The organism is Armatimonadota bacterium, from assembly GCA_013314775.1.
Classification (GTDB): domain Bacteria; phylum Armatimonadota; class Zipacnadia; order Zipacnadales; family JABUFB01; genus JABUFB01.
In genome coordinates this window covers 1-57671 of record JABUFB010000002.1, presented here as the reverse complement: position 1 = coordinate 57671, position 57671 = coordinate 1, and the positions used below count along the sequence as shown (strand labels likewise).

General features: G+C 63.8%; 35 protein-coding genes and 1 pseudogene (1 of these 36 running past the window's edge). 14 read left to right on the top strand and 22 right to left on the bottom strand.

Translation table 11 applies throughout. The annotated features are described in order from the left end of the window. The 3 genes in view from HPY44_01625 to HPY44_01615 are tightly spaced (at most 53 nt apart) and all read right to left on the bottom strand, a layout consistent with a single transcriptional unit that may run on beyond the window. Positions 1-839 carry the 5' portion of an exo-alpha-sialidase gene (locus HPY44_01625; GenBank protein NSW54687.1) on the bottom strand. Its footprint begins 415 nt before the window's first position, so only the first 839 of its 1254 coding nucleotides appear in the window; it begins with the start codon at positions 837-839; the stop codon falls past the left edge of the window. A gap of 53 nt (positions 840-892) precedes the next feature. Continuing rightward, the gene (locus HPY44_01620) at positions 893-1723 is read right to left on the bottom strand and encodes a class I SAM-dependent methyltransferase (protein ID NSW54686.1); all 831 of its coding nucleotides are present in this window, start codon (positions 1721-1723) and stop codon (positions 893-895) included. A 45-nt stretch (positions 1724-1768) separates the two neighbouring features. After that, positions 1769-3649, bottom strand: a complete 1881-nt coding sequence (locus tag HPY44_01615) for an exo-alpha-sialidase (protein ID NSW54685.1) — start codon at positions 3647-3649, stop codon at positions 1769-1771. A 353-nt stretch (positions 3650-4002) separates the two neighbouring features. On the opposite strand from HPY44_01615, the gene HPY44_01610 reads away from it, so the two are divergent. Both HPY44_01610 and HPY44_01605 read left to right on the top strand, forming a co-directional pair. Further along, positions 4003-5430 carry an alpha-L-fucosidase gene (locus HPY44_01610; GenBank protein ID NSW54684.1) on the top strand — a complete coding sequence of 476 codons (1428 nt, stop codon included), beginning with the start codon at positions 4003-4005 and terminating at the stop codon, positions 5428-5430. Between the two features lie 71 nt (positions 5431-5501). Beyond that, the gene (locus HPY44_01605) at positions 5502-6938 is read left to right on the top strand and encodes a polysaccharide deacetylase family protein (GenBank protein NSW54683.1); all 1437 of its coding nucleotides are present in this window, start codon (positions 5502-5504) and stop codon (positions 6936-6938) included. Here HPY44_01605 and HPY44_01600 read toward each other — a convergent pair whose 3' ends face one another. The 4 genes and pseudogenes from HPY44_01600 to HPY44_01585 form a co-directional block, all read right to left on the bottom strand. Beyond that, complete coding sequence (locus HPY44_01600) at positions 6939-7919, bottom strand: hypothetical protein (GenBank protein NSW54682.1); 981 nt, start codon at positions 7917-7919, stop codon at positions 6939-6941. Between the two features lie 698 nt (positions 7920-8617). Further along, positions 8618-8803: pseudogene (locus HPY44_01595) on the bottom strand (prepilin-type N-terminal cleavage/methylation domain-containing protein). A gap of 167 nt (positions 8804-8970) precedes the next feature. After that, positions 8971-9627, bottom strand: a complete 657-nt coding sequence (locus HPY44_01590) for a DUF1559 domain-containing protein (GenBank protein ID NSW54681.1) — start codon at positions 9625-9627, stop codon at positions 8971-8973. A 149-nt stretch (positions 9628-9776) separates the two neighbouring features. After that, on the bottom strand, positions 9777-10991 hold the full coding sequence (locus HPY44_01585; GenBank protein NSW54680.1) for a cellulase family glycosylhydrolase: 1215 nt from the start codon (positions 10989-10991) through the stop codon (positions 9777-9779). Positions 10992-11189: 198 nt separating this feature from the next. Here HPY44_01585 and HPY44_01580 point away from each other — a divergent pair, with 198 nt between their 5' ends. The 10 genes from HPY44_01580 (at position 11190) to HPY44_01535 (ending at position 21269) form a co-directional block, all read left to right on the top strand. Beyond that, positions 11190-12890 (top strand): hypothetical protein, encoded by a 1701-nt coding sequence (locus tag HPY44_01580; protein NSW54679.1) that lies wholly within the window; start codon positions 11190-11192, stop codon positions 12888-12890. Between the two features lie 32 nt (positions 12891-12922). Continuing rightward, entirely contained in the window at positions 12923-13501 is a 579-nt protein-coding gene (pyrE, locus tag HPY44_01575) for an orotate phosphoribosyltransferase (protein NSW54678.1), read from the top strand. Between the two features lie 116 nt (positions 13502-13617). After that, entirely contained in the window at positions 13618-14034 is a 417-nt protein-coding gene (gene folB, locus HPY44_01570; protein ID NSW54677.1) for a dihydroneopterin aldolase, read from the top strand. After that, positions 14027-15166 (top strand): PD40 domain-containing protein, encoded by a 1140-nt coding sequence (locus HPY44_01565; protein NSW54676.1) that lies wholly within the window; start codon positions 14027-14029, stop codon positions 15164-15166. Before folB ends, HPY44_01565 begins: the two co-directional genes overlap by 8 nt. 87 nt (positions 15167-15253) lie before the next feature. Continuing rightward, on the top strand, positions 15254-16630 hold the full coding sequence (locus HPY44_01560) for a hypothetical protein (GenBank protein NSW54675.1): 1377 nt from the start codon (positions 15254-15256) through the stop codon (positions 16628-16630). A gap of 90 nt (positions 16631-16720) precedes the next feature. Beyond that, on the top strand, positions 16721-17437 hold the full coding sequence (locus tag HPY44_01555; protein NSW54674.1) for an amidohydrolase family protein: 717 nt from the start codon (positions 16721-16723) through the stop codon (positions 17435-17437). Between the two features lie 44 nt (positions 17438-17481). Then, positions 17482-18108, top strand: a complete 627-nt coding sequence (locus HPY44_01550; GenBank protein NSW54673.1) for a cyclodeaminase/cyclohydrolase family protein — start codon at positions 17482-17484, stop codon at positions 18106-18108. A 49-nt stretch (positions 18109-18157) separates the two neighbouring features. Beyond that, a complete protein-coding gene (locus tag HPY44_01545; GenBank protein NSW54672.1) occupies positions 18158-19456 on the top strand; it encodes an orotidine 5'-phosphate decarboxylase in 1299 nt (432 codons plus the stop codon). After that, a complete protein-coding gene (locus HPY44_01540) occupies positions 19453-20427 on the top strand; it encodes a 2-dehydropantoate 2-reductase (protein NSW54671.1) in 975 nt (324 codons plus the stop codon). Before HPY44_01545 ends, HPY44_01540 begins: the two co-directional genes overlap by 4 nt. A 38-nt stretch (positions 20428-20465) precedes the next feature. After that, positions 20466-21269 carry a dihydropteroate synthase gene (locus HPY44_01535; protein NSW54670.1) on the top strand — a complete coding sequence of 268 codons (804 nt, stop codon included), beginning with the start codon at positions 20466-20468 and terminating at the stop codon, positions 21267-21269. An 84-nt stretch (positions 21270-21353) separates the two neighbouring features. On the opposite strand, the gene melA is transcribed toward HPY44_01535, so the two are convergent. Both melA and HPY44_01525 read right to left on the bottom strand, forming a co-directional pair. Next, positions 21354-22661: an alpha-galactosidase gene (gene melA / locus HPY44_01530; GenBank protein ID NSW54669.1), complete on the bottom strand. Its 1308-nt coding sequence runs from the start codon at positions 22659-22661 to the stop codon at positions 21354-21356. Positions 22662-22742: 81 nt separating this feature from the next. Continuing rightward, the gene (locus tag HPY44_01525; protein NSW54668.1) at positions 22743-23318 is read right to left on the bottom strand and encodes a carbohydrate binding domain-containing protein; all 576 of its coding nucleotides are present in this window, start codon (positions 23316-23318) and stop codon (positions 22743-22745) included. Between the two features lie 17 nt (positions 23319-23335). On the opposite strand from HPY44_01525, the gene HPY44_01520 reads away from it, so the two are divergent. Further along, positions 23336-24199, top strand: a complete 864-nt coding sequence (locus tag HPY44_01520) for a hypothetical protein (protein ID NSW54667.1) — start codon at positions 23336-23338, stop codon at positions 24197-24199. Here HPY44_01520 and HPY44_01515 read toward each other — a convergent pair. The 5 genes from HPY44_01515 to HPY44_01495 all read right to left on the bottom strand — a co-directional run bounded on the left by HPY44_01515 (position 24181) and on the right by HPY44_01495 (position 31400). Beyond that, positions 24181-25317: a glycosyltransferase family 4 protein gene (locus HPY44_01515; protein NSW54666.1), complete on the bottom strand. Its 1137-nt coding sequence runs from the start codon at positions 25315-25317 to the stop codon at positions 24181-24183. The two genes, HPY44_01520 and HPY44_01515, sit on opposite strands and share 19 nt — an antisense overlap. Beyond that, the gene (locus tag HPY44_01510; protein ID NSW54665.1) at positions 25314-26498 is read right to left on the bottom strand and encodes a glycosyltransferase family 4 protein; all 1185 of its coding nucleotides are present in this window, start codon (positions 26496-26498) and stop codon (positions 25314-25316) included. Before HPY44_01510 ends, HPY44_01515 begins: the two co-directional genes overlap by 4 nt. A 53-nt stretch (positions 26499-26551) precedes the next feature. After that, a complete protein-coding gene (locus tag HPY44_01505; protein ID NSW54664.1) occupies positions 26552-27529 on the bottom strand; it encodes a glycosyltransferase in 978 nt (325 codons plus the stop codon). Continuing rightward, positions 27529-30351 (bottom strand): excinuclease ABC subunit UvrA, encoded by a 2823-nt coding sequence (uvrA, locus tag HPY44_01500; GenBank protein ID NSW54663.1) that lies wholly within the window; start codon positions 30349-30351, stop codon positions 27529-27531. Before uvrA ends, HPY44_01505 begins: the two co-directional genes overlap by 1 nt. Positions 30352-30947: 596 nt before the next feature. Beyond that, the gene (locus tag HPY44_01495) at positions 30948-31400 is read right to left on the bottom strand and encodes a hypothetical protein (GenBank protein NSW54662.1); all 453 of its coding nucleotides are present in this window, start codon (positions 31398-31400) and stop codon (positions 30948-30950) included. A 95-nt stretch (positions 31401-31495) separates the two neighbouring features. Here HPY44_01495 and HPY44_01490 point away from each other — a divergent pair, with 95 nt between their 5' ends. Next, positions 31496-32167 carry an endonuclease III gene (locus tag HPY44_01490; protein ID NSW54661.1) on the top strand — a complete coding sequence of 224 codons (672 nt, stop codon included), beginning with the start codon at positions 31496-31498 and terminating at the stop codon, positions 32165-32167. Between the two features lie 3 nt (positions 32168-32170). Here HPY44_01490 and HPY44_01485 read toward each other — a convergent pair whose 3' ends face one another. The 8 genes from HPY44_01485 to HPY44_01450 all read right to left on the bottom strand — a co-directional run bounded on the left by HPY44_01485 (position 32171) and on the right by HPY44_01450 (position 57273). After that, a complete protein-coding gene (locus tag HPY44_01485; protein NSW54660.1) occupies positions 32171-32917 on the bottom strand; it encodes a hypothetical protein in 747 nt (248 codons plus the stop codon). 32 nt (positions 32918-32949) lie between these two features. Beyond that, the gene (locus HPY44_01480; GenBank protein NSW54659.1) at positions 32950-34059 is read right to left on the bottom strand and encodes a Gfo/Idh/MocA family oxidoreductase; all 1110 of its coding nucleotides are present in this window, start codon (positions 34057-34059) and stop codon (positions 32950-32952) included. Between the two features lie 33 nt (positions 34060-34092). After that, a complete protein-coding gene (mnmE, locus tag HPY44_01475) occupies positions 34093-35484 on the bottom strand; it encodes a tRNA uridine-5-carboxymethylaminomethyl(34) synthesis GTPase MnmE (protein ID NSW54658.1) in 1392 nt (463 codons plus the stop codon). A 79-nt stretch (positions 35485-35563) separates the two neighbouring features. Next, a complete protein-coding gene (locus HPY44_01470) occupies positions 35564-36703 on the bottom strand; it encodes a PQQ-binding-like beta-propeller repeat protein (GenBank protein NSW54657.1) in 1140 nt (379 codons plus the stop codon). 154 nt (positions 36704-36857) lie between these two features. Continuing rightward, on the bottom strand, positions 36858-37304 hold the full coding sequence (locus tag HPY44_01465) for a hypothetical protein (GenBank protein NSW54656.1): 447 nt from the start codon (positions 37302-37304) through the stop codon (positions 36858-36860). Between the two features lie 83 nt (positions 37305-37387). Further along, the gene (locus tag HPY44_01460) at positions 37388-48937 is read right to left on the bottom strand and encodes a carboxypeptidase regulatory-like domain-containing protein (protein NSW54655.1); all 11550 of its coding nucleotides are present in this window, start codon (positions 48935-48937) and stop codon (positions 37388-37390) included. A gap of 218 nt (positions 48938-49155) precedes the next feature. Next, a complete protein-coding gene (locus HPY44_01455) occupies positions 49156-56445 on the bottom strand; it encodes a hypothetical protein (protein ID NSW54654.1) in 7290 nt (2429 codons plus the stop codon). A gap of 441 nt (positions 56446-56886) precedes the next feature. Beyond that, positions 56887-57273: an MGMT family protein gene (locus HPY44_01450; GenBank protein NSW54653.1), complete on the bottom strand. Its 387-nt coding sequence runs from the start codon at positions 57271-57273 to the stop codon at positions 56887-56889. Between the last annotated feature and the right edge of the window lie 398 nt (positions 57274-57671).

Here is a 57671-nt window from a genome sequence, read left to right as displayed (position 1 = left end):
GGGATCTTGTACTCCGGGTCCTTCGCGCCGCCGTTGCTCCCACGCATGACGCAAAGCAAGCGACCGTCGGGCATCTCAGCCACAGTGGGCTCGATCATCCCCCGCGTGGAACGTGTGGGGTCAGCTTCGATAGGGCGACCGATCTCCCAGTCCAGGCGGTTGTTCTCGGTCCAGGTGCCTATGACCATGATCACGTCGGTATACGTGAACCCTCCCCCGGGGGACCAGAGCCTCCCGTCCGGCCCGAGCTTGCACGCCTGTGCGGGAATGATGATCTTCCCGGCGCGGGTGCGGATGAGTTGGGAGCCCACATCACCCATGAAAATGCCGTTCTTGCCGTAGAAGACACCCTGAAACGGGTTATCAGACGTGTAACCCCTCTGGATGATCTGGTCATCGAACAGGTACGTCCGGCCGCCGTCGGTGGACACCCGGTAGCGCAGGTAATAGGTCTCAAGGGCGACGGGCGGCTCAACGATTTTCGGGTCCAGTCCGGGAGTGTCCATCGAGGGCACCACGCGCACGATGTTCCCGTTGGACCAGTCCACGAAAATCGGGAAGCTCTCGCGGCGGTAGCCGTGGGGCAGGTTGGCGTCGAAAGCCGGGCTGTCCGCCCAGGTCTCCCAGGTGACGCCATTGTCCGGCGAGTACCCTCCAAGGCGCACCATCTCCAGCCCGGTGGGCTTCAGGTACGTCGCGTACATGAGCGACGGGTTCGCACGCTCGCTGCTTTCTTTCAGTGTGAGCTTCACAGGCCGTGGCAAGTCCTGGGCTCCAGCGGGGGCCCAGATGACTGCGACAGGTAGCGCCAGTGCCATTGCGATGATACGCCCGTGCATGGTGCGTCCTCCAGGGATGGCTCGGTATCGGCGGCGCAGCGGCGATGCCGGCGTCATGCTCTTTCCGCGAGAGCACAGTACCAGCGCGGGTTTCCGAATATCCGCCGCAACCTCTGGTTGAGAGTGCGCCGGGCCACGTAGTAGGTGTTGTACAACGCCCCTCGGTCCGCGAGCGGAAAGACCGGCTGCGATGGGAACCTTTCTCCCGTGATCCTCCAGCCGGCATTATCCAGCAGCTTGCGACAGTCGCTCAGGCTGAAACGGTGGATATGGCCGAAGTTCTCGCGCCACGGCCGCAGTCTTCCACCGAGGGGGATCTTCACGAACAGCCTTCGGGCGACGCGCCGGGCTTCGGCGAAAAGCCGGTCGGGCTCCACCACGTGTTCGACGATATCCACGGCCAGCATGAGGTCGAAGGCATCGTCACGAATCGGCAGACACAAGGCATTGGCCCGCAACCAACCGGCCTGGAGCCCTTCCGGAACGGGATTCGCCGCCCCGGCGCGCAGAATCGGCCCCGACCAGTCCACGCCGACGAGACACCGGGCGTGGGTGAGCTCCGCCGCAGACCGCGCGATCTCCCCCATCCCGCAGCCCACGTCCAGCACTGACTGCGCACCGGCGCCGCCGAGAAGCGCCGCGAGTTGCTCCACCTTCCAGGAAGTCAGGCGCAGATTGCAGCCCGGGTGTTCGTTCTCGTAGTACTCGAGAAGCGTCTGTTCCTCCTCGCCACGAACAAGGTCACCGAAATCCGCGATGCCATCGCGCAGTGGGTACATTGCCCCGCATGTGGCGCATAGCAGGGCGCTGCTGCCGTCGGAGAGCACGCCGCCGTCCTTCGGGCATTGTAGGAATTGCAGGATTGTCTCAGGCAGTGCTGTCACTGGTTTCCGGCTCCCCAGTATCGGGATTGGCTCGTCTCCGCCCCGTCAGTTGCGTGGCGCACCGGCCAGCCTTTCAACTCGCACCCGCACGGTGCGAAGGTGGTTCTCTCGCTTGCCCGTCTCCGGGTTTAGGCGATCCATCGCCCCATACCCCACGAGCAGCACGCCGGGCTCGACCTCGCACACAGCCGTGTAGCCCGAATAGCGCTCGGCGTCGATGCTCACCGCGTCCGACCAGGTATGGCCGTTGTCAGTGCTGAAAAGCAGCCAAGCTCCGGGCCTGCCGGTGCTGCACACCAACGTCCCGTCCGACATCACACACAGGTCCGGGTCCACTCCCTCGAAGCCCGTGCGCTCAGGCTCGCTCCATGTCAGCCCTCCATCCGTTGACCGTGAGACACACAGGGGATTGTCCTGGTGGTACCCGCGGTTGTTGCCGCCGGTTCGCAGCAGGCAGAGCAATTCGCCGTTGGGCAGGAGGCGCATGACAGGCTCGCAGTAACCCTCGGTGCCGATTGCCGGGTCATACCCCACGGTGGTAACGATTTCCCAGGTCCTGCCGGTGTCGTCGGAGCGCATGAGCCAGGTCCGGTAGCGGAAGGAACCGGGCTGCCCAGGAACCGGCGATTCGTCGCCCTTGAACCAGCCGTACATAGTCATCAGCAGGTGACCTTCAGGCATCTCCACCGGCTGGCCCCAGAAGATCGGGCCAGGCGCGAATGAGTGCCCTATTCCGCTGGTCGCATTGGGCACGTGAACGTCACAGGCGCTCTGCACCTGGGTCCTGCCGCCGTCCTCAGATACGAAGAGCGCCCCGCGGAACCAGCCGTCTCGCCCTTCGATGGGCGCGGTACGGGCTGCCAGGCCGATGATTCGCCCGTCACGCAGCTGCGTGGCCATCGGGGGACTCGCGCGTCCCGGCTCGTGCTGCCAGGTGACTCCGCCGTCCTTCGTGATGCAGTCATATGCGAGCACAGTGCCATCCGTAAGGCGGCAGAAGGTGTCAAAATGCGTGCCTGACCGCAGGAACTGGTCGTGTTCAAGGCTGCAGGCGAACTTCGGCTGATCCGGGGAGACGGTGACCGCGAAGTCTCGGTAGTCCTTGAGGTCGCGCGGAGCGAAAGCCGCAGCAACCACCGCCGTGAGATTCCACACGCCGGGCAACCAGCCGTCCGTGGGAATACGCACAGCCCAGGAGCCCGTTTCGGAGTCCTCATCCAACGGCCCGTTGTCCTTGATCGCGTGGGGCTCACCGGGCACGAGATACGCCAGCTTCTCGGCCGAAACCCACTCGAAGCCGGGCGGGCACTCCTCTGGCCCAACGGTGTACGGTACGGTGAGCACGAACCAGACGTCATCCACGCCCTTCGTCTCAATGCCCACGCGGACCACGACCGGCTCGCCGCTCTTCACGGTGGCAGGTTCGATGCTGAAGTCAGTGATCCGTAGCTTCAGATTCTCCAGGAACCCCGTGTCCGGCTGCACAACTTTGCCGTCACGCACCACAACCCGCAGGATGCGCGTATCCTGGATGTAGGCGCCCTCGCCGGGCCGATTGCAGGCGAAGAACATGAAGCGGTAATCCCCGTCAGGCCAGTTGGAGATGTCCATCTCCGCCGTCACGGAGCCATCAGCGGGATCAAGATCCCCGCGCCGGTTGTCCAGTAGAAGATACCAGTCCGGGTCGTCGTCCGCCGCCAGGGCGAGAAATGCGAAGTCCCCCCGCTGTCGCAAGCCCGGGAGGTTCACTCCCCCTTTGGTCAACGTCCGCAGGCCGTAACTCTGGACATCCACCCCCTCTCCCGCGGCTGATGCTGTGATCCGCACCGTATGGTCATCCGGGAAGCTGACATCCGCGTTACGAAACTCGATGGTTGGCGCCGCCCATACGACCGTGGCAAGAGTGATCAGCAGTGCGATGGTCATGCGACCGCATCCCTCCGGTCCGGCGGTTTCCTGGAACGAGACCATTCGCCGCGCCAGGCTCGGTCACCTTGCAGAGCAGATGGAATGCGCCGCGCCGGCAGTGCGCACAAGAGTTGGACAGGGCGTCACTTCACAGCCTGCGGAGCAGGCAGGCTGTGAGCCCAGGGAGCGAGTCTTTTCGTTGGGGGAGACAGTCTGGGAGAGTGGTCGCGCCCCCACCGGGGCGTACCTGGCTGTCTGCGCGGAATGTACCCTCTCGCCCGCCTCTGTCCTCTGTCTTCCTTGGAGACTGCACCATCGCCTATAATGCACTGTCGGTCGGACGTGCCCATGCCTGCGGGGAGGAATTCACCATGCGTCGCGTCAACATCATCGCTGTCCTCGCCTGCTTTGCCGGACTGCTCATCTCACCCACAAAGGCTGATCCCATGAACCCGAACACCGACTGGTTCCAGAAGGCAGGCTGTGGGGTGTTCGTTCACTATCTCGTGGGCCTGCAGAATAGCGCCGGCTCCCTGCACAGCTTCGGCAAGGAGACATCGTGGGACGAGTGCGTGCGCGAGTTCGACACCGAGCGCTTCGCCGACACAATGGCCGAAGTCGGCGCGGGATACGTGATCTTCACGATGCTTCAGGTCACGCGCCACCTGATCGCCCCGAACGCCACCTTCGATGAGATCACCGGCTACAAGCCGGGAGAGGCATGCGCCACCCGGGACCTGGTGGAGGATCTCTACGCCTCTCTGCGCAAGCGCGGGATCCCGCTGATGCTCTACTGGACCGGTGACGGGCCGCGAGCCGATCCGCAGGGCGCGAAGGCTTTCGGCTGGCAGCAGCCGGTCACCATGGAGTTCGTCGAGAAATGGGCCAGTGTAGCGCGCGAGTACGGCGAGCGCTACGGAGACAAGGTAGTGGGCTGGTGGGTGGACGGCGCGTATCCCTTCATCGGGTATGACGACGAGAAGCTGGCGGTCTTCGCGGACGCACTCAAGGCCGGCAATCCCAACCGGATCATCGCCTTCAACCGCGGCGTGGACCCGGTCGTCATGTCTTATACGAAGCATGAGGACTACACCTGCGGCGAGCAGAACTCCTTCTTCGACATGCCCTCAAGCCGCTGGTTGGACGGCGAACAGTGGCATATTCTGTCCTTCCTCGGCCCAAGCTGGGGCCAGCCGGGAACCAAGTACTCCAAGCAGGAACTGGCGGACTATGTGTTCGAGGTGGTGCGGCGCGGCGGCGTGGTGTCCATTGATGTCATGCTGTTCCGCGACGGCTCGCTGGACCAGTCGCAGATCGAAATGCTCAAGGCTGTGCGCCGCGAACTGAACACCGGTGTCGCCAAGCCGCCGATCCCGCCCGGAAATATTGCATACCGCAAGCAGTCGCTGCTGCTGAGTCTCGACGGGACCCATGAACTGCTTGTGAACGGCGGCACAGCCTTCCCGCGTCTGGGCGTGGACGGCAACTTGCGCACGGTAGCCCTCGCAGGCGGCGAATGGCCCTGGACATACGAAGTCGACCTTGTGGACACCGTCCCCGTTCGCCGGATCAAAATCACTTTCGGTAGTGGGTACGCCACACAGTTCGACTTCCAGCTGTCCGCGGACCGGCGAAACTGGCAGACCGTTGCTGCGAAATCCGATCACGACGGCTCGCCATTCGAAGCCACCTTCGAGCCGGTTACCGCGCGCTACGTCCGCGTGCGCTCCATCAAGCCAGACGGCCCCAACCAGCCCGGAGCGCAGATGTCCGTCGCCGAACTGGAGGTCTACCAGTGAATTGGAGTTCCAAACACAGAAGGCGCAGCACTTTCGGTGCGTGGCTGTGTCTCGCGATTGGGATGGCGTTGATGTCCAGGCTAGTCTTCGCCGAACCCGTGAGCATTCCTATCCGAACCTACATGCAGACGGTAACCCTGACTTTCGCCTCCGAGCAGGACGCCCGGGAAGCAATGGGCGCGCACGAGGAGACGCTGCGATTCGCGCAGGTCTATGACGACCGCAGATGGGCGCTGTCGGCGCGATGGGACGACAACCAGCCCAATAGCCTGAACATGCGCGAACACATGGCGAAGTTCGGCCTCAAGGGCACCTTCTATCTGAACAAGACCGATGATCAGGGCCGGTACGGGAGGGACTTTGCCCTGCGGCTCATGCAGGACGGGTTCTCCATCGGCGGGCATACCCAGAGCCACCCGAAGCTGCCGGAAGTGGCGCCCAATGTGGCGTTCTGGGAGATCATGGCCAACCGCATCGAGCGCGAAGCGCAGGTCGACGGGCCCATGAACTCCTTCGCTTTCCCCTTCGGCCAGTACAAGAGCGACGCGAACCCGCTGGCATTCGAAGCAACCACGCTGGCGCTGCAGCGCTCGGGCTACCACCACAGCGTGTATCTCGACTTCGCCCGGAAGAACCCCTTCCTGGCTGAGGGTGAGTTCTCCACGGTCCTGCAGGTCGTTCCGGGCGACCGGGTGGTGGATGCCGACACCTTTCGCGAGCGCCTGAATAAGGTCTTCCAGTTCGAGAGCGCCTACGCGCAGTCGTCCCGGTGCATATCGCTGGGTGTCCACGCCTGGCAGCCGGCTGAAGAGTTGAACAAGCTGGATACGCTTCTGGCTGAACTGAGTGGAAAATCCGACTGGTGGTACTGCAATCAGAACGAATATGCCGCCTATCACCGCCAGGTACGCAGTGCGCGGCTTGAGCCGGTTCCAGGAGCTCAGGACGGGCGGGTGCGACGGTTCATCCTGCACCGCCCGGAGCCGGCGGAACTGGGCGACAATGTGCCGCTAACGTGGGTGATCAAGGACGTTGGGTTGGTCAGTTGCGTCGTGGACGGCCGGCCCGTGGCAGTCCGTCAAGCTGACGGACGGTGCGTGGTGAACCTGCCCCATTCCCAGGGCCACGGTGTGCCAACTCGGGTGGACCACGTGACAAGCCCGGCGGATCCCGATCAGTTCGCTACACCCGCAGAATTCCCAGGTCTCGCGGTGCGTCTCAACCCGCAGCCCGAGGACAGCCGGGTTACTCTTTCCCTGAAAACGAACCCGGACACCCCCCTTGGGAATGTCCGCGTAACCTTCCGTCTGCCTATGCAGTACCGCGAGGGCGTGCTTGCCGCCGACCCGGGGGACGTGGTGGCGGGAACAACCGTCGTCGCGCAGGCTGACCTGCCGCCGGTTCGTGAGGACCCGGCGTGGAGCCAAGGAGCGCCTTACTGGGTGGCCGAGGTGGACTTCGTATCGCTGCAAGGCCCCGGCCGCATCTTCGTCACCATCGGCCCTTGATCAGTCCCGCTCTGGGTAAGGCAGCGTTCCATCCACAACCACGGACCCGTCTTCCGCGTAACTCACCGCGTAGGGCCACGAAATCCTGCCCTGCGCGGTGACGATCATCGCCTCGCGTCCGCCCGGGCCGGGAAGCACTTTGGCAATGTACCACCACGGCGCGCCCGGGATATCCAGCTTCCAGTCTCCAGCCGGCCGGTACGGGCCTTCGAGCCTGTCGCCGACAAAGACCGCGTTGATCCGCGCAGGTATCCGGGTGATGCCCGTCATCTCGCTGTAGACCGCGGGGATACCTTCGTCATGGGCGCCCCCAAAGTACAGATACCACCGGCCGGCATGCTCCCACATCTGGGGCGTCTCCAGGCGCTCGAACCACTTCGGGTAGGCCATCACTGCCGCCGATTCCCAGTTCATCATGTCGCGCGACCGCATGAGGGTGACGCAGCCGGCCTCGGGGACCGGTGCATCCACGTCGCAGGAGTTCAGCGCCATCCAGTACCAGCCGTCCACCGGCTCAGGGTACAGGTACGGATCGGCCAGGAAGACCCAGCGTACCGGCCTGCCACCCCAGTCGGCTTCGTACACCTGGGCGCAGGGAACCACAGGACCGTCGCCGACCTTCTCCCAGCGGAACAGATCGTCGCTCACCGCCATGCCCACCCCGGAGACCTTTGATCCCCGCCCGGTGTACGCCATCCACCACTTGCCGTCGTGCCGGGCGATACTTCCGGTGGCGATGGAGATGTCGTTCCAGCTGCCCCTGATCGGGAACAGCGCCGTGCCGTGGTCTTCCCAATGCCACAGGTCGCGCGAGGTGGCGTGCCCCACGTTGGGGAAGCCGGTGGCCGCATCGCCACCATGCCAGGGCCGCTGGAGGAAGAAAGCGTGGGTGACTTCCCCATCCACCGCGAACCAGTTGTCGTTGGTGTTCATGCCGGGCGGGGCGAACATCGGCGGCAGGTCTCGTGCGCTTGCAGACATCCACAATCCTCCCAGTGCGCCTGTGAAAAGGGTGACAATCAGCAGTTTTCTCAGGTTCCGCACCTCCCGGTACGCCTCTGCGGTCCGTTGGAAGCAGTTCCCCTGTGAGGCCTGCCAAACCTGCCCCAGAAAGAAGTCGGCGGCCGAGACAAAGGGTCCCGGCCGCCGATGTTACGCAGTCTCGTGTTGCCGTCTTAGGAGCCTGAGGTGTCCCACCACTGGTTGTCCGGGTCCCACTTGCGCAGCCACGGGTCCCCGTTGTTCGGAGTGTTGGGCACGCTGGCCGGAACCTTTTCGGCCTTGACGTGGCCGTCCATAAAGGCGAAGTTGCCGAACTCGTTGTGGATGTTGGCGATGCCTGGATCGCAGGCGCGCGTACCCTTGCCGTCGCCGCGGCACCAGGCGGAGAAATGTATCCACGAGCGGCGCATGTCACCGCACAGGATGACTTCCGCCGGGGACGCGATGGAGGAAATCTTCTTGCCGTTCATGTCCGCATACCAATTGCGGGTCGTGTAGGGGTTGAACCCATAGTTGGCCGGGACATACTGCGCATCACCGGTGCCGCCGGGATAGCCGCAACTGCATGCCGTGCTGCCATCCTGCGACGGGCATTGCCAGAGCTGCATGTTCTTGATGTAGGGATTGTAACGGTGGATATAGCTTGACCAGGATGGGCTGGGCCAGCCGTGGGTAAAGCGCTCGTCATAGTCCTGGACGTACATCATGACAGCGACGCCGATCTGCTTCAGGTTGGATTGGCAAGATGCCATGCGGGCTTTCTCACGGGCTCTGGCAAACACTGGAAACAGGATTGCCGCGAGGATCGCAATGATCGCGATGACGACCAACAACTCGATCAGCGTAAAACCATGTTTGCGCATGCAGCCGATCTCCTTTCATGTCGCAAATGTTCTGTACTCCCCCGTGTCTATCATACCCACTCCGCACATATTCCGCAACAGTCGGTTACGATCGTTGCAAGACACAGACCCCGCGCGGTCACGCGCGGGGTCTGTGTTGATGGCAGAGCATCGCAATCAGGTATCGATCACGGATCGGGCATGCCGGAGACGCGGCAAAGCTGATTGTGCTGAATACTGTTGGGCTTGCCCCACTTCACATGGCCATCGGCGAAACCCATGTTGCAGCCTTCATTGTGGATCCAGCTTGCCGGCCAGGAACCCGTCTTCCAGGCATTGAAGTCGCCATTGTTGTAAGGTCCGAAGCCCATGCAGGTTGCATCACCGAAGATGATGAACTCCGCGGGGCGCTGCAGTCTGGAGAGCTTCTTAAATGAGATCCAGCCCACGTCGCCGCCTGGGCCCTCGATGGGGGTCCAGGACCAGGTGTAGCCGATGCCGCCGCGGGTGCGCTCTTCGCACGAGCCCGGATTGACTATGTTGTCGTACGAAGGACATTCCCACAGTTGCCGGTTCTTGACGTAGGGCATGAGGAAACTTGCTGTCCACAGACGGGAATGACCGCCGGCGCCGTTTACGCTTGCATTACTTGGTACGGCGCGCTCATCGTAGTCCTGGGCGTACATCTGCCATGCCGTGCAGATCTGCTTGATGTTCGAGGAACAACTGGCCTGTCGCGCCTTTTCTCTAGCTCTGGCGAACACGGGGAACAGAATGGCCGCCAGGATCGCGATGATCGCGATAACAACAAGCAACTCGATCAGGGTGAAACCGTGCCTGCGCATACGACCGATCTCCTTTCGCCACAGAGGATTTGGTGAGACAAGACGTTTTTTCGACAGACACACAGATTTCACCTTCATGGCTTTCAGCTTTTCTTCGGGAAGATTTTCCAGGATCATCCCGGCGCCTGCTGGGGGGCCTGACGGCGCGCTCAGAGCCCCGCGTGATCCTGGTTGAACCGCTGAACGCGTTCCATCAGGAGCGGCTGGGCCGCACCCTCGGGGATGTTGAAGTCCTTGTCCTGCCATGGAAAATGCCAGACCCACAGCGCCGCCAGCGCGACATTCTCCTCCTCAAGGACATCGATTGCGGCGCGCACCCATTTCGCTTCCGGGTCGTCGGGCAGGTTGGGGTTAGTCTGCCCCAGTTCGCCGATGAACACCGGCGCCTGCGCGGCATGGATCGCCCGGACCCGGCAGCGCAGGAAGTCCAGGGGTGATAGCCCGCCCACCTTCTCCGTTGACGTGAAGTTCCCGTAGACGTGGATGCTGAACACGTCCAGGGGCTCCGGCTGGCTCTCCAGCAGGTTGGAAAGATGCTCGCGGATCGTGTCATTGCGCCACTTGAAATGGGGAAAGGTGAGCCGCCGGCACATGCTCTCCGCGCGCGGCCCGGCATCGCCGCTGGTGACGAGGTGGTTCGGGTCCAGGCGCTTGATGAACGCGGTCATGTCGCGATACAGTTGCAGGATCATCTCGAACCGCAGGCTGTCGTCCATGCTGTAACGTTCTCGGATGCCTTCGGTGCCCTCGGGGTAAACGCCCTTCGGCAGAGCCGGGCGACCTTCCATCTCCACATCGGAACGCAGGAACACCTCATTCTCAAGCTCCCACATGAGCACGGTGGGATCGTCCCTATAGCGGGTGACGAACTCCTCCACGTAGCCATAGGTGGCCGCGTAGGTCTTCGAATCCGGGTCCAGCACCGCCGTCACCAGTTCCCGGCAGTCCGCGTGCCATTTCAGGATATTGAGCGACGGCACCAGCTTCACGTTATGCTCCCTGCACAGCGCGAAGAGCTCGTCCATCTGTCGCCAGTACTCCGCGCGGTCTTTCAGGTACAGCTCCGCGGTGCCCTTCGGGTAACCGGGGCCGCCGAAAAACCGAATGAAGGCGATCCTGTTACGCTGCGCGTCCAGGATTGCCTCGACGATGGCCTCGCGCATCTTCTCACGAGAGCCGTATATCTCGCGCCAATGGTGCCAGGTGCCGTTGTAGCCCTGGGACAAGTGCGGCACGTTCACACCAATGGCCCGATACTCGCGCCCATCCAGCATGAGCTTGCCGTCTTCAAGGGTCACGAAGCCCTGCGCAGCGGCGCCACAGGCGATTGCGAGCAGTACGGCTGCGATGGTAATCGTGTACATTTGGCCGGCTCCCTTCGCGGGTATCCTTGATCGCGCCAGACGCTCCTTGATCGTATTGCCCGTGCGGCGCTCGAATTGACGCTGAGAACAGCGCTGTGCTACACTCCTCACGGGAGCGAAGTGGCCGTTCAGAGCCCCTGGAAAGCGATGATTGTGATGACCAGGATGCCCCGTCTGCTGCCGTGGATTCTCTGTACGATGTCCCTGGCGACAGTAGCCTGGGGCCAGCCCCTGCCTCCCCCGCCGGCAGTTCCCGGACAGCCAGCCCAGACCCCGGGCGGACCAGCGCTGCCGGCCGGTCCGGCACCCGTCTCCGGGCAAGCTGGAGCGGACCTCATCTGGCGTGACGTGACCATCCTCACAGTAGTCTCCGACCTGGGTCTGACCTCGCAACAGGTCGCCGCGATCGTGCCCCAACTCGAACAACTCCAGGCGCAGGTCTCCGCGCGCCGCACCACACGCGCGCAGATCTGGCAGCAGAGCTGGCAGGTCATCACCGCCGTTATCAATGCGTGGCTGGCCGGAACGGAGCCCGAAGCCAACGCCCAGGCGCAGGCCATGACCGCCGCATCCCAGGCCCAGACCAGCGACCAGGCGGTTCAGGCGGCCGAACTGGGGGCCCGGGAAGCGTTTCTCGCCCTGCTTGCCCCGGAGCAACTGCAGCTCGTCGAGACTGCCGAGGACGCCGCCCTTCGCCGAGAGGCCACGGCATTCTACGGCGGCGCGCCAAGCCTTGCCGACTACATCGTCCGACAACTCGACGCCCAGCGCACATTGATGCCCGATGAGTACCAGATGATCCGGCAGGCAGCGGCAGCAGTCATCGCGCGCAAGGTCCCTGTCCCGGAAGGCGCCGACACGGCGCAGTTGCATCGGGCGATTCTGGCACTGCTCGACCAGATTTATGGGCTTGCCGATGCCGATTACGCCGCAGCAAGGCCGAGTCTGCCCGACCAGATCCGCCAGTACCTCAAGATCACCGATGATGCGGTGGTGAAACCGGTCCGTTACGAGGACCTCGGGAACTGGTTGCGCGACCCGCGGACCCTGGCCTACCTGAAGATTCTCGGCACAGCCACCGAAGCCCTCCCTCCCGGTGAAGAACCGGCTCCCGACGAACTGCAGAATGCGCTCGAGAGTGCTCGCATCGTTTCGCTGCTGAACGACCTGGGCATCTCGGTGCAGCAGGCCAACCTCCTGCTGGCGATCGCCCAGCAGGCCGCCACCGAAGTGTCCACCAACGATGGGATGAGAATGGACGTCCTCTCGGCGGTCGCGCAGCCGCTGTCCGGGGTGCTGCCCTACCTGGTGGCCGCACGACCCATTACCTCCGAGGCCAACAGGCTGATCGTGGACACTCGCTCCAGATTGGATGCGACGCGTTCAGCCCTGGACGCCGCCATGGTTCCTCTCGTGGAGGCCGTCCGCCGACAGTTGACTGCCCAGCAAGCGTCCTTCGTGGACTGGCGCGTTCCACCCCAGGTCGCAGGTGCAACGGACGCCTTCCAGCAGTTGCGCGAAGCCGAGATGCTCAGTGATGCCGCGGCCCTCGCCGAATCCCTGCGCATGGTGAACCGCCCCGAGTTCTATGGCACCCGCACCGAGCGCACCGAGAAGTTCCTGGAGAAATACATGGAGCCCGAAGGGCCGGGGTTCCAGGCGGCAGTGGAGCGCGTGAAGGAAGAATTGGTCTCAGTCTACCGGATGTCTCGCGAGCAGTGGGACGCGGAGTGGTTCATTGTCGCTTCGCGCATCCTGCAGAGCGCCGGGCTCATCCGCGAATCCGGCTGGCAGCCGTCCGACAAGCCGCTGGACTGGTACGCCATCCGAGACCTTCTCACCGCGCCACAGACCGTGGGCGTCCTGCAGCAAATGGTGCAGCTGCGCGCGAACAACTGAGTTCACCGATACCGACGGAGACCCGATTCACTATGTCTCAGGCAGCGCCTGACATCCAGCAGGTACGTTCCCGCCTCGCGGATATCATCAGAGAGCAATGCCTCGCCTTCGGCGACTTCACCTTGGCGTCCGGCCAGCGCAGTAACTACTTCATTGACGGCAAGCAAGCAACCCTCGACAGCGAGGGGCTCTACTGTCTGGCCCATCTTATTCTTGACGAGATCCGCGATGATGCCATCGACGCGGTGGGGGGCATGACTCTCGGCGCAGACCCCATCGTCGGTGGAACCATTGCCGTCGCGGGATCCCTCGGGATACCCCTGCGCGGGTTCATCGTCCGCAAGGAGCGTAAGGACCGGGGCATGGGCGACCAGGTTGCCGGGCCCTTGCGCGACGGCGACCGGGTGGTCATGCTCGAGGATACCGTGACCACAGGCGGCATGACCCTCAAAGCCATCGAGGCCGTGGAGCGCGAGCGAGACGTGGCAATCGTCAAGGTCATCGCCATGGTTGACCGCCTACAGGGTGCGCGCGAGAACATCGAGAGCGAGGGCTTCGAGTTGGTCTCGCTGTTTACCGTCGAAGAATTGGGCGTCAAACTCGAGGGTTAGCAAGGCCCGCAGACTGCAACCTTTCGGTGCAGCGCCGCAGCCCTGGTGGTCGGTCCCCCCGACCCGTCTTGCCAGGACTTTCCGCAACAGCCTTCCAGCCGGCAGGAGTGGTTCCTTTGCCCGCCAGCGATGACCGTATCCGCATCGTGAACATGAGCTTCTACGGACACCACGGCGTGGACCCCTCGGAACGGGCCTTGGGTGGCCGATTCTCTTTCGACGTGGAACTCGCGCTTGATCTCGCCCCCGCGGGGGAAACCGATGACCTGTCGCGCACCGTGGATTATGGCGCCGTGTACGCGTTGATCGAGCGCATCCAGAGCCGCCGCAAGTTCATGTTGCTGGAGGCTCTGGCGCACAGCACCGCAAGAGCCATTCTGGCCGAGTTCCCTGTGGAACAGGTTACGGTGCGCGTCCGTAAGCACAGCGTGCCACTGGCCGGGCTGATCGACTATACTGAGGTCGAGATCACGCGCAGTCGCGAGGACTTCGACCTGACCGCAGACACATCGGAGGAGCCGGGCGATGGCTAAAGGCGATACCTGGGCGTCCGAGATTCAGGAGTACATCGAGCCGGACACCGGCGTGCGCGTGCGCAGGCTCACGGGCAGCGATGCCCACGATCACCACCTGTACTTTACCGCAACCAGCTTCGCCGCGGGCGGCGAGAGCATCATCTTCGGTTCCGAACGCAGCGGATCGCCCCAGGTGCACATGCTGGAACTGTCTTCGGGAAAGATCGTGCAGCTTACCGACCGCCCGAGAATCAAGGCGCAACTGGGTTGCGTCCACGGCGAGAAACCCATCGCCTACTTCATCACTGACCGCGAAGTGTGTTCCGTGCGCTTGGACACTCTCGAAGAGGACCTGCTGTACACATGTCCCGAGGGGTTCTCGCTGGCGCTGCCCACGATCACCGCCAACGGCAGTCACATCGCCCTTGCGTACTGCGAGCACACGCCCACAAGCACCGACACGGGCGTCATCTACAGCACCATGCACGAGACTTTCTTCCGGCGCCCGGCCTGCGTGATCATGCGGCTTGAGACCGATTCGGGCAAGGCGCTGGCGACGTGGGGCGAGCACGCCTGGATCAGCCACGTGTGTATCCATCCCACCGACCCGGACTTCATCTTGTTCTGCCACGAGGGAAGCTGGGGGCACGTGGAGCAGCGCATGTGGACCGTGCGCGTGGGCGAGACCCCAGCCCAGGCACACAAACTCTACCCGCAGCATAACAATGAGTCCGTGGGGCACGAGTACTTCACGCAGAATGGCGAAGTTGGCTTCCAGTGCACGGTGAAATCTATGGGTGAAACGCTGGCTTTTGACTGCTTCATCCGGCCGGATGGCACCTGGATCCGCCAGTTCTTGTGGCCGGGAGGACGCCGAGCCTCTCATATTCAGAGTAACAGCGACAACACTCTGGTGGTAGGCGATGGCGCGTTCTTCGGCCCTGAAGACACCGACGGTGGCAACTGGATGGGGCTGATCACCCACGAGGAGGGCTACTGCCGGGTGCGCCGTCTGTGCCGCCACGATACCTCCTGGAAGACCCAGATCAGCCACCCGCACCCCATCTTCTCGCCCGACGACCGCTGGGTGCTCTTCACTTCGGACAAGGGTGGAACATGCAACATTTACATGGCCGAGGTGCCCGGGTAGAGGCGGTTGCGGGCCCTGGCCCGGGGGGTCTCAGACGCTGGTCACTGGACAGGCCGGAACAAACCAACTACCTACAGGAGGGCACCCATGCGCAGCATTACGGTCGTCACATGTTGCGTGCTCTTGGTTGCAGCCTGTCTGCCGCTCTGCGCGCAGCAACAGGGAGCGACCGCCGAAGCCGCAGGACTGGTCCTGCGCACGTTGACCGCTGAGGAATTGGATGTCATAGAGGCCAACTCCGGCTACAGGCTCGGAGTCCAGGTCGTAGAAGTGAAGCCGAACAGCGCGGGGGCAGCGGCGGGGTACAAGCAGGGCGATCTGATTTTCGCGGTGGGCCAGATTGGGGTGGTTACAGCCGAGCAGGCGGTGGCGGCGATTGCGGCGGCTCAAGGCGCGGTTGACTGCGTCTCGGCGGTCATGGTGGACGGCGCGTTCCAGGTGAAGTCTGTGAGCCTGAACCCGCTCCAGGGCGCAACTCAGACACCGGATCAGTATGCGGGCGGCGTCGGTGGGGGAGGCGGCGCTACCGCAGTCGCGGGTGTGCTTGGGGGCGTGGGCGCCATGCCGGCCGGGGACCTGATCGCCGATGCGGTGAACGCCTACTTCGATATCATGGACTTCACCCGGACCGAAGGCTGGGGGCGCAAGGTGGTCACTGCGCCGCAAGATCGGCAGCGCGCCTATGCGGCTATGCTCCAGGCAGCCGCCCAGTTGCCCCAGGAGCAGCTTGCTCAGCTGGCTGCCATTCCCCAAGGCTGGAGACAACTCCAGCAGGATTGGGCCGCGTCCGATGATGCGCGCAAGAATGCTCTGCGTGCCCAGTGGCGAGATCTGTCGCTGTCCCCATCCAACACGTATGCCCCCATCGCCTCGCCCCAACAGTTCACTGCAGACGGGGGCGCCGTGGCTTTCGAGTACCCGGCCAACTGGACCGGGGGCTTCCAGCAGATCCAGGGCGCGACCCTTCTGTTCCTTGGTCCCAATGGCGCGGAGGCGTCGTGGGAAAGCGTGCTGGACGCCCCGCGCAGTCCCGTAGGCGTTCTCTTCGCGCTTCTCGACGTGCCCCAGGAAATGCAGGGCCAGACCTATGTGCAGGCGGCGCGGGTCATCGCCCAGCAGCTCATGCCAAATGCCATCGCGGGTTTCCGGGAGGTCGAAGCGCTGCCTATCGGCGATGCGGGAGCGATCATCACGCTCCTCGGCAAGTTCCCGGGGGCCACGGAAGACCATTTCTTCTGGATCGCCGTGAGCGGCTTCGGCTCCGGGAAAGTGTTCGTCGCCCGTTTCGGCGGCCCGTTCTCGCAGGCCGAGACACTGCTGCCCATTTACCGGCACATCGCCGCGACCATGTCCCTGAACCCGCCTCAACCGGAAGGGGGCGTAGTCGGCTCTTGGCGCACCGCCTGGGATCGCATCGAGACGGCATCCATCGCAGAAAGCTGGGCAAAGTTCCACGAGAAGTAGCTGCGTGTTCGGGACGCCGCCGTGGTGTGTCGGCCGGCGACCAGCGATGACTGCCTGGGTGCTCTTTGCGCAGGTTCTGGAGACATTCCGATGATCATCGACTGTCATGTTCACGCCAAGGGTGGGGACACATATCGCCGGGAGTTCCCACCGGAGATGATCCTGCGCACTATGGATGAGGCCGGGATAGACAAGTCAGTGGTCTTCTCCATCTGCCTGCCTGGCCGTGAATCCAACAATCTCACCGCCCGGTGCTGCAAGGCCGCGCCGGACCGGCTCATCCCCTTCGCGCATGTCTGGCCCGACGAGGGCACGCAGGCCCTGATCGAGATCGACCGAGCCGTCGAGGTTCTGGGCTGCCGGGGCCTCAAGCTGCATGTTGGGGAGATGCCCGAGCCGTGCGCCGACCCACTGAAGCCCGTCTGCGAGAAGGCGACGCAGGTCGGTATGCCCGTACTCATCGACGTCGCGACCCGGCTGGACATCGCCACAGAACTGGTGGAGAGCGTGCCCGGGATGAAGCTGATCATCGCCCATCTCGGGGCGCCCAACAGCGAAGCCCTGGTTGACCGATTCATCGCCCTGGCGTGGGAGCACCCCAACATCTGGCTGGACAGTTCATACTCGTCCTGCCCGTGGAAGATCGCGGATGCCATCGAACGACTGGGAGCAGACCGAGTGGTCTTCGGCTCCGATGGCCCCATCATCCACCCGGCGATTGAACTGATGAAGATCCGCGTGTGCAATCTGTCGCAAGAGGACTTCGAGAGGGTCACGTGGCGCAATATCGAGGCTCTCATGCTGTAGCGGGGCGCTTCGTAATCCTCCAATCCCGATCCAGGGGGTCTGCCATGCTCACAGGTTACACCGTCCGGGAATACGCAGCGCGCCTTGCTGCCGGGGAGCCCACACCGGGTGGAGGCAGCGCCGCCGCACTGTGTGGCGCGCTTGGGGCTGCGCTGGGAGAGATGGCGGGCAATTTCACCGTGGGCCGCGAGAAGTTCGCGTCCGTGGAGGCAGACGTTCAGGCGATTCTCGGGCGGCTCGAATCCCACCGCCTGGCGCTCCTCGACCTCACCGACGCCGATGCGGATGCCTACGCGCAAGTGGGTGCGGCCTATGCCATGCCTCGGGACACCGACGAGCAGAAGGCCGCGCGCACCGCGGCGATCCAGGAGGCGCTGAAGGCTGCTGCTCAGGTGCCCCTTGCAGCCACAGAGGCCTGCGCGGGGATCATTGCGGACCTGGACGAGCTGCGTCAGAAAGCCAACCCCAATCTCCTCAGCGATGTGGCAGTCGCAGCGGAGTTCGCCCTGGCCGCATTGCGCTGTGCCATGCTCAACGTGGACGTGAACCTGGCCGCAATCAAGGACTCCGGCTGGGTGGCAGAGAAGAGAGAGACCATAGATCAGCTGCTGGCGAGATCTGAACCGGTGGCGCGATCCGTGTTCGACGCTATCGCGGCCGGTCTGCGATAGTCCTGATACCCGTCGGCGGCGGGCGACCGACGCCCAGGGAGCGAGTCACATGGACACATCCTTCCCCGTGCTCCAGCTTGCGCTGGACTTCATCAACCTGGGCCAAGCCATGCGCGCTGCCGAAGAAGCTGTGCAGGCCGGCGATATCTGGCTTGAGGCCGGGACACCGTTGATCAAGAGCGAGGGGCTCAACGCGGTTCGAGCGCTGCGCGAACGGTTCCCCAACCACACGATCATCGCTGACATGAAGATCATGGATGCCGGCCGCACCGAGGTGGAGATCGCGGCACAGGCCGGCGCGAACATCGTCGCCGTGCTGGGTGTGGCTTCCGACTCCACCATCGAGGAGTGCGTGCAAGCCGGACAGCGATACGGTGCCCGCATCATGGTGGACCTCGCCGAAGTTGCAGATCCGGTAGCCCGGGCCGTCAGAGCCCAGGAACTGGGCGTCGGCATCGTCGGCGTCCATTGCCCGATCGATGTGCAAATGCGCGGCGGTGACCCATTCGACACACTCCAGCAGGTTGCGGGCGCGGTAGACCTGCCCATTGCCGTCGCGGGCGGGATCAACTCCGAAACCGCAGCGGCTGCGGTGCAGGCCGGCGCCAGCATCGTGATCGTGGGCGGGGCAATCAACAAAGCTGCAGACGCGACCGAAGCGACCCGCGGCATCCTTCGCGCGATCTCTACCGGGGAGGCCGTGGCCACCGATCTTTTCAAGCGCGCCGGCCCAGAGCAACTGCGGGAGACTTTCAGCCGCGTCACCGCCGCCAATGTATCGGACGCCCAGCACCGTAAGGGCTGGCTGCCGGGCATCCGCCCCATCGACAACTCCATGCGCTGCGTGGGCCCGGCCTTTACCGTCTGGACCTATCCGGGCGACTGGAACAAGCCGGTTCAGGCCATTGACCATGCCCAACCCGGCGACGTGCTGGTGGTGGACGTTCGCGGTGAAGGCCCGGCGGTCTGGGGCGAGGAAGCCACGAAGTCCTGCATCCGGCGAGGGCTTGCAGGAATTGTCATCCACGGCGCCCTGCGAGATAGCGCCGAGATACGCGAATTGGGCTTCCCGGCGTTCTCAACCATCATCTGCCCGGCAGCGGGAGATCCGAAGGGCCTGGGCATGATGGGGGTGCCGCTGAAGATCGGCGAGACGGTTGTCAATCCCGGCGACTGGGTCATCGCAGACGCCGATGGCGTGGTGGTCGTGCCGCGGGATAGAGCTGTCGAGATTGCGAACCGTTCGCTGGCTGTGGTTGAACGCGAGGCCCGGGAAAAAGCCGAGATCATGAAGGGATCGACTCTCGGGAAACTGGCGGAACTAGACAAGTGGGAGCAGAAACGGTGAGCGAGTGCAGCTCACAGCCCGGCCACATCGTGATCGTCGGTCCCGGGGCCATGGGGTGCGGCCTGTCAGCCACACTGAAACAGGCCGGCGCTCACGTTTCTCTCCTGGACCACAGGCCTGAACGCGCGGATCGGCTCGCGGCCACGGGCATCCGGGTCTCCCACGGAGATCACTGGAAGACGGTGCGGGTCCCGGTGACAGCATCCCCCGTGGACCTGGCTCCCGTTGACCTGCTCATCGTCCTGGTCAAAGCTTATTCAACCGACAGCGCGGCGGCCTTCGCGGCACCATGTGTCGGGCCGGAGACGCTGGTCCTCACGCTGCAGAATGGACTGGGTAACTGGGAGGTTCTCGCCCGGTATTTCCCTGCGGGTCAAGTCCTCGCTGGTACCATCGTCATGGGCTGCGCGCTCCGGGACGTGGGAGAAGTGGTCATCTCAGGCACAGGAGCGATCACGCTGGGGTCTGCCGCGGGGCTGCACACGGCGGCGGAGCGCGCCGCTGCCATCCTGCAGCCGTACTGGCCCGACCTGCTGGTGGATGAACACATCGAAGCGGCCCTCTGGCGCAAGGCGATCATCAACGCCGCCGTGAACCCACTTACGGCTCTCACCGGCCTGCCAAACGGCGCGCTTCTCCAGGATGAACTCTTGCGGGAGACGCTGGGCGCCCTTGCCGACGAAGGGAACCGGGTCGCGGAGTTCTGCGGCCTGAGTCCCTTCGCCGGAGTGCGTCCGGAGCAGGCAGCGGAGCAGGTCTGTCACGTCACGAGCATGAACCGATCGTCGATGCTGCAGGATGTCGCCGCGCGGCGTAAGACGGAGATCGACCAGATTTGCGGGGCCATTCTGCGCGCCGCCGAACGCAAGGGCGTGCGGGTGCCCGTGCTGAAGACGGTGACGGGACTGGTCAAGGGGCTCGAGAGAGGGTATAGTCAGCCGGACCGACGCGAAGACAGCCCCGAGACTTGAGGGGCGCGGATACTTCTGAACAGGAAGGTTCAGGCAAAATGATCATCGTGGGCGAGCTCATCAACGGAACCCGCAAGAACCCGAAGCAGGCGATCGCGGACAAGAACGCGGACTACATTGCCGAGCTTGCGAAACGCCAGGACGAAGCCGGGGCAACGTTCATCGATGTAAACCCGGGCACTACCGGTGATGCGGAAGTCAGCGACATGCGCTGGCTCGTGGAGACCGTACAGGCCGTCACCAGCAAGCCACTGAGTTTCGACAGCCCAAACGTAAAAGCACTCCGCGAAGCATTCGAAGCCTACACCGGCGACCAGACGCCACTGGTGAACTCGATCACCTTCGAGAAGGAGAAGATCGACTCCCTGCTGCCGCTGGTGGCCGAAAGAGGTGCCAATGTGGTGGCTCTCGCGATGGGAGATGACGGCATGCCCTGCATGGCCGGACAGCGCGAGACCACCGCGAAGAAACTCATCGACACCCTCACAGGCGCCGGCGTGGCCCCAGACCACATCTACGTGGACCCGGTCATCGCCCCCCTGAGCACTTCCCATGAGACCGGCGTACATGTGTTCCAGGCAATTCGGGAGATCAAGACTTACTGCCCCGAGTGCCACATCACCTGCGGCCTGAGCAACATTTCCTTCGGCCTCCCGGCGCGCAAGCTGGTCAACCGCGTGTTCCTGGTTCTGTGCATGGCCGCGGGGCTCGACTCGGCGATCATGGATCCCCTGGACCAACAGATCATGGCTGAGATGGTTGCAGCCGAGGCGCTGCTGGGCCAGGACGAGTGGTGCATGAACTACATCACGGCAAGCCGCGAGGGCAAGCTGGACGTCTAGAGTCGGTCCCCCGAAAAGCGCGAACGCGGCAGGTCCTGTCTCCGGACCTGCCGCGTTGTTTCATCGCCTCGTCTTCTCGCCCGCTCACATCTCAAAGAACGGCTTCAGCCACGGCTGCTCTGCTTCAAGCAGCTCGTTGAACATGCTCCGGATCTCCGACAGGCTGCACACCGCGCTGGTCAGCGGGTCCAGCAGGCACGCCTGGTAGGCCTTCTCAAGGTCTTGCTCCAGCACGGCCTCCACCGTAAGCTGCTGCACCGCCACATTTGTGGTGTTCAGGTAAGCCAGTTGCGTAGGCAGGTCGCCGACCACGCACGGGTTCACACCGCATTTGTCGGTCATGCACGGGACTTCAACGCAGCACCCGAAGGGCAGGTTGCCGATGATCCCGTCGTTCATCACGTTCCCGTTGAACCGGAACAAGGTGTCAGTGTAGACCGAGTGCATGATGCGTGACGCGTACTCACCGGAACGGCGCAACTGCAGGGCGTCTTTCTCAACATCGCCGCCTTCGGGGATGTCGTCCTGCCAGATGCGGTGGGCCTGCCCGCCGTCCATGGTGGGAGTAGGCGAGGCGCACTTGAATTCATCGTAGATGTCCTGTCGCTTGCGGAAGTAAGGCACGTACTCGGACATATGCCGGGTGCTCTCTGTGACGAAATACCCGAAGTGCTTCATAATTTCGAAGCGCACGTTGTCCTTCGCGTAGGTCTCAGGGTCATCGGCTGCTTCGAACAGGCGCGGGTACAGGTCTACCCCATCCTTCTCAAACCGCAGGAACCAGGACATGTGGTTGATGCCCGCAACCCAACTGGTGACATCACTCGAGGGCTCGCCGATATATCCGCAGAGCTGTCCGTGGGTGCCCTGGACGCTATGGCACAGACCGACATTGCGGATGCATGATCCCTCGCTCATGATCCAGGTGAGCATGGCCATGGGGTTGGTGTAATTCAGCAGGAGTGCGTCAGGGCAGAGTTCCTCCATGTCGTGACAGATGGCCAGCATTTCCGGGGCACTGCGCAGCGTCCGGAACACGCCACCCGGCGTGATGGTGTCCGCCACGCTCTGCTTGATGCCGTACTTGCGGGGGATCTCGATCTCGTAGTAGAAGGGCACACCGTTGTAGGCCGGGCCGCCAACGGCGATGGAGATGACCACGAAATCCGCGCCTTCCAGGACCTCGCGGCGGTTCGTGGTGGAGGTTACCTGCGCCGGGAGCTTGTGATAGTCCACTACCCGCTGCACGAAACTGCGGACGCCCTCGGCCGCATCGGCATTGATGTCCACCAACGCCAGCTCTGCATCCTGAAATTCGGGGAACGATAGAATATCCACGGACAGACGGCTCCCAAAACCGCTGCCCGCACCTATGAGGACGATCTTGGCCATGTGAACTGCCTCCAGTCCCTGCCTATGATTGCACCGGCTTCCAGCAGCGCTTCCGCTGGTCGCCCGGGTGTTCCCCAAGCGTCAGGGCGCAGGCTCTTCAACCAGCGCCAGGTCGTCAAAGTACGCGCGACCGACGGACACGCTCCCGGAGTATACGAGCACGGTTGCATGGGTCGCGCCTTCGGGTGCGGTCACGCTGAGGCTCAACATACGCCAGTCCGGCGCATCGGAGATCGACACGCTCTTGTTCTCCACGCGTGTTCCCCCGGCCCAGTATTCGAGATACAGCGCCGCGCCGGGCTTCGGTCCGCTCTCGATTCGCGCCCAGGCCGAGGCGCGATACTGCCTTCCCGGCTCGATGGGCACTCGCGGACTGCGAAGACCCTGGGATACCTTCTCCGACAAATCGGTGATCGCTACGCAAGCAACACCCGTGCGCGCATCCGCCAAGGTGTAGACGGCATAATTGGGCTCCGCCCAGGCGGTCCATCCCGCAGGTCGGGCAGTGGTCTCATCCAGGACCTCGAAACTGGGGTTCTCTAACAGGTTGTCCTGGGCTGCGCAGGAACATGCGAGGGTGAGCGCGAAGATTACCGGTGAAACCGTGGGGGCGATGCGGGAAACTCCTCCCCCGCGGGTAGCGCGCAATATGGCCATCGGGTGGGCCCCCTTCTGTGATACGTTACGGCAATGCGCTCCTGCTGGCGACAGCCTTCGTTGTGGTCAGTCTCGCTGCCAACTACCAGCGAGCCAATCGCCAGCCGGCGCTGCTCCTCGAAGCCTTCGGCCATAGCTTCGGCAAGTACGGCCTGTGGTCCTTCGCGGCGCTTTCCCATCTGAAGGCGGCAGACCTGTGCCTCGCGAATGCAGGCAGTCTGGACACCCGAAACCCGGAGGCCGCCGGCACGGCGAAAGCGATAGCGGCAAGAAACCTCAAGCGTGCTGCTGACATCGTCGATGCGCTCAATCTGTCCGAACAAGCGGAAGCCCTGCGAACCCGGGCGGCAGCGCTCACTCCACAGGACCGGGCTGTCCAGGTGGGAATTCTGGCCAACAGGGCAAGGCAGGACGATGTGGATGCCCGCGAGAGCCTCTACCGGCTAGCATTCCTGGAGCACCAGCCGGACGCCCTCGTCGCCGTTGCCCGGATGCTCTTGGCGCAAGGCATGCAGTCCGACGCCGAGAGCATCCTGCGGCACGCGGTCAAGAAACACCCCGGCCACGTAGAGGCTCGTCTGATGCTGTCGGAAGTTCTCATCGAGCGCGGCGCAATGGCCGCTGCCGCAGAGCAGGCATCCGAGGCCGTCCGGCTGACCTCCGACTCGGAGATCCGCTCGCGAGCCTGGTCCCTTCTCGCCGCGTCCGGAACACCCGTGGATCTCCGTCAGCGCATATCGGTGCAGGCACGGGACTTGCTCGCGAGGTACGGTGTCACCGCTGCCGCGTTGATCCTGTACATTCTGGCCATTTTCCGGCCGTCCCTGTGCGCCCTGGCCCGGCGGTGCGCAACCAGGGCCCCTCAACCGCTGACCGTCTGAGACAGCGCCTCGTACAGCACCCCCGCGACCTTCTCGTAGGTGAACTCAGCCAGAACAGCACGCCGTCCGTTCTCACCAAACTTGCGCGCCAGTTCCGGGTCTTCCAGCAGTGTTTGCATCTTGTCTGCCAGATCTGTGGGGTCACCTTCCCGGAATATCAACCCCCCGGCCGTCCTGTTGATCAGCGACGGTATGTGGCCCGAGCTCGAGCCCACCAGAGGTATCCCGCAGCCTGACGCCTCGACGAGTACGCGCCCAAACTGCTCCTTCCAGTGAGTCTGAGTGCGCGAGGGCAAGACCAGCATGTCCATCAGGTTCAGGTAGTCCGGGACGGCATTGTGGGCCACGGAGCCGGTAAAGCGGAACAGACCGGGCGGAAGTTGCACACGCGCGGCATCGGCGAGACGTTCCCGGGCCGGGCCGTCGCCAATAAGCACCACGGTGAACACCGGTCCCATACGCTTGACCAGAATCCGGGCCGCGGTGAGCAGGTCCCAGACGCCTTTTTCCGCGGCGATCCGCCCAAGATACCCGATAACCGGGCCCTGGATTCCCAGGCGCGCGCGGAGTTCCGAGCTGTCCTTGGGCTTGACCAGTTCGGGGTCCACCCCGTGCGGGAGTTCGGTAAGACTGCCCTTGTAGCCCTTCTGGCGCAGGACCTCCGCCGCTTCCTCGCTGATCACCAGCGCGTGGTCCGCTCGTGCGAGCGCCCGGGCCTGCATGAATGAGAACGGCGGGAGGTACTGCTTGTAGAGGTTCTGCTTGGTGTAGAAGGCGAACTTGCAGTTGAGGCGCCGCTGCCACTGCAGCGCCTGTGTGGTCACCAACGAATAGGGCTCTTCATCGGCGAAGATGATGTCGGGACGAAATTCAGCCAGGGCATCGCCCAGACGCGGGTACCAGTGGAAGTGGATCGACCCCGCGAACCGTGCGTGGAGCGGCTTGCAATAGCCACGCAACTCGGGAAGGGCCTCGAAGACCGTATCACCGCGCAGCGATGAATACCAGCGGTTGGGGGCGATGAGCAGCATTTCAACGCCGGGATGCTTGAGCAGCTCCACGTAGATCTGCTGGTTCACATCGATCACGCACGAGTGACTGATTGCGGCGATCTTCAATTGCTTTGCCCCCCCGACGGGTCATGGGTGCTGTACGGGGCTTCATTGTCACCAAACCAGGCCTCAAGAAGCGCGCGCACCTGCTCGGCCTGATAGTCCCAGGACAGCTTGCTAGCCTTCCTCTGAACCGCGCGCCGCATCTTCGCGAGTAACGCTGGATCAGCGGCGAGGATCTGTAGTTTCTCCGCGATCACATCGGCATCCGGGGGCACGATGTAGCCGCTCACTCCGTCCTCCACAAGATGCTCAGATCCGCCCACCGCCGTGGTGATCAAGGGAAGACCGCACGACGCGGCCTCGCCGATAACCAACGGGAAGCCCTCTGCATCACTGGGGAACCCGAAGCAGTCAGCCATCCCGTAGAACCACTGCGGAGACCCTGTTGGCGCCACAAATCGTACACGATCCTCAACACCATTGTCACGCGCGAACCTGGTGAAGAAGCCCACGTCACCTTTGCCCACGATGACCAGGTAAGCAGTCCGTTCGGGCATCTTGCCGAGGGCCTCGATCAGGAAAGGCACGCCTTTGTCAAACCAGCGACCTCCCAGAAACAGGATGACAAAGGCATCCCGCGGAATGCCCAGTTTGTCGCGGACCCGATTGCGATACAGCTTGCGGGTCTCGGGACGGAACACAGCGTGGTCGACGCCATTCTCCGTGACCTGCACCTCGGCTTCCGAGAGACCGTGCTGCGCCATCACGTAGTCTTTCAGGAACCGCGAGACCGTCATGACCGCACCCCGACACTTACGGACAGCGCGGCCCTCGAAGTGCAGGAATGTGCGGGAGCGGAACCACTGAAACAGGCGTTTGAAAGGGTTCGGCGGATGGTAGCGCCACTCCACGGCCTGAGTGCGTTCGGCCCGCAGTGCATGACAGGTGTGGAGCATGACGCAGTTCTGGACCAGGCTGTTGCCGCCCTGTGACATGATGGCGTCGAACCGGGCATTCCGCAGCGCGAACCAGGAGGCGATCAAGATCCAGAATCCCTCCAGGGTGGAGCTGTGGAAGGGGCACCACATCTTGTGCACGGACAGGCGCTCACCCCGCAGTCCCTGGGCCGAGAAGCAATACAGGTGCACCTCATGATAGCGGCTGAGCCGTTCCGCCAGCTCGCACACAACCCTCTCCTGGCCGCCGCGCCTGTTCACGTGCTCCGTAACGATGGCTATGCGCATGAGTCGCGCTCCTGATAGGATGATGCGGCTAACGCGCGCCGGGCAAAGGACGGTCAGGCCTCCCGCTCGGTGGTCGGCGAAAGCAGTCGGCGGTTCCTGAGATAGGTCCGCACGCCTGCGATCTTCCCTCGGGTTGAGGCCCAGAATTGCACAGTAGCGTCTCGCGGCGACCGCGGCAAAGCGGCCAGCCACTTGGCAACCCCGTACCGGGTCCCGGTTCCCACCAGCAGCGCGTACGCCAGGAAGACGCAGCGCCGCACAGGCCCCATGTACTTGAGCATACAGTAGACCCAGTTGTGGCTGTCGGAGTATACCAGGCCCGGCGCGGTCTTCTCACGGGTCGAGTCGCCGAACCGCTGGGCCGGGTAGTGATCCACCGCTATCACCGGGTCGTAGATAAGCCGATAGCCCTGACTGCGCACATGCAAGGACGCATCGGTGTCGTTGAGACAACACGAGCCGCCGGACATGTTTTCGTCAAAGGGCTTGAGCAGTGTCCGGCGAAAGCTCATGTTCGCGCCCTTGAGGTGATCTACTTCGACGGCGCCGTCCAGCAAATCCAGGTGGTGGTTGCCCACGATCCGCCCCGACCACGCGATCTTTCCCACGCAATCCACCCGGCCGAAAAGTACATCGCCCTGCTCGTGTTTCTCGTGCACCACATCCCTGCCCCCCACACCGCCCACCTGCGGGTCATCGTAGTATGTCATGATGCGCTCGAGCCAGTTCTGCCAGGGCACGCAGTCGTCGTCAATGAAGCAGACCACATCCCCAGTGGCGACCTGCAGGCCGGAGTTCATGGCCACGATCTGCCCCGGTCGGTCGGCGATAGCCCGGGTAAGGGTCACGCCGCGCTCCTGTGGGCGGTTCTGTGTGAGCCAGTCTTCCAGGCAGGCCTGACTGTCCAGGTCAACGTCCCGCAACACCACGACGATCTGCTCGGGCAGGCGTCTTCCGGCCATCACGCCATCCAGGCATGCAACCAGGCGGTCCGGGCGGCGATAGCTGGGAATCAGGACAGTGGCGGTCATCAATGTGAATGGGCTTCCAGGGCGGCTTTCAGAAACCGCGCGGTATGCGAACGGCTGTTGGTGATAATCTGCTCGGGCGTCCCGGTGACGACGACCTCCCCACCCTCGCGTCCTCCCTCGGGGCCCATGTCAATAACCCAATCGGCCAGGCGGATCACGTCCAGGTTATGCTCGATCACAAGCACGGTGTTCCCAGCATCAACAAGCCGGTTCAGCACTTCCATGAGCTTCTCGATGTCCGCAAAGTGCAGGCCCGTGGTGGGCTCGTCCAAGATGTACAGGGTCTTGCCGGTCTCCGCCTTGGACAGCTCTCGCGCCAGCTTCAGCCGCTGGGCCTCACCACCTGACAGCGTGGTGGCCGGCTGCCCGAGGGTGATGTAATCCAGTCCGACATCATTGATCGTGCGCAGGATCCGCTCGATCGCCGGCACATTGTGGAAATGCTCCAGCGCCTCGGCCGCCGTGAGGCTGAGCACGTCCGCAATGCTCTTGCCTTTATACAGGATCTGGAGGGTCTCCCGGTTATATCGTGTCCCCCCGCACTCCTCGCAGGGCACATACACATCTGACAAGAACTGCATCTCAATCTTCACGACGCCGTCGCCTTCGCAGGCCTCGCAACGCCCGCCCTTGACGTTGAAGCTGAAGCGCCCGGGCTTATACCCCCGGGTGCGTGCATCCGGCGTTGCCGCGAACAGCTCGCGGATCGGTGCGAAGAGCCCCGAATACGTAGCCGGATTCGATCGCGGCGTCCGACCGATAGGGCTCTGATCGATGTTGACGATTTTGTCCACATGCTCAACGCCGGCCAGCGACTCGTGGGGCCCCGGCTTGTCCATCGTTCCGTGCAGCCGCTTGCGCAAGCCAAGGTAGAGCACGTCGTGGACCAGCGTGCTCTTGCCTGACCCGGACACGCCCGTCACCACCACCAGCCGCCCCAGAGGAAAATCCACGGTGACGCTCTTTAGATTATGCGCGGTGGCGTGCTTCACCTGCAGGGATTGTCCGGTGCCCTTGCGCCGGTGCAATGGATTCCTGACGCCCAGCCTGCCTGTGAGATAACCCCCGGTGAGGGAGGTCTGCGAGGCCTTCATTTCACTCACGGGTCCCGCGAAGGTCACTCTGCCGCCTCGGATGCCTGCTCCGGGGCCAAATTCCACCACATAGTCCGCGGCCTCAATCGTTGCTGGATCGTGCTCAACTACAATGACCGTGTTGCCCAGGTCGCGCAGTTCGAGAAGGGTCTTCAGCAGACGGTCCTGGTCCCGGGCGTGCAGGCCGATGCTGGGCTCGTCCAGGATGTAAAGCACCCCGGCCAGGCCCGAGCCGATCTGGGTCGCGAGCCGGATACGCTGAGCCTCGCCACCGGAGAGCGTGGGCGCCGCGCGATCCAGCGTGAGGTACCCTACACCCACCTCAACCATGAATCTCAGGCGCGCACGTACCTCGGCCAGCAGCTCCGATGCCACCAGACCGCCAGTAGGCCCAAGATCCAGGTTCGCGAAGAAGTCCAGACAGGCGGACACGTCCAGGGCCGAGACTTCGGGCAGGGTCATCCCGCCGATGCGCACCGATCGGCTCTCGCGCCTGAGACGCGAGCCACCGCAGGCCGGGCAGGGCATACTCGCGTAGTAGCGCTCGAAATACTCCTGCTTGGCTTTTGAGCGCGTACCGGTCCGTCCCCGTTCACTGGCAGGGACGAGTCCTTCGAAAACCTTCTCGTATTCGTACTCACGCCCGCTGCGGGTCTGGTAGCCGAAGCGAATCTTCTCGTCGCCCGACCCATACAGGACCACCTCGCGGGCTCGTTCGGGCAGGTCCTGCCAGGGCGTGTCCAGGTCGAAGCCGTAGTGTTTCGCCAGGCCCCGCATAATGTGCTCAACGTGCCCGCTACGGATGCGCCCATAGATCTCCAGGGCACCGTCGAGAATCGACTTGGTGGGGTCGGCCACGAACAACTGAGGGTCGATGTCGGTGACGACTCCGAGGCCGCCGCAGTCCGGACACATGCCGTGAGGGCTGTTGAAGGAGAAGGACGAGGGCGTGAGCTCCGGGTAAGTGATGTCACAGCGACGGCAGGCAAACCGGGTCGAGAACTCAAGATCCTCGCCGCCCACAGGCTGCACGATCACCTTGTCATCGCCCTGGCCGAGAGCCGTCTCGATGGCCTCGGCAAGGCGCGAACGCACGTCCGCGGCCACAACGATGCGGTCCACAACAAGCTCGATTTGGTGCCCGTCTCCCTGGAGGTCGATGCCCTCGGCCAGATCGACCACGTCACCATCCACTCGTGCGCGCACGAACCCGGCGCGCCTGGCTGTACGCAGGGCTTCGCGCTGCTTTTCCGTCACGTTCAGCGGAGCGAGAATCAGGCAGCGGGTTCCCTCGCCAAGAGCCATGACCCGGTCCACGATCTGCTGTGGAGTGAAGGCTCGGATCTCCTCGCCGCACTGGTAGCAGTACGGTTGACCCAGGCGCGCATACAGAACCCGCAGGTAGTCGTGGATCTCGGTGATCGTGGCCACCGTGGAGCGCGGATTGGGGCTCGCGGATTTCTGGTCGATGGCGATCGCGGGCGATAGGCCGTCGATGTGGTCCACGTGGGGCCGGGACATCACCCCCAGCACCTGCCGGGCGTGAGTGGACAGGGATTCGACGTACCTCCGCTGGCCCTCGGCGTAGATGGTGTCAAAGGCCATGGACGACTTGCCCGACCCGCTGACACCGCAGAAGACCACCAATGCATTACGGGGCACCTGCAGGTGAACGCCCTGAAGATTGTGTTCGCGCGCGTTGTAGACTGCGATCCTGTCCTGCGACACGGTGCGTTTCATCCCCACGGCCGGCGATCCTGCTCCGGCACTTCAGTCACGCCCGGGACGAGACACGAGCCCGGGCACCATTTGCGCAAGTAGCCTTGCATGTTACCACGAGCTTTCGCCAGGGTCAAAGACCGCAGGCAATACAGCAGGTCCATCGGTTGTGTAAGAGAGGCGCGCCGGCTGGGGCCGAACGCCGTTCACCGTGCCGTTCGCCGAGAGGCGTTGCCCCACAGCCCGCGGAGCGAGCGGCAGCCTATGGCCGGAGACGGAAGCCCCCGGACTGCCGCCCCACGATGCGCTTTGAGCCCTGAACGGGGGCGACAGACAGGCCGTTACCCGTGCACCGAGTCGGGCCGCCTCTCCGGGGCCCAGGGCTTCTTCCTGCGACAGGCGTCCCCCGGTTTCCGCCGGGGGCTATAGGCGGACGGCTCCTGCCGGAGCCTGATGGAACGCGGCGCGGCTTCAACACCACGGGCACCGGAAGCTGGCCCAACACGGGCCGGCACGCATCCCGCCAAGCCGATGCTCCCGGGCAATACAGGGGCGATAGGCCTGGAATAGGGTTCGCCGCGGGAACCGGGTGCCCGGAAAACGGGTCACGGCGCCCCAGACGGTCGCTCCCAACGGGGAATATGGCGGGACAGGGCGGCTTCCACCTCGTCGCCATTTTCGGCCAATCGCAGGATCAGTCCGTCGGAGATGGACCGGTGGGTCGGCTCAGCCTGCGTACTCACGGCGATGAAATGAGGGCCCCGCAGATGGCAAGCGAGCTGATCCCACGTGCGGCTCTTGCGCCAGAGGATTCCGCGCACGCGAATGCCCTCGTCATCGATAGTGTATGTGGAGGGGAACAGGAAAGGCGCGCCGGCCGCGAGGACCACCGCGAACGCGACCATGCCGTATGCAATCCCGCCGAAACTTACGCTGCAGAACCCCGCGACCAGTGCGGCCATCGCTGCAAGACCTGCAGCCTGAGCCGGTCGCTTGGCTGCGGGCCAGACGGTCCAGGTCAAGGTCTCGGTGCCGTTTTCGGGTCCTTGAGAGCCCACAGTTGCGCCTCCATGCGTCGATTTGGCAGGGCACCACACGCCGCAAGGCGAAAGAGCATTTCCGGCGAAACAGGTCACACGGAGATGCCAACGCGATGCAGAGAAGCGTGCTGGCACGTGTCATTCGGCAGGTAGACAAGGCGCTGGCGAAGCAGTACGGTGCTGCTGGGTACGATGGACAGACGGACCTGGTGGGCGGCCTGGTGAACACCATCCTGTCGCAGAACACCACCGCCGCTAATCAGCGCCGTGCTTCTGCGCGCTTGCGCGAGACATTCCCCGACTGGGATGCCGTCGCCGATGCCGACCCCGCGCGCATCGCCGAAGCCATCCATCCCGGCGGTCTCGCAGACATGAAGGCCGTCCGTATCCGCGACATCCTCAGACAGATCCGCCAGGAGCAAGGGCGTATCGACCTGGGGTTCCTCGCCAGTCTCTCCAGCGAAGAGGCCACCCGTTATCTCATGTCATTCAAGGGCGTGGGGCCGAAGACCGCCGCCTGTGTGCTTATGTTCGAGCTCGGGCGACCAGCGTTCCCGGTTGACACCCACGTCCTGCGCATCTGCAAGCGGCTGGGGTGGCTGAGCCCGGACTGCGATGCTGAACGGGCACACGAGATCATGGACCGCGCCGTCCCAGCGGATGTGCGCTATCAGCTGCACGTGAACATGGTCACCCATGGACGCAAGCTGTGCCGGCCCAACAATCCGCGCTGCGCCCAATGCCCGATCCGCGGCTTCTGCGAGTATGCGGACAAGACCGCCTGAGCGTCAACCCTCGAGCAGCCGCACCGCCATCAGGAAGCACTCGATCGCCAGGGCACGATAGCCTGCGGGCGTGGGATGTACTCCGTCCCGAGCACCGGAGTTGTCCGGCGTGCGGATCAACTCCCGCTCGCCTCCCGATAGCGCCCGCCGCCAGTCAGCCACCAGCACACCCTCCTCCCGCGCAACCTGCGCCACCGCTTCGCTGTACCGGCTCAGGAGTGCACCGAGTCCACCGTCCGCCTCGTAGAACTCCCTCGGGTGGCGGTCGAAATACAGGTCGTCAATTGCGGGCGTGATCGTCGACAGTATCGGTGTGCTGCCTGCTTGGCGCACGCGCCGCACCATCTCAATCAGGTTCGCGCGGTAGGTTCCCAGTGGGACTGTGTACACATCCGGCCCAGTCTTGACGCTGTCGTTCAGACCGAAGTTGATCAGCACAATATCGGGCCGGTGGGCGAGGACATCCCGCTCGAGACGCGCCAACCCTGCGCCGGTGGTGTTCCCCCCGACGCCGGCGTTGATCACTCGACACGTTCCCTCGCCGTAGCGATCGCAAAGGAGACGCTGCAATTGCTCGGGATAGGGATCGCCCGGCTGCATGTGTGCGCCGAAGGTAACGGAGTCGCCGAAGGCCACGATGGTAAGCGAGTTTCGGTTCAAGACCCGCATACGGGGTGCGGCGTTGTCAGTCGCGGGGGTTTCGGCGGCCCCCACTGCGGTGGCGGTCAGGACCAGCAAGATCGTGATCATGGGGTCCACCTGTGCACACCCTCCGATCCCTATCAGGGAAGCGGGATGTCCACAATCCGTCGCTGCGCGGCGCTAATGCACGCCGCCTGAGCGATCTCCACGCTGCGCAGTCCATCCACAGCCAACAGCCCGCGCAGCTCGGGTTCGATCTCTCCAGTGTCAAGCACACGGTGGAAGCACTCTAGTTCGCGCTCCACCAGCTTGCGCAGGAAAAGCGGGGCACCCCACTTGTCGCTGCCGTGCACGATCCCTCTCGCCATTGCTGCGTACACATCGGCCGCGGACTGGCGGCAATCCGGGTCGTCGTACATCGGATGCAGCCGGGTGTCCTTGCCGACAGTAATCGACACCTGCCCACCCTCGCCCGCGCTCCAGTTGACGACGATGGTGCCCTCGCTGCCGTCAATGCGCAGGAAGTGGCTGCGATTGCGGTAGGCCGAACCGAACTCAAAGGTGCCCAGGGTTCCCTGGGAATACTGCACGGCGACCTGAACCACATCATCCTCAGCTTCGCAGCCGCCGGCTTCGTGGGCGAGGTTGCCCATCTGGGCGTAGACGCTGGCGACGTCACCCAGTATCCAGCGTGCGGTGTCGATCTCGTGGATGTGGTGGAACAGGTGCCCACCCGAAAGGCTGCGCCGGGTCTTCCAACCTGGTGCCTGATGATCCATATCCACCCAGAAGACCCGTTCAACCCGGAGCGCCACCGGTCGCCCAATCAGCCCATCGACCACGGCCTGCCTCGCCCGGCGCACGCCGTCCATGAAGCGCTGCGGGTGGCCCATGAAGAGGACGACACCGGCCGCCTCCGCCGCCCGGATCATCTCACGGCACTCGGCGACATGCAGGCCCATGGGCTTCTCGAGGAACACGTGTACCCCGTGCGCTGCCGCGGCCGTAACCGGCTCAAGGTGCGCGTTGTTCGGTGTGGCCACAATGAGTGCGTCTAGTTTCGCCTGCTCCAGCATCTCCTGCAGCGTCTCATATGCAACGCATCCAAGCTCCCGCGCGAGAGCGGATGCTTTCTCGGGCGTCCTATTGTGCAGAGCAACGACCTCGAACGCCGGCATCTCGCTGCAGATGCGGGCCTCAAGTTGCCCCATATACCCGATGCCCGTCACGCCAACGCGAAAGGTCGTCATGGGTATTCTCCCGTCGTCCAGCCGTAGCGGAGTTCACTTGCCAATGCAGAAATTCTCGAAAACGCGATTGATGATTTCGGTGCTCAGTGTGAGGCCGACGATGTCAGCCAGAGCGTCCAGCGCTTGGCGCAGATCGGACGCAACGTACTCCTCGGTGAGACCGTCGGAAACCGCTTTTCGGCCGGCCGCGACTGCGTCGCGCGCACGTTCCAGTGCCAGCTTGTGGCGCAGGTTCGTGACGATCACGCCGGAGGACTGGAGACTTCGCCCGGACCAGATCATGTCACTGATCGCGCTCTTCAGTGCATCCAGTCCGGTGCCGCGTTCGGCAGACACCCACACCACCGGCCGGCTCCCCCAGCGCTCAAGCGCGTCTTTCTCAATGCCCGCCGGAAGATCGTCTTTGTTTACAACAAGAATAGTACTGGATTGGGGCACGGTGGCAAAAAGCTCAAGGTCGGCTTCGCTCAGGGGCTCGGACCCGTCCATAACTAGCAGAACAAGGTCTGCACGATCGATCTCAGCTCGGGCGCGCGCAACACCCGCCGTTTCCACGGGGTCGTGAGTGGCGCGCAAGCCCGCAGTGTCGGAAAGGGTCAGCGTCACACCGGCGACGTTGATGCTGTCCTCAACCACATCTCGCGTTGTGCCCGGGATGGGCGTGACGATGGCTCGCTCCTGCCCGAGGAGTGCGTTGAGCAGGCTTGACTTGCCCACGTTCGGCCTGCCGACGATGGCTGCACGCACGCCTTCTCGAAGCGGGCGCCCGAGGTCAGCGGAGGCGATCAGCTCCGAAAGCTGGCGCTCAAGATCGTCGCAGGCGGCGGTGATCTGCTCGGGCGTCAGGAGATCGAGCCCCTCGTCCCCATAATCCAGTGCGGCCTCCAGTGCCGCCAGCAGATCGATGATTGTCTCGCGCATTGCGTTGACGCTCTGCGAGAAGCGACCCTGGAGCTGATCCACTGCAGCGCGGCGGGCTTCGTCGGTGCGAGCGTTCACGAGATCTGCGACAGCTTCGGCCTGGGCGAGGTCGATGCGCCCGAAGTAGAAGGCGCGCTTGGTGAACTCCCCCGGGTCAGCCAGGCGCGCGCCGCAGGAGAGGACCAGTTCCAGCGTCTTGCGGACCGGGATCACGCCCCCGTGACAGTTGATCTCGACCACGTCCTGGGTGGTGTATGTGCGTGGAGCTCGCATGACGGTCAGAATGACCTCATCCACCACAGCGCCATCCGCGTCAATGATGTGCCCGTAACGAGTGCTGAACGTGCGCAGTCTGGATGGAATCTTTCCCGGTGTGGCGGGCCTGAATATGCGGTCCGCGATGACCAGAGCCTCCGGCCCGCTTACGCGCACGATCCCGATCCCGCTCACACCCGGCGGAGTGGCGATTGCAGCGATGGTATCTTCGAACCCGTGGAGTTCCATAGTCTTGCGCAGTCCGGTACATGGCTGGTGAGAGACGGGGGGATTATAGCACGAAACAACGGCGCGGTTATGGCGCGGGCTACCTGACGCAGTACAGCTTCCCGTCCTGGCAGCCCACGTAGAGCAGACCGTCAGAAATGGCGGGAGATGAGAAAATCGGGCCCCCGAGGGGGAGCCTGGTGCGGACGGCGCCGGTCCGGGCGTCGCAGATGTAGAGCCGGCCATCCTGGGCGGCGAAGTACAGGTTGCCGTCGGCGACCGCCAGCGCGCCATCCACAACCAACGTCCCGAACTTGGTCTCGACAATCTGCTCTCCGGTCTCGAGGTTCAGTCCCCGCAGGATGCCGGAGGATGTGTAGCCCTCGACCACAAATGCCCACAGGGTGGTGTCCAGGATCGCAGGCGATCCCATTACCGACTGGGCCTGGGGCTTCTGGATACGCCAGGGACGCGCACCATCCCCGGCGTCAAAGGCGCAGATGAACTCAGTGGCCGGCGGGGAGAGCGCGCTGAAACTCATCAGCGGCACGTACAGGCGTTCACCCACGAGCGTGGGGGCCCCCACAATGCTTCCAGCCACCTTGGCCTGCCAGACAAGCGAGCCGTCCGAGGCGCGACGGGCACAGACCAGCCCGGCCTCATCGCCATAGTAGACAATCCCGTCTCGAACCGCAGGGGGCGCGCTGATGGCTCCGGCAGGCTCAATGATCCAGCGGAGCCGGCCGTCTGATGCGTTGACCGAGCGCAATGTCCCATCGATACTGCCGATGATCACCGCGTCATCCAGTGCGACGAGAGCACCAAGCACCGGTCGACTTGTGCGGTGGCTCCAAATAGGCTCCCCTGTGTCGGTGCGCAAAGCATGCACCATGCCGTTCCCGCAGCCGATGAATACGCGATCCCCGGCCACGCAGGCTGCGCCGGTAATCGGGCCGCCGGTGTCCCGGGTCCAAAGGACCGAACCATCCGCGCGGGACAAGGCAGCAAACCTGCCGGCTGACGTCCCCACATAGACAGTCTCGCCCACGACGATGGGCGACCCATCCACACTTGCGCCCAGTTCGGTGGCCCAGACGACCTCTGTGCCCGCAGGCCCAGCCCCCTCGGCGATGCCCGTCCGCGCGAGGTCGTGGCATGCCACGGGCCAGTCGGCCGCACACAGACTGCACGAGGCGAGAAGAACCGTAGCCAGGACAAGTGAAGTGGCCGATCTGCGCACAGGAGCGCCCCTCATCGTAAAGGCGTCAGCGCCGTCCTATGGCAAGACGGCGCTGTCAGCAAGGCGATCCGCCGCGTGGTTACCAGCGATGTCCAAGGGCAGCGCAGCTGACGCGACCCTTGTAGCGCTGCCCAATGGCGGAGACCACCGTCTATTAGTTTTGGGCCGGTTGCGGCGGCTGGCCATCGACAATAAGCACGGGCGCCAACACGACGATTTGGCCGGCCGCGATGGTGATGTTCACCGTCTGGTCCGGCTGTGGACCGTAGAGCTGCTGGGACGGAGTAACGCGCAAAGTGTTGTAGGTGCCGGGCGGGATTCCCGTGATCTCATAGTCGCCATTGGGGGTCGTGGAGAAGGCGGCTCCCGCCTGCACGAACTGGGTCTGGCCGCCGGAGACGATCCTATTGCCTATTGCGACCTGGACATTCCCAAGGCCCAGCGCGGTGCGCGCATCAATCGTGCGCCCGCGCACAATGCCCGTGTCTTCGTTCGCGTTCGGGGCGGCGTCGTCTCCCCCACATCCGCTGAGCGCCAGAGGAACAGCCAGGGCTACGAGGCATGCTGCTGCGAACAGTTTCATCAGGCGGGTGCTGTGCATCTGGTTATCTCTCCTCAGGTTGTGCGTCCCGGGCCGACCCGACACAGACGCGCCGGCCCGGGCGAACCATGCGTTCGGCAACGCTAGCGGCTCACGTTTGCGGATGTGACGGCCGTCACCTGCTGTCCATCTTCACTCGCGGCGCTGATACGGATCATGTAACGCCCGGACGGTACGCGCGTGCCCTGGCTGCTGGTAAGGTCCCAGCTCAGAGTATTCACACCCGGGGCCGCATCCTTCGCGGAGCAAAGGGTGCGAACCACCCGTCCCGCAACGTTCAGGACGTCCGCTGTCACCTGGCACTCCTTGGACACGTTGTACGTGACCACTGTTCCCTGAACACCGGCGGTCGCCACCGCTGCTGTGATGACCAGGCCCGCACCGGACTTGGGCGCGACCTCCAGTTTGAAGTCCCGGCTGCCGCCGGCGGCGCCCACTTCGAAGCGGTAGCTGGTCATGGTGCGCGCGTACATGCGCTTGCCGGTTTCCAGATCGGTAAGGTAAACGCCCATGTCGTTGGGCACGCGGCTCAGATCAGGCATGCTCAGTTCAACCTGGGCGCCCGGGATATCCGTAGCCACAGTCAGAGTCCAGACCGGGTTGGCGGTGACGTCCGGCTTCACATCCTGCGCCAGTGCGGTTCCGTCGTCGGAGCGAATGAACACGTCCACCGATCCAGGCGCCATGGGCGGGTTGTAGATCTGGAAGGCGCCAGACAGCGCGGGACCAACGCCCACAGCGGTGGTCGTATCGATGCTGCCACCCGCTCTGGCGACGATGGGCAGTGCCCAACCGTCCCTGCCGAGATCAAGTGCCTGCGGGCTGGCCGGGGCATCGCTGGTCCCGACCGGAGCCTGTATGTTGACGGTTGCCGCCCCGCCGTTCGTCCGCAGCCAGATACCTTCCCAGGGCAGGATATGGGTCCGCGCGACGTTGATGCCGGGCAGTGACGAGACCAGCAGGTAGTTGCGCAGCGTCGCATCGTACACGTAACCGTAGTTGCGGACCGAATCCGGCGTAGCAGGGACGATGTTCGCATAGGGCAGCGCGGTGGTGTACGGGTTCGCTGCCATGTTCCAGATCGGGCCCAGGCTCAAGGTGAACGGCCGTGCGGTCGTGACCGGGCGACCTGCCACCTCGAGATCGGGGTTCGGGATCGTCTTCGTATTATCGTTCGGGTCCGCCTTGCGCAGCCTCACGAAGAAGCCGCGACCAGGCTGAACGTTGACAACATCCTGGTTCAGGGTACCCACTCCGGCGAACACATAGGCGGGCGGGCTGCCCAGCGGATTCCACCGGACCACGTCGGAGCGCTCCCCGAATACCGCATCGGGGTCGGTGTCCGCCGGGTGGCAGGGCACGCCGATCATGTTCACGATGTCATCCGCCGCCGGGAAGCTATTGGCGAAGGAGACGTATGCGGTGAAGTCAACGGCGGTCGCGTCGGGCGGGACCGTCACCTGCTGGCTCTCCGGAAGCAGCTTGTAGCCAGTCTTGCTGGCGGTCAGTTCCACCGTCCCCGACGGTACGTCGGCCAGAGTGAATTCACCGCTATCGTTCGTCACGGTGCTGCGGGTGCCGTCGGAGATGCGCACCCCCGCCATCCGTTCGCCGTCCCAGTTGCGGACGGTCCCCGAAATGCTGTAGGTGTTAGCGACCGCCTCGAAGTCAATGCCCTCGAGGTCTGCTCCCGTGAGGTCCCGCGTTCGTCCCCCCGGCCGGAAGGTGTAGCCGACCTTCGCGGGCGTTATCGTGTACCGTCCGCTGGGGACGTTCGGTATCTCGTAGTCCCCATTGGCATCGGTGAGCACACTCACTGTTGCGCCGCCGATGGTCGTGGAGACGGTTACGCCCTCAAGGCCTGCGCCGTCCAGGACGATGTTGCCCTTGATGCTGTACGTCTGGAGGGTTCCCACGAAGTCCTGATCGACCACGTCGCTACCGGCAACCACGACCTGACGCTCGGCGGGCTCGAAGGTGTACTCGGGCAGTTCCGGACGCAGGTTGAACGTGCCTCCGATCTGGATCTGCACGATGTACGTGCCATTACCGTCGGTGGTGACCTGCTGACCGTCCTCGGGCTGCTGTCCATCCTCCCACGATGTGACGACCACGCCGGGCAGCGGCTTGCCGTCCTGGTCAACGATGGTCCCCGCGATGCGGTAGCGCGGCGGAGAGACACAGGTGAATGACCATTCGAACCCGTTATTGAGGCCCATCACCGGACTCTCGTCGCCAAGCGCATTGCCGGCCGCATCCTTCGCGACCACACGCACCGCAACCACGTCTTCATAGCTGAAGTCGGCCGGCGGGTTGTAGGTGACGCGCAGTGCGCGTGCGGTACCAGTGAACTGCAGGTCGGCGTACGGGACCTGCGTCTCGCCACCGGCGCCCACCTTGATATAGACCGTGACATCCCAGTCGCCATTCGGCAGCTTCGCAACGCCGGAAAGGTCGTCGGTCAGCCGGAAGGAGATGTTGGTGTCGATCGGCACGTTGGTAGCGCCGGCAGCCGGCACCAGCGCCGCGATGTCCATGGCCGGGCCACTGGTATCGGCCTGGGTCTCATAACTCCACTCCACTGGTGTCGCCTGCGGGATCTCGTTGCCCGCAAGATCGCTCGCCCAGACACGAACCGTGACCGTGGAGCCCCAGGGAATAACGTTGGCCGTCGGTGCAGGGTAGCTTACCGCGACGTTGAGCGGATCGGTGTCATCAATCACAAGGCCTTGCGCCGCGCCGATAGGCTGACCATTGACCTGGAGCATAATCGTGGATGTATCAACACCCGCGATATCGTCGGTCACGTGGAAGGTGATCGGCGTGGTGGGCAGGACGTTAGTCGCGCCGTCCGCCGGGCTCAGGTTCGTTACCTGCGGCGGGTTGAGGTCGGACTTGGTGTTATAGGTCCACAACCGAGTGAACGGCGGTACCGGCGCCCACGTGTCCAGCGTGTTACCCTCCAGGTCGTCGCAGATCACCTGGACTTCGACGCGCTGGTTGAGCGCGAAGAAGCTATCGGCGTTCGGATCGCCCGGAGCATAGTTGAAGGTGTAGGTCCGGTCCGCGAGGGTCCCGCTGACGGTGCGCTGCCAGCCGAGACCGAAGGGATCCGCGTTGATGTCGTACCAGGTGCCAGTACCGGCGGGCGAACCGGTGGGCGCCCGTCGCACGAGCACCTGCAACGTGCTCTCGTCAATGCCCGTTCCAGGGTCTTCGAGGCGGAAGCTGATCGGTGTAGCCAGCGGCACTTCCACTGACCCGTCCGTGGGAGATTCGTCGAAGAGCACCGGGTGCTGGGTGTCGGCGGTGGTGACCGCCTTGCTGCTCACCGGCACATCGCGGTTGGGCACTTCGTCAACCGGCACCACGGCGACGTGATAGGTCTGGTTGGGGTCGATCGCAATCCCGGCGCCGACCAGACTGGGCTCCGAACCAGTGACGGTGTAGGACGTCTGGTTGGGGCTCAGGGTCGCGACAAGGACGGCGGCGTTCGCCGGATTGAACACCACTCCGCCGTTGACATCCACGTCGAACGGGCCGGTGTCGCTCAGATACAGTTCATAACCGACTATATCGACCTGCTCATATGGTGGGCCGGCCTGCAGATAGCCTGCCCAGCTGACGTCGATGCTCTGACCGTCAGAGTTACCGTATGCATTGGCGCCCGTCGCCAGCTGCAGCGTGGCGTCAGGGACAGCCGGTGGTGCGGTGGTGTCCACGACCAAGGCCGTGTCCGTAGAGATGTCCCGCTGCATGGAGGCCGGGAAGTCCGCGCCTTCGTCGGGATCCTGGTACTGGACGGTGACCAGGTTGCCACTCGCTCCGGCGATTACATTCAGGACCCGTCCCGGGTCTCCGTCCGGGAGGGATAGCTCCGGATCGCCCGGCTGTTCCGCGCGCCCGAGGACAGCCATCTGACCGCGGAAGGTACCGGCGGGCTGGCCGAGGTCTTCAGTCAGAGTCAGGGTCTCGACGTCCATGGGCGACTTACCCGGGTCGGTATACAGCGTCACCTGGATCTGGCCGCGACCAGCCTTGTCCGTATCGGTCAGCTGCACCCGGATAACATCGAGGCCCTCTTCGTAGCCGGCGTCCACCACTACGTCAGGCGGGGTCCCGGGGTCTGGGATCGCCGCTGCATCCCACGCCCCGTCCGTGAAGGCGACTCCGCTGGCGGTGCCGATGATCGGTCCCTGGCCCCACAGGTTGAAGTTCGGGGGCGGGGTGACGGGAGGCAGCGGCGGCCACTGGACCATCCATCCCGCGGTATAGAATGTGAATCTGTGGGTGCCGATCCCCAGCAGCGGGTCGTCTGCGTTCAGACCGGCGATGTACGTCACGCCGTCGACGTAGTTGTTGTCGGTATCGTCCAGCTTGCGCATCGCAATGCGCTTGGTTGGATCGCCATCCAGCTCGAGCCACACCGCGCCGGTCTGGCCACCCCAATCGATATCGATAGGGGCGTCATTTTCAGCGTCAGCATAGACGACTTCGAAGCTGAAGTGCGTCGGCGGGGCTATGTTCCCATACTTTGGCGTCAGGGCCTGAGTGTAGCTGCCCGACGGGCTAAGCGTCGGCGGCTGATTTCCGGTGTCCAGATAGAAGTACTGGACGCTGCTCCACGGCGACTGAGCGCCCTGGTCATCCACTGCGCGAACGCGCCAGTACCACGGGTGCTCGTGGTTGGGATCGTCATCGCCGAGGTCGCCGGTCACGATGGCCTGGACCTGAGCCTGCACATTGGGCGGCGTGCTGGCCACTACCGTGTACTGGTAGGTGAAGCTGGCGTCCGTGGGCGCGCTGTCGCGCCGCAGCTGGTAGATATAGGTCAGATACGGTCCGCCGGGCCAGGTCGGATCATACGGATCGGGGTCGAATGCATGGTTGCAGCGCAGGACAGCGGGAAGGTTGAAGACCACCTCACCGTTGCTGGGACTGAAGCCGGTTGCCGGAGCTTCCGGTGGGTTGTTCTCGCTGTTGACCCAGAAGTTCTGGACGGTACTCCAGTCCGAGGTCTGGTTGGCCGGGTCAATAGTCCGGATGCGATAGTAGTACAGGGTGTTGTCCTTGAGAGGCTCATTGGCCGGCTGCGTCGTGGAGTCGACCTCGACGAAGACCCTGCCATCCAGCGCGCGAATGTCCGTGCCCAGGGCGGTGCCTTCCCAGACGTTGGCGTCGCTCCAGTCACCATTGTCGTCGAGCTGGATCTCGTAACGCAGGACGTCGGGCGCATCGTCCGGGTCCGTCGCGGCGTCCCAGTAGATGATGGGCTTCAGCTGGTCCGTCTCCTGACCGCTATTGGGCCACATGTTGCGCGGCGGATCCGGGGCGGTATTGTCGATCACCACGAAGCTCTGGACCGGCGACCAGCCGGACTCCAGCCCGGCCTGATCACGGGTCTTGGCGCGCCAGTAGTAGGTGACACCGGGGCGCAGTTCGGTCAGCCCGGCTGCGAAGGAGTCCAGACTGTCCGCTCCGGGGGCGCTGTCCACTTCGCCGCCGTACTCTGGGCTGGTGAAATCGATATTGTCGTCGACTTCGATAACAGTAATCAGGGTCGCCGGAAGGTCCGCCGGGTCTGGATCGGCCCCGATGACCCACTCGTAGACCGGGAAGCGGCCCGCGTCCGAGTTCCCGCTGGGCGCGAAGGGCGCCTGTGGCGGACTGGGCGGGTTATCCACCAGGAAGCTATGGACCTGCGAGTATGCAGAGGTGGCCCCTGCTTGATCAAAGGCCTGCACGCGCCAGTACCAGGTGCCGGTCGCCAGAGCATTCGTCACCTGGAAGCTGACGACAGACAGGTCATTGGGATTGGGCAACACCGTGTAGATGTTGGCTGCGAAAACGGTGTCGAAGGCCGCGTCCTGTGAGAACTCAACGCGGTAGGTCAGGTTCGATGGATCGTCAGTCTCGTCCGGGTCGTCGCCGGGCGGGAACTGGCAGGTCGGTGTGGGTATGACCGCCGCGCCGTCGGCCGGAACCCAATCGGTGTCCGGGGTCGGTCCGGGGGTCGGAGGCGGCGTGGGCGGCCGATTCAGCCGGAAGTAGAGAGGCACGCTCCAGGGCGACCATGCGCCGTAGTCGTCGCGCGCGCGCACTGCCCAGTACCAACGACCGTTGGGTAGCGGGTCCGTCAGCGGGGTGGTCACCGCGGCCTGGTTTGTGCCGGATGTGTACTGGTAGTCGAAGTCGGCATCCGGATTCCAGGTGCCCGGGTCAGCCGGCTCGTACTTCAGCCGGAACTGGTACCCGGCGACCTGCCCCGCCGGATCGGGATTGTTGGGCGGATCCGGATCCACCGTCGGGTCGCAGCTCAGGTCCGGTGTGGTATCGCTGATGCGGGTGGCGTTTACCGGGCTGAAGCCAGTTGTGGGCGCCTTGGGTGGGTCGTTCTGGGTATTCACATAGAAACTCAGCGTCGCGGTCCAGTCCGAGATCGTTCCGTCCACACCCGCACGGTCGCGGGTTCGGACGCGCCAGAAGTAATGCCCATTGTCAGCCAGCGGCACGGGCATGATCGCCGGCGTCAGAGACAGGCTGATGGGGCTTCCCGCAATGGGTGGGTCTACTTGACCCTCAAACAGGTTGGGGTCGGTCCAGTCACTGTCGTCATCGAGCTGCACGTAGTACGTGAAGTTCGACGGACTGTCTTCCGGGTCCGGGTCGCTGGAGGCGCCCCAGGTCAAGGTCGGGTTGGCGGACGTGACGACTTGATCGTCCGCGGGCGAGAATGGCGGCTGCGGCGCGGTCGGCTGGAGGTTTTCCCCGACCCTGAAGTCGAGGGTCGCAGTCGTCCATCCCGAAACGGTGTTCGCGCCATCCAGGCTTTGCGCGCGCCAGTAGTAATGCACGCCCCTCGTCAGGACGTCGCTCCCGGAGCCGACGCCAGCCTGCACTACCCAGCCTGCGCTGGTAGTCGCACCCGGCTGGGACCACGCCTCGAACAACGGGCTGCTGAAGTCAGCATTGTCGTCAACCTGTACGATGGTGCGCATCTGGCTTGGGGGCGTTTCCACGTCAGTGCCCAGGGTCCACGAGTACGTCGGCTGCGCGACGCTCACAACCGTGTTCCCGCTCCCCGGGGGTACACTCACCGGTGAGAACGGACCGGTGGGGGGCGTGGGCCGGTTCGCAACCACGAAGACCGCGGCCGGCGCGGACCACGGCGACTGCGCGCCCTGGGTGTCGATGGTCCTCACACGCCAGTAGTACTGGGCGGGGGCCAGAGCCGCGCCCACTTGGAAGGTCAGTACGTCGGCGTTGGCGTGAGGCGGGCTGATCGTTTCAGTCCGCACAATGGACGCGAAGGTCGGGTCGGTGCTGAACTGCACCTGATAGCTCATCAGGTCGGCAGTGTCGTAGGTCGTATCCGGGTCCGGGTCGTCATTGGGCGGCGCGGCACTGATGCCGCGAGCACGCGGGAAGGTGCAGACGGGCTGCTGATCTTCCACACTCACCCCACCGCGCGGAGACCAATCGCTGCCGTAGACGGCATGGTTCGGCGGCGGCGGCGCATACGGTGGCCGGTTGCCGGGGATAATCTGCGTCACGGGGTTCGGCGCATCCGCATGGGTGTGCGGGAAGTTGCTGTAGTCAACCTGATCCGGGAAAAGGTCGGTGGGATTCTGCTGCAGAGTCATGCACGCCGCTTGCAGCTGCAACTGCACTGTCGCCGCCGCGGTGGCATCCGGTGTAATGTTCACCGCGAGGATGATGTGCTGTTGCGCCAGATCCGTGACGTCGAAGCTCAGGCCACCGATGTTGGCAACGCCGGCCTGTGTGGGCCCGATGACGGCCGCTTCACCCAGCAGAGTATCCCCCGCGTCAATGACGCCGTTGCCCGCTTTGTCGTGATAGGCCCGGACGATGGAGACGTCGGTGCCGCCGATCGCGGTTCCCGTCTGCGTCACCTGGATGCCGCTCAGTGTCACGGCATCGTGGTTCACCGACAGTTGCAGCCGCATGATGGGAACATCGAAGGAGCCCTGCACCGCAGTGGCCGGAGCGAGGTTGAATGTATCCACCGTCAAGGTGTCCGGCGACTCAACGATCCGGGCGGTCCGATTGCTCGCGCCCGGAATCGGGAAGCGGTAGTCGCCGAAGGTGTAACCGTCCCCGCCGTTCACCTGGATGCCGGGGCCCGCGCTGGTTAGTCGGACGCGCTGCTGTACTGCACCGGGGTGGTTCGGCACCACAAACTCGTGCGTCGTCAGTTCCGCGCCGACGGTCACTGTCGGTGTGGTCTGCGCATTTTCGGCGATGTCGTATGCGACTATGAGGTTACGGTCCTCGTTGAGCTGGATGGTGTAGCCGAGATTGGTGAAATCGATGTAGTCGTTGGTCACCGTCGCGGCCTTGAGGAGCGTGTCGACCCCCAGTTCCAGCGCACCGCTCTTGTTGCTGTCCTCATAAAGCTTGGCGACGGCAATGTTGCCGTCCTGCAGGCTGGTGCCCACTTCGTAGACCCGGAGGGTGTTGATCGTCACCGGGTTGGTGGACAGGTTCGGGTAGACGCCGCTGTTGTTCAGATTGAGCAACAGGACCGGGAAGTCTTCGGTGCCCTGCTGGACCTCGAAGAAGGTCTGCCCGGGCGGCGGCGCCGGAATGAGCGTCTGACCGGTAACAACCACTTCGGCCGGCTCCACGTAGATGAAAGCGGTCATCGGGTCGCCGGCTGCGTTGGGCGTTCCGCCGGGGCCGGTTTCGGGGCCGCTGATGTTCGTCACGCGCACGAAGGAGTCCGTGGGCGTGTTGGCCATGATGGTTGCGCCACCCGAATCCGGAACGCCATTGCTCCAGCTCGTGGGCGAGTTGCGGCCATTGATCAGCCGCTGGCTGCGCTCAGTCAGGAACCGGTTCGCGGTGGAACCGGGGAACGGGTCTCCATTGAGCATGTCCGTGGTCAAAGCCTGGCTGGTCTGCACCGTCTCCAGGTCTTCGCGACCATCGGCCTGCACGAGTTTCACCGCGTGCCAGTCCTCGCGGCTTTGGCCGGCGCGGTGATCGATATGGTAGATGTACAGGCCGCGCGGCGAGCGGTCCCCCGCGTAGGCACCGGACATCACATTGCGGTTCTCGATCAGGAAGTATTCCTGCCATTGGTCGGGATCTGCAAGCTTGTCCCAGTCGCCCTGGGTGCCCGAGAAACCGGCCGGCTTGATCGGATTCTTGCTTGCGTACACCGAGAGCGGGTTCGCAGGGAGCTTCAGGATGACCGGGTCCGCTGTGGTCTGCTCGACCTGGTCAATCCGCGTGAAGCCGAGGTCGCGCAGGACGTTGGTCGCGGTCGCGTAGCCCATATTGAGCTTGTGCCAGGCGTCAAGGCGGAAGCCGCCGAAACTCATGACGGTGTACGGCGCCATCATCCAGGTCTCCACGAGCCGCGGCGACGGCGGCGGAGTCCCGTTGTTCGTATAGAAGTCCAGGTCGTACAGGTCGCCGGCGCCGAAGTTGTGGCAGATCTCATGGGCGAGCAGCAGAACACCCGCTCCGGTCGACACCGGTATCGGGTTCCCGGAGTGAGCGATGAAGCCGCCCGCATTCAGGGACTCGCCTCCGCTGGCATTGTCGTTGGCGCCGGGGTACATCAGGATGAGCTGGTCATAGTTTGTGTAGGTGATGCCCTGGTCTTTCATGACCTGGGTCACGTCTGCCCAGCATTGCGAATCCGTGTGATAGGAAGAGGATGTGCCGAAGTACCCGCCCATGTTCGGGAAGTTGTGGTCCCGCATGTCGTGGTCGAAGGGATAGAAGCGCGGGGCGCGGTCCCGGGAGTCGTCCACGTAGCCGGCGATGGGGTCGGTCTCCCCGCTGCTGTTGCGCAGGGTCTGAAGCTGATAGGCGCTGCCGCTGGAGCTAAAGGTGGAGAACAGCGGGTCGCCATACGATCCGTTGTGAGCATAGTAGCAGAAGCTCATCAGACGGTTGCCCATCTGGGAGCCCACAGTGCCGTCGGAGTTGACCACGCCTGTGGCCGTTCTCGGCGAGACGGTGTCACCCGTGTAGGCGAGGGTCCGCGGGACGTTGACGCCGGGCAGTGGCTGGTAGGCCGGGAAGTCACCGCAGCCTTGGCCCTGGTTGCGATAACCGGTGCTGGCGTTGTTCCAGGTGACGGGGCTTGAGCCCAGTTCGGCCGCGTGACCGCTAACCTGGCAGGACCATCCATAGCCACGCGCAAGCACGAAATCAATGCGCTTGGTAGCGTCGCCCTGGTCCACGAACTCCCAGTCCGAATCCGTGATCGTCCACCGCCGGTGGTCCCACGGATCGGCGTAGATCGTGGATCGGCCCGAGCTGCTGATATCGATCACCATGTTGCCCGTCTGGGTGCCGCTGGTCGCGCTGTCCACGTCCTGGGTCTGGAATGCGGTAAGCTGGATTTGGCTCAGGCTCAGGTTGTCAACGTCCTTACGGAAGAATAGCGTGAGGCCGTTGGTGCTGCCGTTCTGCCAAAGGCTCGCCCGGACGATTCCGGGCCCGTTCGGGTCCTGCGGCCGGTAGAACGGGGTGCCTGGCTGGACGGCATAGTAGTTTGAGGAACCGCGCGGGAGTCGGTCCAGCACGTGGTGGTCGTCGATCCAGCCGATGATGCTGGAAGGAGAACCCTCAACGCTGATGTGAGCGTGGGTATTGTTATAGAACCAGGTGTAAAGCGAACTCGTCAGGGCCTTGTTGAAGAACAGGTCGTAGAGGCGCTGGCGGAGTTGCAGCGGGGATTCGGCGTACACGCTGCCCGGGCGCACGTCACCGCCGTAGTGGGGGTGTCCGTCGGTATTGGTTGTCGCAGTGACGCTCGAGCCGGACCAGGCGGAGGTGTTGTTGGCAAGACCCAGCGGCATGCCGCTGGTGTTGATTGGACCGCCCGGTGAGTCTGCGTAATACTCGCCGGGCCACTCCTCCCAGTTGTAGTTGTGGATGGAAGTGTCCGACGGATTCCAGCCTCCCAGGGGGCCACCGTCGCCGCCGCCACCCGGCCTCACGGGAAAGACCTTGACCCCAGGCGGGGTCGTTACGTTGGACTGGTAAAAGGTACCGGAGCGCACGCCGGCCTGGCCGCTACCTTGCGGGCGCATGTCGATCCAGTGGGGGAATTCTGGAACAATGACACCGATGGTAAAGGTCTGCGCAGCGGCGGTCTTCACTGTCCCCGGCCCGGCCTGCAGAGCCGTCGGGATGATCATGAACCCGGTGTCGCGGGCCTGTTTGAGCAGGGCCAGGGCCTCCTGTCGCTGGCTCGTGTTGAGCAGTCCAAACAGGAGTTCCTTGTAGTTGCGCCCCAGGTACGAGGTCGCATCCACGATGGTCCCGCGCCCGCCGAACTCCACGCGCTTGGCGGGATCCGGATGATTGCGGACCTTCCAGAAGTCCAACTGGGCGCCTTCCGGAACGTCGACGTAGTCAAGGATGCGATTCCCGTTTTTCAGCTCATACTGGCGCACAAGGCGGTCAGCGGCATCGCGGGAGATCCCCCTCTGCTTCATGAGGAACTCGATGCCGCTCTTGCGTTGCTCGCCGAGGTGGATGCGCACTGTTCGCGCCAGCGCGCCCACGCTCGGAAGGAGCATGAGCACGGCGACGAGCAGGCCCATCGGGACCCGAGACTGACGCGACCTGTATGTCGAGGCGGCCATCTGTGTTCCTCCTTGACTATCCGACGACTGCGTGCAAGTCCCCAGCCGTTGTACAGCCTGCCCGCGTCTCGCCGCCGCATCCAGCCGCCGCCACTCGAGGCGTTGCCCGGGCGGTTTTGCGTCATGTGCCTATGGCCTGGATGCTCCCTTGCCGCAGAGGCATCCAGGCCCGTTCTTGCGCGTAATGTCTTCGCATTTAGGTGCGGACCGCCGGAAAATCAGCGGTTGACTTGCATCGTTACCACCGTCGAGGCGGCCTGACCGTTGTCGGCGAGCGCCTCTATGCGGACCAGGTACCGGCCGGCAGGGACCCGGGTGCCGCTGTCGCTTCGCAGGTCCCAGGCGACCGTGTTCACGCCCGCCGACGCAACCGCGCCCGTCTGCAGCACGCGGACCGCGCGCCCGGCGATATTCAGAATGCTCACCGTGGTAGTTGCGGGCGCGCTCAGGGTGTAGCTGACCGATGCCCGCTCACCGGACTGGCTGGCGGTTCCGGCGCTGATGACAAGGCCGGCGGCGCTCTTCGGCGCGACCTCGAGGGTAAACCTGCGCAGCCCTTTGCCATCCGCGGTGTAGCCGTACGCCGACAGCGTCCGCGCGTAGAGGCGCTTGCCTGATGCCTGATCCACCAGCCAGACGGTCTTGTCCGCCGGGACGCTTGACAGATCAGGCAGGGTCAGCTCCACTTTGGCGCCGGGCAGGTCCGTCGCCACGACGAAGTCCCAACTCTGGGTTTCAGCAGCAGCCGAGCGGACCTCACACGCCAGGCGTTCCCCGCTCGGTTTCACGAAGTACACGTCCACGTAGGGCGATACTGCCGGCGGGTTCTCGATCCGGATGTCGTCCGAGGATGACGTCAGGACCCCGGCGACACTCATTGTGTCCGCGCAGCGATCTGCCCGGGCGACGATAGGCACCAGGAAGTCGTTCTCGCCCAGTTCCAGCGCGGCGGGCTGGGCGCTTGTGGCGTCGCTCGTGGCCACAGCTTTCACTGTGACGGTCCGCTTCTGGTCGGACTTGATCCAGAAGCCGGCGTTCCTGGGGATCACTGTCTGCGTGCCAAGACCCGGAATGTCGGTGATCAAGTCATAGTTGTTGGTGGCCTTGTTGTACAGGAAGCCGTAGTCGCGCACGGGCTCTCCGGGCGTGATGCTCAGCTTGCTCCAGGGCAGATCGGCGTCGTACATGTTACCGGCCATGTTCCAGCCGCGCTCCAGGCCGAGGCTGAAGTCGATGGTCGTGTCCACCGGCTCATCAGGGATCGCCAGCACGACAGGTGCAGCGTTGTTGTTGCGCATCCAGAAGGACCGCCCGGGCAACATCTGGTACTGAGCCGGAACGGGCGCGCCCTGGTCGCCCTTGAGATACTTGTCGACCACCGTGTCTGGCATGGTCGGATCCCAGCGGGCGATATCAACGCCTGCCGGAACGTTATTGGCCGGGTTGAGGTCCCGCGGCGTAATGGGCAGCGCGACCATGTCCAGGCCCGGCGCAAGAGTGAAGCGGTACAGCGGCAGGCCGATGAAGCCCACGTCGTTGCGGTCGGAGGCCACATTGATGTCGCGGCTAACCGGATCGAATACCCAGTCAGGGTCTGTGGGACGGATCGAATAGAAGCCCGCGGCGAGGCCGTCGATGAAGTAGTCGCCGCTTGCGGAGGTGCGGTGCTCGATGATGTTGTTGTTGGCGTCCCGGAAGATGACTTTCTGGCCGTTGTCATCGTACACCTCGACCAGTATGCCACCCAGGCGCGCGCCGGCCGACGACTTGATATTGCCGCTCACGAAATACCGCTCCACGTCACCGACGAAATCGATCTGGTCCATGTCGGCCGACGGAACGGTGACGTCGCGACTCACCGGTGTGAAGTTGTAGCCGTCCTTCAGCGGGATGACAGTGTAGGTGTCGGCGCCGGCGTCCTGTATGACCCACTCGCCGTCAGCGTTGGTGCTGACTTCGGTCACGCCGTTGGATACCCGGACATCCGCCAGAGGATTGCCGTCCTTATCGGTAATCGTCCCGCCGATGTCGTAACCGCGGCGCGCAGTGAAGTCGGCCCGCTGCGGAGAAGGCGGAACGGTGAGCGGAACGCTCTGGTCCGGGGTGAAGGCCAGTCCGCGCTTGAAGGGCTTCACGTAGTACTCGCCCGCGGCGAGCCCGTCGATCCGGTAGTTCCCGTTCTCATCCGTCTTCGTCTGCAGGAACATGCCGCCACCAACGGGATATGCCCGGACCGTGATGTCCTTCAGGACGTCGGGGATCGTGCTCCCCAGGTCGTCCGGGTCGATGATTGTGCCCTCGATGGCGTACACCGGAGGACCGATGATGGTGAACCGGTAGTCGAGCGTAGCACTGTTGGGCGGCTCCACGGGGTTCGCGGTGGGATCCCCGGCCTGGTCGCTCACCTCGATATGCACCCCGACGGAGACCAGATAGGAGAAGTCCACCGGTGGGTCGTACACCACCCGCGTGATGCCGTTGAGGTTGGTGATCGTCAGGTCATTCGCGGTCAGGTCAGTGTCGACTCCGCCCACGGTGACGGTCATCTTCAGGCTTCTGATGTCGATACCCGCGCCGGTGTCACGCAGGTCGAACTGGATGTTTGTATCCGTCGGCACGTCAATGTCTCCGTTGGCCGGAACCAGGTTGATGATTTCCGGCGGCGCGGCGTCGGAGGAAGCGATCGGGCTCGGATCAGCCGGAACGAGTACGGACTCATTGGCTCCGTCCCACGCGGTGATGCCGTACCAGTAGTCAGTTCCATCAACCGCGGTCAGATCAACGTACTCGGTCTCCCCCGCGGGAATAACGACCAGCGGAGGCCCGGTCTGAAGGTCTGCCTGGTCGGTCGCGCGGTAGATGCGGTACTCGACCACATCTTGTCCGCCGGTGCCGTCGTCAGGAGAGGCGCCCCAGTTCAGCTCGATGGTGCCGCCCAGTCCTGGATTGACTGCAGCCAAGAAGGTCGGCGCGCCAGGCGGGATGTTGTCTTCCGGCGTCACCGGGCCCTCGACATTGGAGTCAAAGGACTGGTCGAGTGGATCAATCGGCACGTACTGCGGCACGCCGGAGCCATCGTCGGGCAGCCGGTCGGGCAGTCCGTCGCGGTCCTGGTCGATGCTCGGGCCATCGTAGGCCCGGACGGTGTAGAAGTAAGCGACGCCCTTTTGCAGACCGGTATCAACCGCGGGCGATGGCGGGTCTTGTCCGGCGTATGACGGCGAGTTGTCGGCCGGAATGACCAGGATCGGCGGGTCGGCGAAGGGCACACCCGTGGTGTTCCGGTACAGGTGGTACTCCACGACGTCGTCAGCGCCGCCACCATCGTCGAGGGAGGCGTTGAACTGCCACTGCATGGAGTTGCCGTTGTCATTGGGCGTGTCCGTGACGAACAGCTGCTGCGGCGGGTCGGGCCTGCCGTCAACGATCGGCCCGTCATACCGGTCGTCTGTCACCGTTCCCAGTGCGGGCAGCCGCGCCGTGTCCAGCCCGTCCGAGGCCACGAAGAAGTAGGTATGTGGCGTACCCTCGATCAGCGGAGGGATGGGCGGCGAAGCACCGCGGTCCGGCACCGTAAGAATGTACTCAGCGCCGCGACCGTTCGTGGTGTAGTCGGTATCGGTTGGGTCGACCGGACTCATGGTATACGCGACGCTGTCGATGTAGACTTGAACGTAGGCAGGCGGGTTGCCGCGGACGCCCGCGAACTGGTCGTTGTCGATATAGATGACCCGATAGGTGAAGGTGGTTGCCTGCGTCGGCGGTACGGTGCCGAGGTCTTCCGGCACACCAGAGTCAGGCTCCAGGCCCGGCAGCTCCAGGGCGTTGGGATCCGGGTTGTAGTCGGCATCGTCCGCCGGGAAAATGAGCTGCGGTGGCGTGTTCGCAGCCACCTTCGGTCCGGGTGCGGCGTCGAAGATGAACTGGTCACCGTCGGCAACAGCGTCCGCGATCAGGTCTGCGCCGGCTGTGAGGGTCAGGTTCGACCCGGCATTGGACGCGATGGTATAGGTCTTCCCTGCGGCGGCACCGGACAGCATGCGGATGGTCACCCCGCCACTGTCATATCGGCCGTCTGGGAAGGTCTTGCCACCCACCGTATAGGGCAGGACCGTGGCGGAGCTGACTGGGCCTGCGACCGTCGCAACCGGGCCCATGAAGGGCAGCGGATCGCCGGGCGGGTAGGCCGTGGCCGGCGGGAAGCGCAGTTCGGCATCCGATGCCTGCGCCCGCATGAAGTGCTGGCCCTCGGTAAGTTGAATCGCGGCCGTGCGGTAGACCGCACCGTCGGTGTAGACCTTGTCGCTTGCGTCCTCCGGGAACATGTTGAGCGTGGTGCCGCCATCGAGCTCGAGCCGGATGAACGCCGGCGGATCATTGTCCCGATCGACGTAAGTGACGTAGAAAATGAACGGCGTCGAAGTGCTTCCGTCCGGAGCCGCGCCCACATCCTGGGGCAGGAAGCGGAAGTCCACCAGCTCCGGCGCCCGGTTCTCAATGACCTGCGGCCCCGAGAACTCCCGAGCGTTCGGGAACCGCACGTATTCGCCCTCCACATGCACATCCGTCTGGCCTGGGTAGATCCACTCGCCCCAGTCGTCGGCGAAGCGGAAGAAATAACGGTGGTTCCCGGGCCCCAGGATCATGTTCGTGCCCGTATTGAACACGTATACTTCGCCGTTGGTGTAGTCGCCATCATAGTCGGCGGCATTGGCGCTCGAAGTATCCCGGTCCATCGCGGTCCGCTGCGCGATATAGAACAAATCTCCGTCCTGGACACCGTCGGTCTGAACAGAACCCGGATGGTCGGGATCGGAGGCGTTGGAGACCAGGTTGATTGTGTTGCCGTTGTTCCCCGCGATCCGATAGATCTCGCGAACAGCTGCGCCATCCTCGAACACCACATACAGGCCGGCCAGTTCGTTTGTGGCGAAGACGTGCCCCTTTGCGTTCTGGTATTCCAGCGTGAACTCGTTGGCCGGCGCCGCCGTGACAGAATGCTGTCCGTACTGGTCGCCGTACAGGTCAACGTACAGGTGGGCAATGAACGGCCGGTCACCTTTGGCGTTAGGATTGCCCGCTTCGCCGTCCGGGTCGGTGTATTTGACCCTGAATGTGAAGGGGTCTCCGGCGTTGCCTACGGTGGGGGTCACCGAGTTCTCGCTGAGGATCGGTCTCTGGTTCACACGGAACCAGTAGTAATCCTGGCCCTCGGGGCCGGACGGCACGCCGATGTCGCCCGGATCGTTGATGCCCTGGTACGCGTCCGGGCGATTCGGGAAGATAGCCGTCCGGGTCCCGTCATTGGCCTCGAAATAGTAGTTGTACTCGCCCACGCCGCCGCCACTGCGGGAGCTGTTCGTGGGAAGCTGGTCAGGGGTGGCCTGGTACTGGAACACGGCGCCGTTGTCATACCGGGCGTCGTTGTCCGCGTTCTCCATGGTGTAGGCGAACCACTGGCCCGGAGCCGCACCGGGATTCGCGGGGTCCGGGGTATTGCGCCGGATATACACCCGCATGAAGCGTGGCGCCACGTTCTCGGAGTGCCAGTAATTCACCCGCAAGGTGTAGTTGGTTCCCCGGGTCCACTTGCCTCCGCGGAACGGCGTCGAAGCAAGCTCGTTCCAGATATTCGCGAAGTTCGGGAGGATCGTGTCGTCGTTCGTGTATTTCCACGGCCCGTTCGGTGGCTCCGGGCCGGCACCAGTCTCGGCCTCGAAGGGGTTCGGCAATGCGCCGATGTTTGCGCCCGGAATGTAGGCATTATTCGGGATCGCATTGTCGATATAGCCCCCGGACACTGACGGGTTGTTCACGCCCACCGAAGTGAAATCGGGTGTCCCCCAGGCAGTGGTGGCTGCCGGCAAAGGCGTTGTAATGCCGCCCTCGCGGTGGGTTATCCCGAAGAACGGGTGAGCGGTCAGGACCGGGTTTACGTTCGGGAACTTACGCAGAGAGGTCGCAACGTTGGCGCTGCCCAGGGCCTCCAGGTCCGAGGGCAGGTCAGCATTGGTGGAGGCGTTGTGGGACTTGAGCGTGTAGCCGTACGGGTCCGGCTGGTCTACGGACACGTCATTGAACCGCCGCAGCTCGTCGAAGGTGTAGGCTGCGCCACCCTGCTGCTCGTTGTAGACGCTGATGCGGCCGCGCTTCAGCGCTGAGCGCAGGCCGTCCACGCGCCTGGGCTCGGGTGCGGCTCGTTCCATGTACTCAACATGCGCGTCGTTGCCTGGCCAGCCCACCTGAACCCACGCCCTGTTGCGCACGGGTGCGAAGTCGTCGGTCGCCCAGAACTCATAGGTGTGCGGACCGGCGGTCATCGACACATAGTTATTGGATGCAGGGGTGCCGGCTATGCGCACGGCCCAATTGTCCCACAAGTCCTGGCCTGGAAGGTCAAAGGGGAACAGGAAGATGTTGTCGATGAAATTCATGAAGTCCGTGGGGCGGATGGTATAAGTGTACAACGCACCATCCGTGTAGTTCGTGTCACTGGGCTCCTCTGGGATCATGTAGTGTGGTGCCCAGTGTTTGCCGTCGATGACCAGCATGATCCGGGGTTCTACGGCGCCACGCTGATCGAACTCCGCGCGGGCGTAACCCACCTGATCTAGCCACGGATCCGTTGTCCGACCATACAGCCAGTTGAACTGGCGGACGCTGTCAGGCCCGCTCCGCTGCTGCGGGAAGCCCCGGGACCGATCCCAGAAGCCTGCACTACCATCGTTGGGGAAGGTCTCGTCGGTCCTCCACAGGGGCTCCATGTTTATGCCCGAGTAAAGACCGGAGGTGTAGCGCACCCGGAAGGTAAAAGCGGAACTGCCACTGCCGCTGTCGGAAAGCACCTCGACCGGACCTACGCGGAGGGGGTCGATGTTGCCGCCGGAACCGTCGGGGCGGTTCCAGTCCAGGTAGTCGTCATTGTCGTGAACAGTACGATAGCCCGTCGTCGTGTTCAGGACAGTGGTGGAGATACTGTTGTCCGATGTGTTGTAGGTCAGGACTGTGAAGCCCACCGTGTGGGTGGTCGCGTTCACCGGCTGAGTGGTGTTGGTGCCCGGACTGGCGAGGTAGCCTATCACGTAAGGCCAGTCCGCAGGACGCTGGCCGAAGGCGTTCAGGGAGCCGACGAATGGTCCTATGGTGAAGTAGCGTACAGTTCGATTGGGCGCGTAGAGGACCGTTGTGTCCGTGTTGGTGCGCCCGGAAAGCCCGCTGAAACCGCCCTGAAGCACGGTTCCGATGGGCATGCCCGAGTTGGGGGCGTAGCTGTCGGCCGGGCTGACGCCGCTCAATGAGACGGAATAGACCTCTTCCGAGGTGCTCACGCCGATCTGGATGCGAATCCAGCGGCAGGAGTTAGTGCTCGCGGTCTGGGGCCAGACCCACACCCCGTCGATGCTCGCTGCGGACGCGGTGCCCGTTGGGAACAATCCCATCGCGAGGACGAGCAAGGGGAGTGTTGCTGCAAGAGCCACGTGGTGAACTCGGTACTTGGAGGTGCGCACAATCAATGGCCTCCTCGGCTGCTGCTGCATGGTCAAACCGAGACCGTACTTCGTGAGAACGGCCTACCCCTTACGCAACCGACCCCCAACCGGCTTGTCGGCACCAAACGCCCCAATACATAGAACAGACCTGCGGCCAACCACGCGGGCAATGCGCCGCGTCCTGCCGGAGCGGTGCGGCCGTCAAGATGGTTGGCTACGAGGCCCCGGATGGGGCCATGATCCCAAGCCGCGTACGCTGGCCCGGGAAGCAGGCGCAATGATGCCCTGTCACCCCAGGCGTCTCGCGGGTACAGATAGTTGTTTGGCCATTGTAACGCAAGGTCTTCCGGCAAGTCAACCGCGCGAAAAAGCGCACTGTATCGCGCTCTCTTGCCTCCTCGCTAGACCGCTCACGGTGAGTAGCTGTCAAGGATCTCTCGCGCTTTGTCGGTACTGATGCTAGCGCCGAGCCTTGATCGAGTGAGACTCCCGCGATACGGACACACGCCATTTCTCGCCCGGCCCCCGATGCACCTCCCAGCCCTCCAACTCCAATAGATGCGCTTTCAGTGGCAGGCCCCCACCAAAGCCTGTAAGCATCCCGTCCGCGCCGACGACGCGATGACAAGGCACGAAAGGCGCCAATGGGTTGCGGCGCATGACCTGCCCCACTGCCCGCGCAGCCCTGCTGCTGCCCGCCAGGGCCGCCAGTTCGTGATACGCAACAATGGAACCGAAGGGGATCTTCGCGCACTCCTGGAGCACCGATCGTGAGAATTGAGTCGTGTCTGCCAGGTCCAGCGGAACCGAGTCTGCCGGCGGTCGGCCGCAAGAAAAACCCGCCAACCACTGGGCTGCTCGTCTGAGAAGAGGATCCCCGCAGTCTTCCCGTGCGCCCGCGGGAAGGTGGAGGGCTTGCAGGGCGGCGTTCGGCTCGGACTGGAACGAACTGGTTCGCCACAGACCGCTTCCGCGGCTGCATAGCCCACACCAGCCCAGCTCCGTCTTTACTACGCAGTATAAGAACACGCGGTCACCGCCAGTGTTCCGTGTTGTTGATCTGCTCCTCTTCGCACTCATCGGCCGATCTCCATCTATGGGCGAAAACCTACAATCAATCGGGTAGGCGGGGTCGTTGCCGACCCCGCCTCCCACACCACCCGGCATGCGGGTCCGCACCGGGCGGTTCACGCAGCGGCAAGCGCCTCGTACCGTTCAAGTAGGCTGTGATAGCCCAGTTCCGC

Bases quoted from the DNA above. Each gene is read 5' to 3' on its own strand.
- HPY44_01550 (NSW54673.1), top strand. From the start codon at position 17,482: ATGCTCACAGGTTACACCGTCCGGGAATACGCAGCGCGCCTTGCTGCC.
- HPY44_01610 (NSW54684.1), top strand. From the start codon at position 4,003: ATGCGTCGCGTCAACATCATCGCTGTCCTCGCCTGCTTTGCCGGACTG.
- HPY44_01525 (NSW54668.1), bottom strand. From the start codon at position 23,318: ATGGCCATATTGCGCGCTACCCGCGGGGGAGGAGTTTCCCGCATCGCC.
- HPY44_01580 (NSW54679.1), top strand. From the start codon at position 11,190: ATGTCCCTGGCGACAGTAGCCTGGGGCCAGCCCCTGCCTCCCCCGCCG.
- pyrE (NSW54678.1), top strand. From the start codon at position 12,923: ATGTCTCAGGCAGCGCCTGACATCCAGCAGGTACGTTCCCGCCTCGCG.
- HPY44_01460 (NSW54655.1), bottom strand. From the start codon at position 48,937: ATGGCCGCCTCGACATACAGGTCGCGTCAGTCTCGGGTCCCGATGGGC.
- HPY44_01555 (NSW54674.1), top strand. From the start codon at position 16,721: ATGATCATCGACTGTCATGTTCACGCCAAGGGTGGGGACACATATCGC.
- HPY44_01505 (NSW54664.1), bottom strand. From the start codon at position 27,529: ATGACCGCCACTGTCCTGATTCCCAGCTATCGCCGCCCGGACCGCCTG.
- HPY44_01585 (NSW54680.1), bottom strand. From the start codon at position 10,991: ATGTACACGATTACCATCGCAGCCGTACTGCTCGCAATCGCCTGTGGC.
- HPY44_01535 (NSW54670.1), top strand. From the start codon at position 20,466: ATGATCATCGTGGGCGAGCTCATCAACGGAACCCGCAAGAACCCGAAG.
- HPY44_01465 (NSW54656.1), bottom strand. From the start codon at position 37,304: ATGCACAGCACCCGCCTGATGAAACTGTTCGCAGCAGCATGCCTCGTA.
- HPY44_01545 (NSW54672.1), top strand. From the start codon at position 18,158: ATGGACACATCCTTCCCCGTGCTCCAGCTTGCGCTGGACTTCATCAAC.
- HPY44_01615 (NSW54685.1), bottom strand. From the start codon at position 3,649: ATGACCATCGCACTGCTGATCACTCTTGCCACGGTCGTATGGGCGGCG.
- mnmE (NSW54658.1), bottom strand. From the start codon at position 35,484: ATGGAACTCCACGGGTTCGAAGATACCATCGCTGCAATCGCCACTCCG.
- HPY44_01560 (NSW54675.1), top strand. From the start codon at position 15,254: ATGCGCAGCATTACGGTCGTCACATGTTGCGTGCTCTTGGTTGCAGCC.
- HPY44_01605 (NSW54683.1), top strand. From the start codon at position 5,502: ATGTCCAGGCTAGTCTTCGCCGAACCCGTGAGCATTCCTATCCGAACC.
- melA (NSW54669.1), bottom strand. From the start codon at position 22,661: ATGGCCAAGATCGTCCTCATAGGTGCGGGCAGCGGTTTTGGGAGCCGT.
- HPY44_01600 (NSW54682.1), bottom strand. From the start codon at position 7,919: ATGTCTGCAAGCGCACGAGACCTGCCGCCGATGTTCGCCCCGCCCGGC.
- HPY44_01485 (NSW54660.1), bottom strand. From the start codon at position 32,917: ATGATCACGATCTTGCTGGTCCTGACCGCCACCGCAGTGGGGGCCGCC.
- HPY44_01590 (NSW54681.1), bottom strand. From the start codon at position 9,627: ATGCGCAGGCACGGTTTCACCCTGATCGAGTTGCTTGTTGTTATCGCG.
- HPY44_01490 (NSW54661.1), top strand. From the start codon at position 31,496: ATGCAGAGAAGCGTGCTGGCACGTGTCATTCGGCAGGTAGACAAGGCG.
- HPY44_01480 (NSW54659.1), bottom strand. From the start codon at position 34,059: ATGACGACCTTTCGCGTTGGCGTGACGGGCATCGGGTATATGGGGCAA.
- HPY44_01510 (NSW54665.1), bottom strand. From the start codon at position 26,498: ATGCGCATAGCCATCGTTACGGAGCACGTGAACAGGCGCGGCGGCCAG.
- HPY44_01565 (NSW54676.1), top strand. From the start codon at position 14,027: ATGGCTAAAGGCGATACCTGGGCGTCCGAGATTCAGGAGTACATCGAG.